This is a genomic window from Ruminococcus sp. OM04-4AA (genome assembly GCF_003462585.1).
Classification (GTDB): Bacteria; Bacillota; Clostridia; order Lachnospirales; family Lachnospiraceae; genus Mediterraneibacter; species Mediterraneibacter faecis.
In genome coordinates, this window is the sequence record NZ_QTZH01000017.1 from 1 (window position 1) to 54205 (window position 54205).

General features: G+C 39.7%; 48 protein-coding genes and 4 pseudogenes. 8 read left to right on the top strand and 44 right to left on the bottom strand.

All coding sequences use genetic code 11. The features are described from left to right. Positions 1 to 189: 189 nt before the first annotated feature. From DXB52_RS06915 to DXB52_RS16155, 13 genes and pseudogenes are all read right to left on the bottom strand, one after another. Positions 190 to 573 (bottom strand): YdcP family protein, encoded by a 384-nt coding sequence (locus DXB52_RS06915; protein WP_118106829.1) that lies wholly within the window; start codon positions 571 to 573, stop codon positions 190 to 192. Between the two features lie 15 nt (positions 574 to 588). Beyond that, complete coding sequence (locus DXB52_RS06920; protein ID WP_472520012.1) at positions 589 to 909, bottom strand: YdcP family protein; 321 nt, start codon at positions 907 to 909, stop codon at positions 589 to 591. Positions 910 to 1153: 244 nt separating this feature from the next. Next, positions 1154 to 4207: an SrtB-anchored collagen-binding adhesin gene (locus DXB52_RS06930; RefSeq protein WP_118106830.1), complete on the bottom strand. Its 3054-nt coding sequence runs from the start codon at positions 4205 to 4207 to the stop codon at positions 1154 to 1156. Positions 4208 to 4474: 267 nt separating this feature from the next. Beyond that, positions 4475 to 4759, bottom strand: coding sequence for a hypothetical protein (locus DXB52_RS06935; RefSeq protein WP_118106831.1), 285 nt, complete (start codon positions 4757 to 4759; stop codon positions 4475 to 4477). Continuing rightward, positions 4738 to 4821, bottom strand: a pseudogene (locus tag DXB52_RS06940) (SEC-C metal-binding domain-containing protein); the annotation flags it as partial. The gene DXB52_RS06935 and the pseudogene DXB52_RS06940, both read right to left, overlap by 22 nt. Before the next feature lie 64 nt (positions 4822 to 4885). After that, positions 4886 to 5131: a hypothetical protein gene (locus DXB52_RS06945; protein WP_207659440.1), complete on the bottom strand. Its 246-nt coding sequence runs from the start codon at positions 5129 to 5131 to the stop codon at positions 4886 to 4888. A 362-nt stretch (positions 5132 to 5493) separates the two neighbouring features. Beyond that, the gene (locus DXB52_RS06950; protein ID WP_118106832.1) at positions 5494 to 6351 is read right to left on the bottom strand and encodes a KilA-N domain-containing protein; all 858 of its coding nucleotides are present in this window, start codon (positions 6349 to 6351) and stop codon (positions 5494 to 5496) included. After that, complete coding sequence (locus DXB52_RS06955; protein WP_054753198.1) at positions 6341 to 6547, bottom strand: helix-turn-helix domain-containing protein; 207 nt, start codon at positions 6545 to 6547, stop codon at positions 6341 to 6343. Before DXB52_RS06955 ends, DXB52_RS06950 begins: the two co-directional genes overlap by 11 nt. A 285-nt stretch (positions 6548 to 6832) precedes the next feature. Then, positions 6833 to 8395, bottom strand: coding sequence for a recombinase family protein (locus DXB52_RS06960; protein WP_118106833.1), 1563 nt, complete (start codon positions 8393 to 8395; stop codon positions 6833 to 6835). Continuing rightward, the gene (locus tag DXB52_RS06965) at positions 8388 to 10043 is read right to left on the bottom strand and encodes a recombinase family protein (protein ID WP_118106834.1); all 1656 of its coding nucleotides are present in this window, start codon (positions 10041 to 10043) and stop codon (positions 8388 to 8390) included. Before DXB52_RS06965 ends, DXB52_RS06960 begins: the two co-directional genes overlap by 8 nt. Beyond that, on the bottom strand, positions 10044 to 11717 hold the full coding sequence (locus tag DXB52_RS06970; protein ID WP_008369875.1) for a recombinase family protein: 1674 nt from the start codon (positions 11715 to 11717) through the stop codon (positions 10044 to 10046). A gap of 113 nt (positions 11718 to 11830) precedes the next feature. Then, entirely contained in the window at positions 11831 to 12076 is a 246-nt protein-coding gene (locus DXB52_RS06975; RefSeq protein ID WP_008369874.1) for a DUF6870 family protein, read from the bottom strand. 110 nt (positions 12077 to 12186) lie between these two features. Further along, positions 12187 to 12348, bottom strand: a complete 162-nt coding sequence (locus DXB52_RS16155; protein ID WP_181980259.1) for a hypothetical protein — start codon at positions 12346 to 12348, stop codon at positions 12187 to 12189. A gap of 372 nt (positions 12349 to 12720) precedes the next feature. Here DXB52_RS16155 and DXB52_RS06980 point away from each other — a divergent pair, with 372 nt between their 5' ends. Beyond that, complete coding sequence (locus DXB52_RS06980) at positions 12721 to 13296, top strand: helix-turn-helix domain-containing protein (RefSeq protein ID WP_015540893.1); 576 nt, start codon at positions 12721 to 12723, stop codon at positions 13294 to 13296. A gap of 203 nt (positions 13297 to 13499) precedes the next feature. Here DXB52_RS06980 and DXB52_RS06985 read toward each other — a convergent pair whose 3' ends face one another. From DXB52_RS06985 to DXB52_RS07015, 7 genes and pseudogenes are all read right to left on the bottom strand, one after another. Beyond that, the gene (locus tag DXB52_RS06985) at positions 13500 to 15239 is read right to left on the bottom strand and encodes an ABC transporter ATP-binding protein (RefSeq protein WP_118106835.1); all 1740 of its coding nucleotides are present in this window, start codon (positions 15237 to 15239) and stop codon (positions 13500 to 13502) included. Position 15240: 1 nt separating this feature from the next. Beyond that, complete coding sequence (locus DXB52_RS06990) at positions 15241 to 16995, bottom strand: ABC transporter ATP-binding protein (protein ID WP_118106836.1); 1755 nt, start codon at positions 16993 to 16995, stop codon at positions 15241 to 15243. A gap of 111 nt (positions 16996 to 17106) precedes the next feature. Then, on the bottom strand, positions 17107 to 17736 hold the full coding sequence (locus tag DXB52_RS06995; RefSeq protein WP_008369863.1) for a TetR/AcrR family transcriptional regulator: 630 nt from the start codon (positions 17734 to 17736) through the stop codon (positions 17107 to 17109). A 399-nt stretch (positions 17737 to 18135) separates the two neighbouring features. Next, on the bottom strand, positions 18136 to 18351 hold the full coding sequence (locus DXB52_RS07000) for a hypothetical protein (protein ID WP_172675351.1): 216 nt from the start codon (positions 18349 to 18351) through the stop codon (positions 18136 to 18138). 48 nt (positions 18352 to 18399) lie between these two features. Further along, positions 18400 to 19889 (bottom strand): annotated as a pseudogene (locus DXB52_RS07005) (ABC transporter ATP-binding protein). Positions 19890 to 19900: 11 nt separating this feature from the next. Beyond that, positions 19901 to 20638 (bottom strand): energy-coupling factor transporter transmembrane component T, encoded by a 738-nt coding sequence (locus DXB52_RS07010; protein WP_015540888.1) that lies wholly within the window; start codon positions 20636 to 20638, stop codon positions 19901 to 19903. After that, positions 20638 to 21222, bottom strand: a complete 585-nt coding sequence (locus DXB52_RS07015; RefSeq protein ID WP_118106837.1) for an MptD family putative ECF transporter S component — start codon at positions 21220 to 21222, stop codon at positions 20638 to 20640. The genes DXB52_RS07010 and DXB52_RS07015 overlap by 1 nt, the downstream gene beginning before the upstream one ends. 192 nt (positions 21223 to 21414) lie before the next feature. On the opposite strand from DXB52_RS07015, the gene DXB52_RS16880 reads away from it, so the two are divergent. Continuing rightward, on the top strand, positions 21415 to 21657 hold the full coding sequence (locus DXB52_RS16880) for a hypothetical protein (RefSeq protein ID WP_472520013.1): 243 nt from the start codon (positions 21415 to 21417) through the stop codon (positions 21655 to 21657). A 14-nt stretch (positions 21658 to 21671) separates the two neighbouring features. Beyond that, positions 21672 to 22403, top strand: a complete 732-nt coding sequence (locus tag DXB52_RS07020) for a helix-turn-helix domain-containing protein (RefSeq protein WP_472520014.1) — start codon at positions 21672 to 21674, stop codon at positions 22401 to 22403. A 61-nt stretch (positions 22404 to 22464) separates the two neighbouring features. Here the strand turns inward: DXB52_RS07020 and DXB52_RS16160 are convergent, their stop codons facing one another. The 11 genes and pseudogenes from DXB52_RS16160 to DXB52_RS07075 all read right to left on the bottom strand — a co-directional run bounded on the left by DXB52_RS16160 (position 22465) and on the right by DXB52_RS07075 (position 33225). Beyond that, the gene (locus DXB52_RS16160; protein ID WP_005333771.1) at positions 22465 to 22605 is read right to left on the bottom strand and encodes a hypothetical protein; all 141 of its coding nucleotides are present in this window, start codon (positions 22603 to 22605) and stop codon (positions 22465 to 22467) included. A gap of 12 nt (positions 22606 to 22617) precedes the next feature. Further along, positions 22618 to 23262: a DUF6040 family protein gene (locus tag DXB52_RS07025; RefSeq protein ID WP_118106838.1), complete on the bottom strand. Its 645-nt coding sequence runs from the start codon at positions 23260 to 23262 to the stop codon at positions 22618 to 22620. A 1-nt stretch (position 23263) separates the two neighbouring features. Then, the gene (locus DXB52_RS07030) at positions 23264 to 24505 is read right to left on the bottom strand and encodes a relaxase/mobilization nuclease domain-containing protein (protein ID WP_227189164.1); all 1242 of its coding nucleotides are present in this window, start codon (positions 24503 to 24505) and stop codon (positions 23264 to 23266) included. Continuing rightward, positions 24454 to 24834, bottom strand: a complete 381-nt coding sequence (locus tag DXB52_RS07035) for a plasmid mobilization protein (protein ID WP_172675350.1) — start codon at positions 24832 to 24834, stop codon at positions 24454 to 24456. Before DXB52_RS07035 ends, DXB52_RS07030 begins: the two co-directional genes overlap by 52 nt. A gap of 356 nt (positions 24835 to 25190) precedes the next feature. Next, entirely contained in the window at positions 25191 to 25382 is a 192-nt protein-coding gene (locus DXB52_RS07045; protein ID WP_118106839.1) for a hypothetical protein, read from the bottom strand. Between the two features lie 223 nt (positions 25383 to 25605). Beyond that, positions 25606 to 26058, bottom strand: a complete 453-nt coding sequence (locus DXB52_RS07050; RefSeq protein WP_002578410.1) for a hypothetical protein — start codon at positions 26056 to 26058, stop codon at positions 25606 to 25608. Next, positions 26055 to 26998 (bottom strand): annotated as a pseudogene (locus DXB52_RS07055) (ParM/StbA family protein). The gene DXB52_RS07050 and the pseudogene DXB52_RS07055 overlap by 4 nt, the downstream one beginning before the upstream one ends. 196 nt (positions 26999 to 27194) lie before the next feature. Then, positions 27195 to 29024: a DNA primase family protein gene (locus DXB52_RS07060; protein ID WP_243153595.1), complete on the bottom strand. Its 1830-nt coding sequence runs from the start codon at positions 29022 to 29024 to the stop codon at positions 27195 to 27197. Between the two features lie 120 nt (positions 29025 to 29144). Continuing rightward, positions 29145 to 29492 (bottom strand): TnpV protein, encoded by a 348-nt coding sequence (locus DXB52_RS07065; RefSeq protein ID WP_015541855.1) that lies wholly within the window; start codon positions 29490 to 29492, stop codon positions 29145 to 29147. 195 nt (positions 29493 to 29687) lie between these two features. After that, a complete protein-coding gene (locus DXB52_RS07070) occupies positions 29688 to 31484 on the bottom strand; it encodes a S8 family peptidase (protein WP_118106840.1) in 1797 nt (598 codons plus the stop codon). A gap of 58 nt (positions 31485 to 31542) precedes the next feature. Continuing rightward, a complete protein-coding gene (locus DXB52_RS07075) occupies positions 31543 to 33225 on the bottom strand; it encodes an alpha-glucosidase (RefSeq protein ID WP_118106841.1) in 1683 nt (560 codons plus the stop codon). Positions 33226 to 33391: 166 nt separating this feature from the next. Between DXB52_RS07075 and DXB52_RS07080 the strand changes: the two genes are divergently transcribed. Further along, positions 33392 to 34282, top strand: a complete 891-nt coding sequence (locus tag DXB52_RS07080; protein WP_118106842.1) for an AraC family transcriptional regulator — start codon at positions 33392 to 33394, stop codon at positions 34280 to 34282. Positions 34283 to 34322: 40 nt separating this feature from the next. On the opposite strand, the gene DXB52_RS07085 is transcribed toward DXB52_RS07080, so the two are convergent. Continuing rightward, positions 34323 to 36272, bottom strand: a complete 1950-nt coding sequence (locus DXB52_RS07085) for a bifunctional metallophosphatase/5'-nucleotidase (protein ID WP_118106843.1) — start codon at positions 36270 to 36272, stop codon at positions 34323 to 34325. Positions 36273 to 36762: 490 nt separating this feature from the next. Here DXB52_RS07085 and DXB52_RS07095 point away from each other — a divergent pair, with 490 nt between their 5' ends. Continuing rightward, the gene (locus DXB52_RS07095) at positions 36763 to 37656 is read left to right on the top strand and encodes a DegV family protein (protein WP_117827552.1); all 894 of its coding nucleotides are present in this window, start codon (positions 36763 to 36765) and stop codon (positions 37654 to 37656) included. A gap of 115 nt (positions 37657 to 37771) precedes the next feature. On the opposite strand, the gene rbr is transcribed toward DXB52_RS07095, so the two are convergent. Together rbr and DXB52_RS07105 are read right to left on the bottom strand one after the other, a co-directional pair. Then, on the bottom strand, positions 37772 to 38380 hold the full coding sequence (gene rbr / locus DXB52_RS07100; RefSeq protein WP_117835231.1) for a rubrerythrin: 609 nt from the start codon (positions 38378 to 38380) through the stop codon (positions 37772 to 37774). 112 nt (positions 38381 to 38492) lie between these two features. Further along, positions 38493 to 39509 (bottom strand): glycosyltransferase family 2 protein, encoded by a 1017-nt coding sequence (locus DXB52_RS07105; protein ID WP_118106844.1) that lies wholly within the window; start codon positions 39507 to 39509, stop codon positions 38493 to 38495. A gap of 202 nt (positions 39510 to 39711) precedes the next feature. On the opposite strand from DXB52_RS07105, the gene DXB52_RS16885 reads away from it, so the two are divergent. Together DXB52_RS16885 and DXB52_RS16890 are read left to right on the top strand one after the other, a co-directional pair. After that, entirely contained in the window at positions 39712 to 40497 is a 786-nt protein-coding gene (locus DXB52_RS16885; protein ID WP_472520015.1) for a diphosphate--fructose-6-phosphate 1-phosphotransferase, read from the top strand. A 23-nt stretch (positions 40498 to 40520) separates the two neighbouring features. Beyond that, positions 40521 to 40934, top strand: a complete 414-nt coding sequence (locus DXB52_RS16890) for a hypothetical protein (protein WP_472520016.1) — start codon at positions 40521 to 40523, stop codon at positions 40932 to 40934. A gap of 115 nt (positions 40935 to 41049) precedes the next feature. On the opposite strand, the gene DXB52_RS07115 is transcribed toward DXB52_RS16890, so the two are convergent. The 6 genes and pseudogenes from DXB52_RS07115 to DXB52_RS07140 all read right to left on the bottom strand — a co-directional run bounded on the left by DXB52_RS07115 (position 41050) and on the right by DXB52_RS07140 (position 49060). Next, positions 41050 to 42033 carry a carbohydrate kinase family protein gene (locus DXB52_RS07115; RefSeq protein WP_472520017.1) on the bottom strand — a complete coding sequence of 328 codons (984 nt, stop codon included), beginning with the start codon at positions 42031 to 42033 and terminating at the stop codon, positions 41050 to 41052. 44 nt (positions 42034 to 42077) lie between these two features. Beyond that, on the bottom strand, positions 42078 to 43898 hold the full coding sequence (locus DXB52_RS07120) for an amylosucrase (protein WP_118106846.1): 1821 nt from the start codon (positions 43896 to 43898) through the stop codon (positions 42078 to 42080). 101 nt (positions 43899 to 43999) lie between these two features. Next, the gene (locus DXB52_RS07125) at positions 44000 to 45484 is read right to left on the bottom strand and encodes a glycoside hydrolase family 32 protein (protein WP_117960773.1); all 1485 of its coding nucleotides are present in this window, start codon (positions 45482 to 45484) and stop codon (positions 44000 to 44002) included. Between the two features lie 117 nt (positions 45485 to 45601). Then, positions 45602 to 47188 (bottom strand): type 2 periplasmic-binding domain-containing protein, encoded by a 1587-nt coding sequence (locus DXB52_RS07130; protein ID WP_472520018.1) that lies wholly within the window; start codon positions 47186 to 47188, stop codon positions 45602 to 45604. A 21-nt stretch (positions 47189 to 47209) separates the two neighbouring features. Continuing rightward, on the bottom strand, positions 47210 to 48142 hold the full coding sequence (locus tag DXB52_RS07135) for a carbohydrate ABC transporter permease (protein WP_015528044.1): 933 nt from the start codon (positions 48140 to 48142) through the stop codon (positions 47210 to 47212). Next, positions 48123 to 49060, bottom strand: a pseudogene (locus DXB52_RS07140) (ABC transporter permease). The gene DXB52_RS07135 and the pseudogene DXB52_RS07140 overlap by 20 nt, the downstream one beginning before the upstream one ends. Positions 49061 to 49283: 223 nt before the next feature. Here DXB52_RS07140 and DXB52_RS07145 point away from each other — a divergent pair. Next, positions 49284 to 50309, top strand: a complete 1026-nt coding sequence (locus tag DXB52_RS07145) for a LacI family DNA-binding transcriptional regulator (protein WP_055172645.1) — start codon at positions 49284 to 49286, stop codon at positions 50307 to 50309. A gap of 7 nt (positions 50310 to 50316) precedes the next feature. Here DXB52_RS07145 and DXB52_RS07150 read toward each other — a convergent pair whose 3' ends face one another. The 4 genes from DXB52_RS07150 to DXB52_RS07165 form a co-directional block, all read right to left on the bottom strand. After that, positions 50317 to 51717 (bottom strand): FtsW/RodA/SpoVE family cell cycle protein, encoded by a 1401-nt coding sequence (locus DXB52_RS07150; RefSeq protein ID WP_118106847.1) that lies wholly within the window; start codon positions 51715 to 51717, stop codon positions 50317 to 50319. 15 nt (positions 51718 to 51732) lie between these two features. After that, on the bottom strand, positions 51733 to 52065 hold the full coding sequence (locus tag DXB52_RS07155; protein ID WP_015528048.1) for a PadR family transcriptional regulator: 333 nt from the start codon (positions 52063 to 52065) through the stop codon (positions 51733 to 51735). 193 nt (positions 52066 to 52258) lie between these two features. After that, positions 52259 to 53413, bottom strand: a complete 1155-nt coding sequence (locus tag DXB52_RS07160) for an RNA-guided endonuclease InsQ/TnpB family protein (RefSeq protein ID WP_472520019.1) — start codon at positions 53411 to 53413, stop codon at positions 52259 to 52261. Beyond that, on the bottom strand, positions 53322 to 54008 hold the full coding sequence (locus DXB52_RS07165) for an IS607 family transposase (RefSeq protein ID WP_172696948.1): 687 nt from the start codon (positions 54006 to 54008) through the stop codon (positions 53322 to 53324). The genes DXB52_RS07160 and DXB52_RS07165 overlap by 92 nt, the downstream gene beginning before the upstream one ends. Positions 54009 to 54205: the final 197 nt, after the last annotated feature.

Consider the following 54205-nt stretch of genomic DNA (forward strand, 5'->3'; position numbering starts at 1 on the left):
ATATTAGGTATATGATAAACAAATCTATCAATTCCAGACATAGCAATATAAATAATTATTCCCACACAAATTAAAATGTTTTTATCTTTCATAGCTGGTCTCCTTTACACCTTATTATTTGTCCGTTTCTTCATACCCATATTATAACAGTTCCATATATCCGCTACAATGAAAATCTATTCAGTAAGCCTATTTTTTCGGCTGTCCCTGCGGTGTATGGTTCTGTGGACTGCCTGCGTTCTGATTGCCTTTATTTTTCAATACAATATCCTCTGCCTTTACATACCAGTCCACATCTGCACCCGTATAGGTTTTTCGTGATACCGTATCGGCTACTGGATTGACAAGCTCCACAACTGCATTGTACGGAAAATCCCTTAACGGTACTTCTGGCGGTACAGATACGGGGATAATTCCACCATGCAGACTGCACTTCAAATCATAGATACGCTTTTTAATCTGGGTACTCGGTGTCCCGTCCTCATTCTGTAAGAACACATCACGCACCGCTGTAAATTTTAATTCTCCAAATGTTTTCTCTTTGTCAATGACAAACCCGTTTGATAATCTCATAAATTCTTCACTCCTTTACTTTTCTTCAACTGCTACAATATCATCAGCAAGCAACACATAATCGGTATGTCCCATATCCCCGATTGCGTAACCTCTGCCATATAACTTCGGATTGACAAGTTTTACTTTCTGCTCATATTTAAAATGCTTTTCGCCAGCCTGCACGGGAATTTCTACCACAACATTTTCGCCTTTCTGTACGTCAGAATATAGGTTATAGCTTCGTCTGGCTAAGACCCTGCGGTTATTTTTATCTCTTTCAAAGATAGGCTCACTTTCGCCTGCAAATTCAAGAGTTCCAAAAGACTGTGCCATATCTGGCACGACATATTTCATTTCCATATTGTTTTTACCTCATTTCTTTCTATTTTTGATAAGTTAATTGATTGTGATTTCTTATTCTGGCGGTTAGGGAAGTACCAGCAAGCCCCCAGATAGTAAAGGGTAAAATCAATGCTTCGCACCCTTGACTATCCGTGTTCTTGCAGGTAAGTAGCAGACAAGCCAGAATAAGCGGACGTCTGCCGTTTGACAGCTTCGGCGGAGAACGTGATTTTTCTTTCCTCATACCGTTACCGCCTTATGATTTCTTCATTTTACGGCGTTTGTAGAAGAAGATACCTGCCAGTCCAGCACCAGAAGTCATAAGAAGTGCAAGCAGTCCGTAAAGGTTTGTGTTATCGCCCGTTTTGGGACTGTCGCTCGGTCTGCTAGGCTTTTCTGGTGTCTGTGGTGTTTCGGGTTGCTCTGGTTCTTCTGGGACTTCGGGCTTTTCCTTAAAGGTAATCGTCTGTCCCTCGTCCTCAATGTCCTTATGCTCGGTAACTTTCTTCGGCTCGTCTGGATTGCTGAAATCGTACAATTCTTCAAAAGTTACAAGCTGTTTGCCGTCAAGAGAAGTAGCGTCAAAGGTAAAGGCAACTTCCACTTTCATAGTTTCGCTGTCTGCGGTAAAGGTGTAATCACTTTCCACACGTTTTCCATTGATAAGAAGCTCTGCATTTTCTTCTTTCAACATCTGCCAGCCCACAAGTTTGTACTGTGTGCCGACTTCTAAGCCCTCTAAAGTTACGGTATCAATGATTGTAACGTCTTTTCCTGCTTCAATCTCTTTGTTGCCGTCCTTATCCGTAGCAGTCGTATGTATTTTGATGATACGCTCTGTGATAAGTACCGTCTGTCCGTCGTCCTCAATGTCTTTGTGTTCCGCAACTTTTACGGGTTCGTTTGGATTGCTTAAATCATACAATTCTTCAAAGGTAACAAGGTTCTTGCCACCTAAAGCAGACGCATTGAATGTATAGGAAATTTCCACTTTCATTTCTTCATCATCAGCGATAAAGGTATAATCATTTTCTACACGCTTTCCGTCAATGATAAGCTCGGCGTTTTCTTCCTTTAACATCTGCCAGCCTTTCAACTGATATTTTGTGCCTTTTGTAAGTCCGTCTAATTTGACGGTATCAACAATCGTAACCTCTTTTCCTGCAAGGATTGTCTTTTCGCCGTCCTTGCTGGTCGCTGTGGTATGGATAGAGATTTCTTTTTCGTATTCATCAGTCAAAGTCCCTAAATCAATCACAAGATTGTTTCTTGATACTACGATTTCAAATGGTGGGATAAGTTCAAAGCCTTTGTTGCTGTCAGAGCGTAATTCCTCAATGATGTAAGTATCATAAGGCAATGCCCCTTTGCTGTCATCTGGTTCAGAAGTTCCAAACCATACACCGTCCTCGCTGGTCTTTCCTGCGTTGGTATTGTGCTTATGAGAAGCCCAGTCAGCAGAAGTGGAGAACTGCCCGTTATCATCAGTTACCACGACATGACTTTCTCCCGTTGTCTTGCTTGTGATCCTAAAGGGAACATCAGCAAGACGCTTGTGTGTGCCTGCACCGATTTTTACGCCCTCAATATCTCCACGCTTAATCTGATTGTAGATAGAATGGGCTTTGTCGGTTAAGTCCACGATTTTTCCATTTTCTGTGATTGCAAAATCAATCGGTTTCGCACCGTCTGTCAAGTAACCGTCTGGAGCTTCACTCTCAACGATACGGAATTTTCCATAAGGTAAAAGGTCAGCGGAAGTAGAAGCGACACCCTCAATGTCTGTATGGATTGTTTTTACCACTTCATTTTTCTTGTATAGCTTGCCCTCAACCAATACCACATTATCATTTAAGGAAATGATGTCAAAGGCAGTATCTTTCAAAGTAGCACTTCCTTGTGGCTTTGTATCGCCCGTTTCTAAATCTCGTTTCTGAATTTTGACACCGCCACGGATAACCTTGTCTGATACAGAAAACTGATTACTTCCAGCCAATACAGCAAGGTCGCCGTCCTCGGTAATCTGTGTTACATATAAGCCCTTAATCTGTTCGGACTTATCGCCAGCCTGCATATATGCACCGTCTAACAAGTAACCGTTTGGAGCTTTTGTTTCCTCAACAGTTAGTGTTCCTAAAGGAAGAACTGCTTTACCGTCCTGCATATAGAAGTTATCGCCAGACACCTTGTATGCGTCCCCTAATTTTGTGATGTAATGAGTTGTCCCGTCGCTGTCTGTTTCAGCGAGTGTCTTTGTGACCCATGTACGAGTAGCTTCGGCAGGGAGATTGTCTTTGTTGTAGAAGCCAGCATAATACTTCCATGTAAATTCCGCACCTGCTAGAGAAGCGTTCCCCTGCGGATTGTCTTTCTGTGTTTCCATATCAATCTTAAAAAGCTCAATCAAAGTGTCTGTTACCTTTGGTGTATCTGATACTTTTAAGATTGCTGTTTCGCCAGCTTTGATTGTCAATGGATAGACTGTTTTATCCACTTTATATCCTGCTGGTGCAGATAATTCCTTGATATATACTGTGCCAGCCGTTACCTCTACAACATTCGTATTGCCATTTTCATCAGTCGTAAGGGTGGCAAGCTGTTTCGTGCAGTCCTTATCAGCAAAGACACCGTATGTTGCACCAGCGATAGAGTAATTTCCGTTACCGTCTGTAATGCTGGTATTACTGGAAGTCTTTTGCAGTTTCGCATTTCCGACATTCAGTTTCGCCCAGAATTGTCCCAATTCCTGCCCCTCGCCAGAGTAGATATAACCGCCACATTCATAGCGTCCTTTATTCTCTTTGACAAAGGCTTTTGCACCAGCGAAAACTTCGTCCTGCGTAGCTTTTGGAATTTCATTATAAGAAGCTCGCACGTTATCACATTGCCAGCCAAGATGTACGCTCAATCTCTGCCAGACAACACATTGTTCCAACAGATAGATTTGTTTGTAATTCAATTCCTTGTGAACTTCGCCATACTGTTTGACATACTCTAAGGATAACGCCACATCTGAAATCTGGTCGGCACTCATGCGTGAACTTGCGTCAGCTCTGGTCTTATAGCCATTCTTAAAGTCTGTATTGATGTCAATACAATAGGCAGTTTCGCCCTCAACTTTCATCATGCCCTCATTGAATGTAGAACCGATAGAACCGTCATTCATTACTTTTTCAATGATACCGACACGCTCTGCACTTTCCGTCCAGTATTGCTTGCTTTCTGCATGAACGGGTGTAGTTGGTAAAGCAGTAACGACAGTCGCAAGAGCTAAAAAGCCCGTACACAATCGTTTTAACATCTTTTTCATAAATCTAATGCTCCTTTCATTTTGGGTAATAAAATAGCCGTCCATAATGAACGGCTGGAAATAGAAAAGGAACGTCATTTTAGGCGTTCCATAGTCTATAAAATATTTAATTTTTTCTTGTTTCAATACTGATGTGTTGTACCATAATATCTTTGCATATCTAGGAAAACTTGCGTATCAAGGCTCATTCGTTAGTAGTAAATAAGTAGTAAATTGATGTGTTTGTTTCCTTGAAAATGCTGATAGATACTGTGTTTTAGCGGATAATCAGATTTTTATTGTGTTTTTTATATAAAATATTTCCATTAAAACAAACTGTTCTTTAATTTCCACTAATTTTAATATGATTTTCCTATCATTTATCATTTCTTCTCGCTTAATTTTACCCATCTGTTTTAAAATAGCTCCACTCATTGTTTTGTCTAAATAGGCCGGATTTATTTTTCGTTTTGTATATGCCATATAACTGTCTTTTGTCTCTTCTATTAAAACTGCTGCAAAAAAACTTTCCCAGCTGAAATATTCTCCACTTACTTTTTTCTTCCACAGCATTTCTTATATTTTTTTCCACTGCCACATGGACAGGGATCATTTGGATACACTTTCTTCTCTTTTACAATCGGCTGCTGAATCCCCATTCGTCCCATTCTGTCAGAATTTCATATGTATCTTCATAGTCTATACACTGCTGTACCATGTTCCGTAACGCCTGCGTATATCTTTTTTCATCATAGGCTGATTTTCTTTCATTACATCATAAATTTCTTCTATTACAATCGCACCTATTTTTTCTTTCGCCTCTCTCGCAGAATATCCTGCATCGATCAGTTTGTCATAAGATTCCTTTGTTACAGGCGGATTATTTTCTCTTAACTGATTATCTACAACTTCAAATATCAGTTTCTTTAATCTTAAGTTTGCCATTTAATCTCCCTCTCCAAAATACTTCATCTTTTACTGTTATTTATACTCGCAATTTTCTTCACAAAAAGGCAGTTACTTTGGTATGCTCTCTGAAAGGCATAATACCCCCGAGGATGTCAAGTCATTGCTACAAACTTTTTGACCTTTTTTCCTTCGATTTTCCCATAAAATCGTTGTTTTGGAACAGAGGACGTTATATTGTTGTCACAAAATCAGTGGGGAGGATGTAACGTCATTGTCATATTATCGCCACTTTCATTGCCGTTATCATCGCCATTGGCAATGGTAATGGCAATGACAATTCAACCTTTATAAAATAAGCTACATAAGCAAAACATTTTACAAAATACTCACCCTGTGGTTCATACCTCTGACAGTGCTCCATCACTATCTATCATTTTGATCTCTTCAGCTGCATTCAAGACATTCAGCTGATATTCAGCAATCTCTTGTAATATTTTGAATCTTTCTCCTTTTTCTTTTCCTTCACGCAGCATCTGTGCATTATGTGATTCCAGATTGGATAGAACTGTTAATTCATTAATTGTTGCAAAATCTCTGACATTGTTTTTCTTCGCAAGTTCAGGATTTGCCTCTCTCCATGCTTTCGCCGTAAATCCAAATAATGCTACATTTAATATGTCTGCTTCTTCCGCATATGCCAGCCATTGAAGGTTTTCTCTGTAATTCATTTGAGGAAGCAAGTATCTTTTTACAGCATCCGTCTGGATCAGATAATTATTTTTACTTAAAAAACGTTTTGCATCCCATTCCTTTTGTTCAGAATTGTTTTCTTCTTCCTTCAACCGCTGGAATTCTTTAATTAAATACAATTTAAAAACCGGACTGATCGCAGATGCAAATTCAAAGGCAATGTCTTTGTGTGCATATGTGCCACCATATTTTCCACGTTTCACATATAATCCAATGGCATTTGTTTCATTTACCCATTCCGAAACACTAGGTGTAAAAGTCAATAACCCTGCTTGCTTTTTAAAGTGTTCGGATTCGAACACTTTAAAATAGGGATTATATATCTGTTCCCATACAGACAAATATTCCAAAGTACCACGATTTCTCAACCAATTTCTTACCACATCTGCTGCCCTGACAGAATCTGATTTAGCCTTAGCAATATCTGTAATGCAAATGTAATCATCTAACTTCTGTTTCGAAATTGAAATATGCACATTTTGTACTTCAATTACTTTATTCTTCATTCACATCTTCCTTTACAATAAGATCATCCATCTTTACTTTATACGCCAGCAAACGTAATACATAATCCGGCATCTTTCTGGTTCCTCGTTCCCACTCTGTTACTGTTCTGTATGGGATTTCAAAATATTTACAAAATTCCTTTCTGTTCATTCCGGTACTTTCTCGTAATTCTTTTATTTTATCTTTTATTTCCATTTTCTCTTCCCTTTTCATTTACACATTGTGTATGTATCGTAACATATTTTTTCATTTATTACAACATCTATCATCTTCATTTTGGTATGCTCTCTGAAAGGCATAATCTCCCCGAGGATGTCAAGTCATTGCTACAAACTTTTTTGCCACTTTTTCCTCGATTTTTCCCATAAAACCGTTGTTTTGGAACAGAGGACGTTATATTGTTGTCACAAAATCAGCAGGGAGGATGTAACGTCATTGCTACAAGTTCAGTAGTAGTGGACGTTACATTATTGCTACAAATCAAGCCAGTGATTTCCATTCCACCTCCACTCTCCCATCATCATACACATATATCCCCTGCACATATTCTTCCAGCATCTCTCGTGTCAGCTTTTCATAGCCTAAATACATCAACATCTGCTCCACCGGAACATTCTTTTTCATCAGGATTTCTTTCTCACCGTTTATCAGTTCTTCCAACTCCTGTATACATTTCTGCAATCGTTCTCTTTCTTCTTCCAACTGCTTCTTGGCTTCCATGAACTGTTTCTGGTTCATCTGTCCCTCATGATACTTCTCATAGTTCTGACGGTTCTGAAGCTTTATCTGCTCCTGACGTTTTTCACAGTCCGTACTTTCCAGCTCATAGGCTTCTATGCTGTCCGTATGCTGTTTTCTCATAGATTGCTGCATCTGTTCCTGGCTGATATTCTGACGTAAATATGCCTTAATTTCTGCCAGCACGATATGCTCTAGCATTTTGTTATCAGCTTTTCCGGCAAAGCATCCTGTATCTTCTTTTCCTTTACTGTAAGCACAGCTATAAAGGATATGACCATGAACCGGACTGCTTGAAGTCAGGCTTCTGCGACAATTTCCGCATTTCACATAGCCACCTAACAATGTTGTTTCCCTGTCGAATTTGCTTTTCTTGGTGTATCTGATCTGCAAGGACTGTGCTTTTTCAAAAATTTCTTTTGATACGATCGGCTCGTGATGATTTTCCATCACTTTCCACTGATTTCTCGGTACCGGTACTTCTTTCCCTGTTCCGGGATCTGGAATTTTTGTCTTTCCATAGACCATACAGCCTATATAAGTTTTATCATCCACAATCTTCCGTATCATATCACTCGTCCACTGCAGTCCTCTTGATGCAGCTTTCTTGCTGTCTGATTTCTGTCGTCTGCTCATGGACTGCAAGGGAGTCAGTACCCCCTCTTCATTAAATAACCGACAAATCTCCATCTTGGAATACCGCTGATTTGTCAGTTCAAATACTCTGCGAATCACTTCTGCTTCGTCCTCTACAATCACCAGTTCTTTCTTATTTTCAGGATTGATTCGATACCCATAAGGTGCAGATCCACAGCAATACTCACCTTTTCCTCGTCTGGTACTGACTGCCGATTTTACCTTTACAGACTGGTCTTTCACATAAAAATCTGCGATCAGTCCTTTAAACTGTACTTCGATGTCGGAACTCTTTCCTATATAATCTTTAGAATCATATCGGTCTGAGATAGAAATAAATCGTATTCCCAGGAATGGAAAAATCTGTTCCAGATAAGTTCCCATCTCAATATAGTTTCTGGCAAAACGTGAAAAATCTTTTACCACAATACACTGCACTTTATTCTCCCTAGCAAGTTCCAGAACCTGCTTAATTGCCGGACGCTCCATACTGGAACCAGAATATCCATCGTCGTAGAACTCCTGAAATGGCATAGAAGCCAGTTCCGGGATATTGGAAATATAATCTTTTACCAGTTTTCTCTGATTGATAATGCTGTTACTTTCTCCCTCTGAATCATCTTCCATGGAAAGACGGTAATATCCAATAATCAGTTTCTGATCACTCATGTTCTACCGCCCCCTTAAACCCGAAGTTGATTTCCAGTCTGCCATCACCATACAGATACATACTTTCAATCAAGCCCTCCGCAAGTTCCGCATTGATTCTGGTTGTCCCATCCAGTTCCAACAGACTTCGTAAAAATCTGGCTTCTTTTTTCTGTTGTTTTTCCAGCTTTCGTATGGTCTGCTCCAGAGACTTCTTTCTCTCTTCACAAAACTCTTTCCAGTTATTACGGTCATCTTTCATTTCTATATAGGCTTCTTTGGAAAATTCACCCTCTTTATATTTCATAAATGCCTGTGCCAGTTTTTCTGAACGTCTTTCCCTATCTGCATCCAATTTTCTGATCTCAGTTTGAATCTCATTGATTTTGGAAAGAAATACCGCACTGCTTATAGCAGACATATCCTTTTTCCGCAATCCAGATAACTGAAACTGTCTGGTTAGCTCCGAACGGACAATTTTCTGCAGCTTCTCTTCGGAAATAGATTTGTGACTACATTTTCTTTCATCCCGATACCAGGCAGCATTGCAAAAGTAATACACATTGCCTCTGTATCTACGTGTACACATTTTCCGCTTACAATCACCACAATAGAATACATTGTAAAATGCTCTTTCATCATCTTCCCACCCTGCAGTAGTTTTTGTTGCTTTCTGTTGTGCTGCTTTTAGCCTGACCTGTGCTTTTTCAAACAATTCTCTGCTAATAATTGGCTCATGGGCATTTGGCGTAATAATCCACTGGCTCTCGTCCAATATGTCACACCATTTTTCACCTCTTTGAAATCTGGATTCATATTTTCTCTGAACCAGATCGCCATAATAATTATTCCGGTTCAGCACTGCACGTATCGAAGAATTTCCCCACTGATGAAGGTTCTCTCCGTCCTGACAGTACACATGATGATATTGGTTATAATCTGAAATCCGATGTACCCTATCCTCAAACAGCCTGTCAATAATGCTCTGTACGCCATCTCCCGAAGCATATTCTTCAAAAATCCTGCGGACAATCTTTGCAGCTTCCGGTTCCACCATCAACTTATAAATTCCATTTATCTTTTCCACACAATATCCATATGGAGCTGTAGATCCCACATACTCACCATTTTTCTGTGCAATACGTTTCGCTGCCCGTTCTTTTGCGGAAATGTCTTTCGCATAAGCATCATTCACCAGATTCTTGATATTCATGGATAATTCCTGATTCTTGGCATCCGGTGCAAATGAATCATAGTTGTCACATACAGAAATAAACCGCACTTTCATAAAAGGAAGAATCTTTTCCAGATAGTTGCCAGTTTCGATATAATTTCTTCCAAATCGTGAGAAATCCTTTACCAGAATACAGTTTATTTTACCTTCCCTGACATCATTCATCATCCGTTCAAATCCCGGTCTGTCAAAATTTGTTCCGGTTTTTCCCAGATCAGAATAAATGTTATATACAGCAATTTCATACTCTCTGTTCGGATTTTCATTGTGCTTCTGAATGAACTCTTTTATCAGCGTAACCTGTGTTTCAATAGGTTCTGACTTTTTTTCATCACTGTCTACGGATAATCTGACATAAATTGCAGCCATACATACCGGAATCCCAAGAACTTTCTTCTCTGTGTTTTTCTTATATCTTTTTGCTGTCCTTGCCATTTATCCCACCTCTTTCCTGCACTCTGTCCGGTGTTCCGCATAAAACCGTCTTATGACTTTCATTTTCTCAATCATATCCTGATAACGGATATGAATTTTGATCTGTTTGTTTTCATAAATATAGATTTTATCTACAGTCAGTGCCAGCAATGTGCGATCCAGTTCTTTGATTTCCAGTGATTTCTTCCAGTCCTCCAACTGAACAGTTGCAGACACTCCACCCTCAAACATTTGCTTTACCAGTTTTTTCTGGTTTTCAATCATCTGCTCCAGTTCTTCACATTTTCTTCCGTAACTTTCCCGAAAATCATCGAACTCCTCTTTGCTGATCAATCCCTCTTTCAAGTCATCACCCAAAGATGCTTTCAGGCTGTAATAACGGTTATATTCTTCCTGCAACTTACTAATCTGCGTATCATAACCGATTACCTGATCGTAACTGACTTTCATTTCACAAAGTTCTTCCATAATCATCTGATAGTCTACGAAAAGTGCCGTATATGCCTGAATCTCTTTCAATACAATCCTTTTCAGCACCTCTTCCGGAATACTGTGTCTGGTGCAATCTCCACCTTTATTTTTTGTCTGGCAAATATAAAAGGCTTTTTTCTTTCCCTTATACTGATTTACCCTGCGTATCATCGGTGTATGGCAATCTCCGCAAAATACAAAACCCGAAAAAAAGTTTGCACTGTCCGATGTTTTCGATGCCCTGCCATCATACTGAAGTAGCTTCTGCACCACATCAAAATCATTCTGCCTGATTATTGCCGGATGCGTATTTTCTACTTTCACCCACTCTGATTCTGGCTTATCCAGACGTTGCTTTACCTTATAGCTGATTCGTTCCTGCTTGCCTTGCACCATGTTTCCAATGTAAACCTCGTTGGTCAGAATCCTTTTAATCTGCACTGCCGACCATTTCGGTGTGTCTGAGCTGTGAAATCCAGAATTGTAATTCTCGCCATTTGCCTTTTTATATTCTTTTGGCGACTGCACATGACGTACATTCAGTTTTTCTGCGATTGCTCCAAGACTGAATCCATCAATTTTCCACGAAAATATTTTTCTTACAATATCTGATGCATAAGAATCAATCACCAGACAATTCTTATTCTCTGGATCTTTGCAGTAACCATACGGGGCAAACGCTCCAATAAATTCACCTTTTTCACGTTTGATTTTCTGGTGGCTTCGCACTTTACCGGAAATGTCCCGACAATAGCTTTCATTTACGAAATTTTTGATTGGAACTACAAATGACTTCTCTGAAAAATCTGCTGTTTTACTGTCAAACTGGTCTGTAACTGAAATAAAACGCACATTTAAAGCCGGGTAGGTCTTTTCGATCCATCGCCCGGCTTCTATATATTCTCTTCCGAATCTGGATAAGTCTTTTACAATCACGCAATTTACTTTTCCAGCTTCTATATCAGTTGTCATTCGTTTAAACTCAGGTCGATCAAAATTTCCTCCTGAGTATCCGTCATCCACATATATATCAAAGATCTGAATATCCGGCTGGCTTTTTACAAAGCTCCGAAGTAACTCTCTCTGATTTGCAATGCTGTTGCTCTCTGACTTCGCACCGCCCTCTTCCATATCATCTTTCGATAATCGAAGATACAATGCAGCATCGTATATATCTGGCATATTCATTTGCATCTGTTCCATTTTACATCGCTCCCAACTTACTTATTCCATTGAATTTGAAGTCAGAAACCATGTATCACGTTCATTTTCCCTGACCTCACATTAACATAACATCTGTACCTTTGCAAGACATTTTAATACATCAACTCCGTCCTTTTTCTCAGATAATCACTAATGGCATCTGTGGCATCCATTTCTCCTGTCATCTCCACAACCACTACATATCCTTCATTCATGTGAGCATACGGCTGATCGCCGGATTTATCCAGAAAAGTTTCCACTTTCTCAGAAATAGCTTTATCCATATCAGGAATTAAATCTTCAATGTCCTTTAACTGCTCCAGATCAACACTAGAATCTATTACCGACTGATTCACCATGATGCTCACCTCTTTTCCAACATATTCTTTGTATCAGTTGTCCTATACCTACAATTTTCTCAATCACATCACCTTACCTTTCACATTTTGTTCTCAAATTTTATCTATTACTATGGCATTGCATATTCTGTTCGGCGTGTTGGCTTCCATTTGTATAACCCGTTGTCAACGTCACAGTCAACCTCTATCAGAGTATTTCTGAATACTGCCAGCTTCTTCGCAAGCTTACCAGTCGTTTCCGGAGTATCTTCGACGCTCGCCCATAAAATCATTTACAGGGTTATGGCATCTGTGAGATCAGATTATACAGCTCATGTAATTTTCAAGGTACAAAAGAGTTTTTTTGAATATCCTTTCACTTATTACAGCCTGGAAACACCAAAATGTTGTTCACTTCAAAAAAATCCTCTCACTAATAAAGCCTGACAGAAGGATTTTACCAACCTCATTTTGCAATAATTTGCAAAAACTATTTATCCTCATCTGTACATTCGCTTTCGTGCGAATCTTTATTGTACTGTTATTTTAATTCGCCTTAATGCGAATGTCAAGTATTTTATTCGCTTCAATGCGAATCTTTCTGTTTACATTCATTGTTTTTGGTAGTAAAATAGATTTATCAAAAAGAAAGCAGGAAATCTGATATGACAATCGGTGATAAAATAAAAAAAATCCGGACATTCCGGCATATGACGCAGGCAGAACTTGGTGCTGCCCTCGGTTGGGGTGATAAAGGTGCAAACCGCCTAGCCCAATACGAAACAAATTACAGGGTTCCCCGTAAAGATCTTGTAACTGAAATGGCTAAGATTCTGGATGTAAATCCACTGGTACTACACGAACCGACTACTATGGATGCATCTGAACTTATAGAAATCCTATTCTGGATTGATGAATTTAACCCAGCAGCTATTAATCTCTTTCAGTTAGAAACCTATCCGGGTGAAAAATGCAATTCCAGTGAGGATACCGCTGTCCGTTATCATGATTCTGATAACTGGCCGGCTCATCCACCTGTTGGTATGTGGTTCAATTATGGAGTTCTCAATGATTTTATGAAAGAATGGGTTCTCAGAAAAGAAGAATTGAAATCCGGTAAAATTACCAGAGATGAGTATTTTGAGTGGAAAATTAACTGGCCACAGACCTGTGATGGGTGTGGGAAATATGAGCCGAAAAGGCAATGGCGATCTGCAAATGCAGAACTTAGTGAAACTTAGCAAAACTTAAATTTATTATGTTTTTTCTCTTTAACCAAAGAAGAAAGCACTGAAAACCATTAGTCCAACGGTTTTCAGTGCTTTTTTCATATTGCTCTATTGAATTTTCCTCATTCCACCTATACAAGTGAAACTTAGAGAAACTTAAATGAAATCTCTTTCAGACAATTCAATTTGGATATTCTCCAACTGTGGATTATTTCTCAGTGGGCCAGTTTCCAGCTTACTGCCTGCTGCCTTGCATCCACAAATCTCTTATAAATACCTTCCTGCTTCATTAGCTGCTCATGTGTTCCCTGCTGTACAATTCTTCCTTTGTCAATAACCACAATCTGGTCTGCATGTCTGACTGTTTTTAATCTGTGGGCAATCATAATAATCGTTTTTTCCTTTGTAAGTGCATCTACTGCATTCATCAGATCCTTTTCATTCTCCGGATCAACATTTGCTGTTGCCTCATCTAATATAACGATTGGTGCGTCTTTCATGATTGCTCTGGCTATTGAAATACGCTGTTTCTCACCACCGGAAAGTGTGGCTCCTCCTTCTCCGATCACTGTGTCATATCCATTCGGAAGTTTGCTGATGAAATCATGACAACATGCTTTCTTCGCCGCTTCCACCACTTCCTCATGACTTGCATCCTGGCGTCCGAATTTAATATTATTCTCAATGGTGTCTGCAAACAAATACACCGACTGAAACACAAATGAGAAATTACTCATCAGACTGTTCATGCTGTAGTCTTTTACATTCACACCTCCAAGTGTCACTTCCCCGGAATCCACATCCCAGAACCTGGCAATCAGATTGCAAAGTGTTGATTTTCCTCCACCAGATGGTCCAACGATTGCTGTCGTCGTTTTCTGCGGAATAGAGAGCGATATATCATCAATGATCTTCCGTTTGTCATAAGAAAACGAAACATTAGAAAGTCTGATATCGTAATTTTCCGGCTGTATTTCTTTACCGTCGATATCCATGGTATCCAGCTCCAATATTGCATTTGCTTTATCTACACATACGCTTACCACATGTAAAAGAGAGGAATAATTTCCTGCACATTCCAGACTGGCATAAAGCATAAATGCTGAAATTGTCATACCGATCGCATAGACCGCACTCATAGTTCCATTAATATAAAAATATGCACTGCATGCTACAATCACTGCACCTGTGATTTTTGTTATCACACTTTGCAGAAAATGATAGGGAACAAACAACATCTCCATCTTTGTATTGATCTTTTCACATGCTTCATTTGCATCATTTAATCTCTTTGCCTTTTTTCCAAGCAGATTGTATGATTTTACTTCTGATATTCCCTGCAGATACTCCATGATCTGGTTTACAAGTTCTGTATCGCATACCACTTTTTGCTCTGAATCTTTTTTTCCCACATTCTGCATCACAGAATTGACTCCAAAGAAAATAAGTACTCCTGCTGCGGCGATCAGTCCGATTCTCCAGTCAAAAAGAAACAACATCAGAATGATCATGGATGTTTCCAGAATTCCCTGCATGGTCAGCATAACCACTCTCGCAGCCACATCGCCAAGTATTTCCATTGTATTGGTTGTAATGGAAGAAATTTCCCCGATACTATTGGAATTGAAGTACCCCATCGGCAGATATCGCAGATGTTCTGCAATCTTGATTCTCATAAAAGCACTTGCATTATATCCTCCCTCTGTCTGAAGCACTGTAGAGTATCTCTTGCAGATTACGTCGACTACAATTGCAAGAACCATAATCGCAACGGAGCCTCCAATATATTTTCCTGTCGGTTTCCCACTCAGCAGACCAATCAGTATGTACATAATAGCCGGAATCTTCATTGCTGAGGCAAGAGCCTCCATGAGTCCGATCACTATCGACAGTTTAAATTTATTGCCATTTTCCCTGCCTGAAAAACGAAAGAATTTTGCCAGAATCCCAAACATATCATTCTCCCTCCTTCACCGTATCTTTTACAGAAATATGGGCATTCCACATTTCCTTATAAAGCGGGCATGACACCAGAAGTTCCTCATGTGTGCCATGTGCTGTTACATTTCCATCATTTACAACAAAGATCTGGTCACTGTCCTTAACAGTAGAAAGTCTGTGTGCTATTACGATCAGGGTCTTCCCTGCTACCAGTTTTGCGATAGAATTCTGCAGAATTGCCTCATTTTCCGGATCTGTGTAGGCAGTTGCCTCATCAAGGATCACGATCGGAGCATCCTTTAACATTGCTCTTGCAATGGAGATACGCTGCCTCTCGCCACCTGACAGATGTCCTCCTGCACCTCCTACAACCGTATCAAATCCATTCTCCAACTGCATGATAAATTCATAGCATCCACTTTTCTTTGTCACCTCGATGATCTGTTCATCTGTAGCATCCGGATTTCCCTGTCTGATATTTTCACGGACTGTTTCATTAAACAGATAATTGTCCTGTGCAACATATGCAATTTTCCGATTAAAATCTGCAAATGCCAGTTCTTTGACATCAACTCCACCGATTTTGATGCTTCCGGAATCCACATCCCACAGGGACGCAATCAGCTTTGCGATGGTCGACTTGCCGCTTCCGGAAGGTCCTACGATTGCATTTACCGTTCCTGCTTTCAGCTCCATAGTTACTCCGTGCAGGATTTCTTTGTCGTGATAACCAAATCTGACATCTTCAAGAGTAACGGAGTTATCTTTTGGAACACTTTTACTTTTCTCTGGACGTTCAAGCTCCGGCTGTTCCAGAATTCCTGCCACTTCACCAACAATCACTCCGATTTTGCCAAGATCATCTGTATAGGAACCCACTGTGATCAACGGTCCAACGATTCCAAGTGATAAAATAATGCAGATGACAAAATCTGAAATCGCAAGTGTTCCATTGGCTACATAATGTGCCCCAAACGGCAATACCGTAAGAAGCGTATAAGGTGTGACCACCATCATCAGTCCATGAAAGATTGAGCACCGTTTCATCCAGGAAATAAAGGAATCTGCATAAGCCATAGCCGCCTTTGTAAATTTTGCATAAGAACTTTCTGTCTTTCCAAATGCCTTGATCACTTCGATTCCGTCAATATATTCCACTGCCGCATCATTCAGATCTTTTGTTGTCTGAACCGTTCTCTCGAAGCTTGGTTTATAATCCAGCATCATTCCAAAATAGGAAAGAAATCCCACTATAACCGGCACCAATGACCAGAGTGCCAGTCTCCAGTCTGTCAGGAAGAAATAAATCAAAATCACAATCGGTGCTAGCAGATTGGACGTGAATTCCGGGACAATATGCGCCAGTGTTGTCTCGATACTGTCGATTCTTTCCACCATGATATTTTTAAATGTACCGGAAGGTGTGTCTTTCACATAGCCAAGAGGTACCCGCGCCAGCTTGTCACAGCAGGATTTTCTTATATTTGCAAGTACTGCAAACGTTGCTTTATGTGACAATGCTGTCGAAAGTGAATGAAGCAGTTCTGCAATGATAAACGATAATGCAATCAGAACCGCTTTTGCAAGATATATTTCAAACTCCTTTTCACCATTTAAAAACAGCTTTACTACATCTGCAATAATAAAATACGGCAAAATCTTAAAAATCACATTTCCTATTGCAAGTAACACACTCCACACATAGGCAATTCTTTTTTGTCCGGCCCATGTCAGGATCCAGCTGATTGCCGACTTCTTTTTTTCTTTCACATTCGTTCACTCCTTACTTTGGTTTTATTGTTGTTTCTTTCATTAGTTTATTCTAACTCATATATAATAAAATAGGTGGCTTACTGGCATTAGCCACCTGACTTACATTAGTTATACCGGGAATTCAATATTCCACAATCGTTCCCAGCCACCTGTATTGAATTCTTTCAGCTGATGCACATTTTTCTTTGCAGTCTCCCTGTCTATATCATGCTCAATGATCTGAAATACTGATGAAAAAAATCCCGTATAGATCATATGCATAAGGCTTTCCTCTACAATCGGTATTTTCACACCGTTCTCTTTCATCTTTTCCATATATTTCAGGCTGGACTTCATTTCCCGTTCTACCATATTGTGTATGAATAGTTCAAATTTTCCACTGTCTCCACATTTCAACAATAATCTGAAATTATCATAATGATCATAAATATAATCAACCATCTGCTCCATTCCATCACTGGATGTATACGACATATTCCTTGTCTGATCACTGGCCGAAAGCTTTTCAAACTCCTCAACGATCTGATCATAAATCTGATAAATGTGTTCCATATAAGGATCTGTCAGTGCATCAAAAAGTGCCTCTTTCGTCGGATAATATTTGTAAAATGCACCAGTAGTAAGTCCGGCATCTTTTACAATGTTTCTTAAAGATGCTCCGGTCAGACCATCTTTCAGGAAATGTTTTCTGGCTGTATTTAATATATTTTTCTGTGTATCTTCTGCTTTTGTCGACATTCTTTTCGTATCCTCTAAAGTTCTTTCCAAAAATATAACAGTGCTATATAGCACTGTTATATTTTAACTCATTACAGGAATTTGTCAAGTCTGCTGTTTCGATTTTTAATTTTCCCGTGTATTCAATTTTCACTTAGCAGATGCATCTGTAGTTTGATTTTGCCGTCGTCACACCACATGATTCTCTTCAGCATCTTTCCTTTTGACCAATATAAACTTTTCATTGCTATATATAAGAACGGAACCATGATTTTGCGTGTTGCCTTTCCAATTTGTACAAACTGTCCACCATCAAAAAATACATGCTTTAACGGTATTTTTGCCTATGTCAGAAATGCCATGGCAAGATCTGCACCAATCGAAGATGCAACTACAAGTTCTATTTCTTTGATTCCATGTTTAAGCCTCCTCTTCGACTTTTTCAAAATCTACTGTCTGTTCCTTCATAGAAATTTTTACCACCTTAAAACCATACTGCAAAAGTTCCTTTTTGAATGTAAGGAACGAATGATCTATAGGCACTCCGGCAATGTTTTCAATTTCAGCAAAAGTCAACTTGAAATCGTCTGTTTTATTTTTATTGATCCACTTCCATAAAGGATTATATTTGCTCATAATTATCATTCATCTACTTTCCAAAACTATTTACAATATCCTTTACCATCAGTCAGATTTACTCCACTTGCCACAACACTTTCCCTGGATAAAATATTTTCTTATCTTCTCCATTCCTTCTGCATCCATCTGATACTGATCTGCAATAGTTCCATTTTCAAAATGAATGACATCAGTGCAACACTCTATAATCAGTTCCAAATCATGTGTGATCACATAAACCGAAATTCCGGTATCCCACACTTCTCTTAGAACCTCTGCAACCTCCAGCATATGCTTATGATCAAGACCACTGGTTGGTTCATCCAAAAACAGCACAGAGCGCCCGGAGGCAATTGCAGATGCGATAGCCGCCCGCTGCTTCTGACCTCCGGAAAGTGACATTGGATGACGGTCTTTGACTTTTATCAGATCCAGCATATCAAGAAATTTGTCTGCTTCTTTCTCATTTTCTTCTTTCATGCTAATCATAACTTCATCCTGTATTGTCTCTGTAAAAAGCTGATGATTCACTTCCTGCATAACCATATAACAGGCTTTCAGCCTTTCTTTTGGTCTGTAAGTTTTTCCATTCCAGATGATTGTGCCACATTGTTTTTCCAAACCACAGAAACAACGGGAAAAAGTAGATTTTCCAGCTCCATTATTGCCCGTAATTGCGACAATCCGATTTGCCGGAATCTCACATTCTCTGATATATAAAATCTGTGGACCATTCTTATATGCAAAATTAAAATCATGAAGCTCCATTGTGGTTCTTTCTGATATCAACATCTCTGGCATAAGGAGATTTTCCAGAACATAAGCCCGCAGTCCCATCTCTCCTCGCTTTTCTTCTGTCAGATTTTCAAACTCTGTGGCTGAATAATCCTGAATAATCTGTCCCTCTTTCATATAAATAAACCGATCCGCCAGCCCACGCAGATAATACAGGCGATGCTCCGATATAATAATTGTTTTTCCCTGTTCCTTCCAGTGGGCGATTATTCTTCGCAGATCCATGATTGAAGCTGCATCCAGATAGAAGAGGGTTCGTCCAGGACAAAAATATCCGGTTTCATAATAGAAACCCCTGCACAGGCAATCTTCTGCTTCTCTCCACCTGAAAGCTGAAAAATATTGCGTCCAATCAATTTTTTCAGATGCAGCTCCTGAATTGTAGCCTGCAATCGATCTTTGACTTCTTCCTTTGGCATTCCAAGATTTTCACATCCAAAAGTAATCTCGCTTGTTGTGTCTACATTAAAAAACTGTGACCGTGGATTTTGAAAAACACTTCCAACAATTTTTGCTGTATCATACAGTGGCTGCTGCGAAACATTTATCCCATTTATCCATATCTCACCAGTTAATTTTCCTTCATAATAATGTGGAATCAACCCATTGATCATTCGAGTGAGTGTTGTTTTTCCACAACCGCTCTCCCCACATAGCACAATAACCTGACCATCTTCTATCTCCAGATCAATATCCCGGATTCCCACAGAATATTCATTATTTTCTCCATATGTAAATGTTGCATGATCTATTTTTATCATAATGTACTACCTCAAAAAACAATATACTGATGCAAAAAGAACAATATAAAGCATGCAAAGCAAACAACAATGGCAATAAAATCCTGTACATGAAAGCCAATCTCGCAGACATTGGTTCTTCTGACCGGTGCACCAAGTCCCCTTGTTAGAGCTGCTGCAGACAGCTCATCACCAATTTTTATTACGGATACCATCAATGGTATCAGCCGGTATTCAATCATAAGGAATGGATTTTTACCACCAAAACGGATATTTCTCATTTTCATTGCATCCCGGATTGCCTGATATTCTTCCTTGATTGTAGGAAAGAAACGGAAAATAACTGACAACGGTATTATGATTTTTTCTGTGACATGCATCCGCTCCATTGCACTGATAAACTCACTTACAGATGTAGAAGAAATCAGATATGCGCCTGTCATAATTCCCGGTGCAAAACGCGTCATAATTGATGTTGCTGCCAATATCAGAAAAGAAATCATACCACTCCAAACATTCAATGCCAGCCGCTCCAGTACAAAGCATACCGCATAGAGAACTGCATATTTACCGGCTGTTTTGAATTTGTGCTCTGACAAAATCAATGCAAATGGTATAAGGCTTAGTATTGGTTTCACTATATTCATGATTCCATCATTGCTGGTACTGAACATCAATGTTGTAATCGTTATAAGCATAAACAATTTTGTTCTAGGATCTAAAACAATTCCATTTCTGCTGTCAACAGTAGCAGATAATATCTCATCCATTACACGATTCCTGCTTTTACAAAGTGTTTTTTGAGCAACGCTTTTCCAATCATTCCTCCAATGATTGCGCAGATAAAGATACCTGCAATCACAAGAACAATGCTCCACATAGGCATGACAGCCATTACTTTATCTGCATACTCTTTACCAAAACTGGCTGCGAAGCTGGCTCTTGAATCTTCTACCATGAAGTACATTGGAATATATGTACCAACCATCCAGAGACTGAATACTGCATATCCAATCAGGCTCCTTTTAACACTTTTATAATTGCCAAATTTCAGAATCAAATCTCCCAGCAGCCCAAAGATAAGTCCCAAAGGTACACCCCAATATCCCATTCCGGTAAGTCCCATCAAAAGGCCACTCAGAATTGCCATCAGCGTTACCATACCAAACTTCTTTACCCTTGTCAGGAATAACATAAATGGAATTCCTGTGATCAGTGTCCACAATGCACCAAGAATCGGAAGAAATATCGGAACAAAGCCAATCGGAATTGCCACACAACATCCGAGTACAAAATAAAGGACTGTGAAAAGTCCCAGATTAATCAGGTCCTTCGCCTGTAATTTGTTATTCATACAGAATACCTCCCTTGTATAATTAGCTCTATCTAACTACTCCATAAAATACCATATGTTTTGTTATATCTCTACAACCAAATATCATTTTAGCTCCAAACAGCATTGGGTTTTATTGTTGACTCTGCTCTCTTCAAATCCTATAATATTATCTGTTACAGGGCAAAAGTACTTATATCAGGGAGATCTTCTATGAAAATTAACGACGTGATCAAAAAATGTATCAAAATACCAGGTATATCCATAAAACAGGCTGAATATAGTATGGAGCTTATATTAAATACGAAGGAAGGTAAAGGTTCGATGACCTTTTTTTCACTTTTTCCCGGTCTGTCTCTGGCATATATTTTTATAAATTCTCCAACCTGGACGGCTCCCGACCTCGATCAGACAGCTCCATTACAAAAGGTCCATTGCTTCTTAACTATTGTGTGACAGGTCGTTGTGAAATGATCCTGAACAACCAAAATTTTGTCTACATCAAAGACAGAGAACTTTCTCTCACAGAATGCTTCGCCCAAAAAGAATATGTTTATCCAAAGCGCATCTATGAGGGGCTTGAATTCTTTATTGATATAGATACATTTACTTTAGAAAATACATGGGTACAAAATGAATTTAGCATTGATTTCAGAAAAATCTCAAAGATGTTTTGTCCTCATGGAAGCACTTATATATCGACAGCGACCCACGAAACTGAGGAAATTCTCAAAAAACTATGGGAATTATATGATTTTCCGGCCTCTTTTGCAGTCATTCAAATGAAAATATATACGCTCGCTTTATTCTCAGTACTACAAAATTTGGAGGCTATCCCTAAGTCTCAGGCCTGCACTTTCTTTACTGAATCTCAGGTTAATATTGCTAAAAAGGTCGAAAATATCATCACCTCAGACCTAAGGCTGCATCATCCTGCGTGGGAATTGGCTGAATATTTTTCTATCAGCGAAACCAGTCTAAAAAATTATTTTCGCGGTGTTTACGGACAGAATATTTCTGTCTATCTGCGTGAAATGCGTATGAATAAAGCAGGCGAACTGCTTGCCTCAACACGACTGTCTGTAGCTGAGATTGCAGCACAGGTCGGATATCTGAATCAGAGCAAATTTGCCTCTGTGTTTAAAAAGCATTTTGGTGTATCACCTTTGGAATATCGCCGCACCAGACATTTAGACTCCTAAACTCTCCATTTTGTTGCCTCTCTTCTTTCAACAATAAAATGACGATAAATCCCATCCTGTCTCACAAGTTCTTCATGTATTCCCTGCTGTACGGTTTTCCATTCTCCAGAGCGAAAATCCGTTCAGCTTTCTGTACTGTTTTTAGGCGGTGTGCAATCATAATAACAGCTTTATCATTTGTCAGGTACCACCCACTGGTCATTAAAATAACAAATTACATATAATCAAACTTCTTCCGAAGATATATTCTGAGTAGCATGATACCCATATTAATGAGTATAAATAGCAAAATCAAATTCACCGGCAGATATTTTCTAGTTACATCCCCAAGCACTGCTATCCCTGAAAGGCTTCCAATCAAAAACATTTGTGAAATTTCGTTCCACATTTTTTTGTATTGTTTTATTGTTTCCATAATTATCACCATTATGATTCCCATTATGAAAAGCACAGCTACGATTGCCAGAATCCTGATAACCCATACTTCCCCACCTGTATATGCTATTTTCTGGTTAAATCCATTATCATAAGTTGGATATACCAGCCATTTACAAAATCGAACATACCACATGAATGGAGCCATAAAAAAATCTATGAAATCATGTTGAAAAGCACCATTCTGTAGAATTGCAAACAGGACTACCGTAATGTATCCCATTCCCCAGAAATATTCTATAGACTTCATGCTTTCCGTTCTGTCCTTTACTTCTTCTTTCGCTTTACGAATTTCCAGCTCAGCACGTTTCTTTTCGTTACGGGCTTTGGATTCTGCCTGCTCTATCTTTTTCTCTGCTTCTTTTTGTTTCTTCTGTGCTTCATCTACTGCTTCAACAGATGATTTATTAACCTGTATCTGCAATTTAGAGTTCTGGTCCCGAACGTCTTTTATTTCTTCTTCGAGCTGCTCTTGCTCGCTCCTGCTCTTCAAGCCGTTTCTGTTCCTCAAATCGTCGTTGTTCTTCTGAAGCGATTGATTCAGCTTCTGCGTTTCGGACAGTTCGGTTGTCAAACGATGAATTTCGTCGTTTAATTTCCGAATTTCGTCTTGCATTTCGTGATTCTCGAAGAATAGCTTCTGTTTTTCCATTTTCAGCTTGTGTGTCCTTTCCTGAAATTTCTGGATAAACTCGTTCATCTTCTGATTTCTCACCTGTAACTCGTCTCTCTCTTCCGTCACTAGCTCCAGTGACGCCGCCTGCTCCTTCGCAAGCTGCTTCCACTTGTCGGTAGTATCCGGCAAGTTCTTCATCTGATCTGCTGTCTCTGTTGGCTGAATCTCTGGCTTTTTTCCTATTTCCATTAAATTCATTCTCTAGTCCCTCCTTGCTGATATCCAAATGAAATGTTTTGAACAGATTACTGTCACGTACTTTCTTTCCCTCTTGGTTCTGAAAAGTAATGTGCTTCCGTTTCTCTGTCCAGTTTACGTTCCATCCGAACTGCTTCATTTTTTCTATAAACTTTTCTTTGCTGATACAATTTTCCAGTGCTTTTAACACTGCCATTGCACAGTCCGCTACAAAGCTATCCTTTACCTGCTGACGGAACAGATTATATTTGTCTTTGCTCCATGCAATGACTTCCCCTTTTTCAATCTGACTTCCATCAAAATGCTTTCCTTTTTCGGCAACGGTCAGTCCTCGTTCCCGGCACATCTGATTGGTAAGCTGTTTCATACGTTCCAGATCTTTTCTGGTGTTATGCAGCTTTCTCCCATCTTCATAACTCACTGAATTAGTAACCAAATGGCAGTGGATATGGTCTTTATCCTTATGCACAGCCACTAAGGTCTGGAATCCACTGAACCAATTTTCTGCAAACTCTTTTCCAAATTCAAATGCCTGCTCCGGGGTGATCTGCTCATCCTTATGCCAGGAAATAATGTTGTGGGCATACATTCTCCCTGTATCTTTATTCCACATCTTCTTTTCTTCCAAAAAGGTTCTGTACACCAGATCATAATTAATTTCATTGTGACAGTACGGGCCTGTTATATAAGTAAGCAGCTCACTTGTCTTGTCCTGTCGTAAAACATATTCAATACAATTTCTCATTGCTCCATGTGTATTTGTCCGCTTATTAATCGTCTTATTAACTGCCATATCCTTTCACTCTCCTTCCGATACTTGAGAATATTTTTATTGAGGAAATACAACATACTGTCGTTTGGGATTTCTCCATCTGTATGCAGTTTTCTTGCAATCTGGTTGATATTTGTCGTAGCTCCCCGGAGCTGACAAAGGATATCCGCAAACATCTGGTTCAGTCTTTTCAGTTCTTCTATTTCCTCTGCCGTTGCTATCTTCAAGTCTGCGATTGCTTTTATCACAACTTCCTGCTGTGTTCTTCCGGATTCTTTAACCTTGCTCTGAAACAAATCGTATTCCTCTTTATTCATCCGTATGGTTACTGTATGATTTCGTTTTCTCATAGGCTTTTGTCTCCTTTCATTGCTTGATTTTCATTCTTTGTTAACAGCCACAGCGTTCTGGCGGCATATTGGTAGGAGATTTATAAGAGAGTGCAACGCTCTCTTATACAGGTGCAGGACAGCGTCCTAGTCAATCAGTAAGTGTTCCGTAGGAATGTCCGGTGGACATTTCGCAGGAATACTTACGCCATTGACGTGCCGGGGTTCCAAGGGGCGGAGCCCTCTGGCAAGTTTAGGAACAGCCCAAAGGCTGGCTCCGGTGCATAGTGGCTTGCCACTTTGCGAAACTTGCCTGTCATCTCCCCACCACTGAACTAGCACCAGTCAAGTAACATTTTTCCTCTGCGTTATCCAACCTAAATAGAGATGACGGTGGTTTTGTGGTGCAGGAACTGACTGTGGAAGAAAGAGAAAAGCTCCCCTTTCGATAGATTTTCTCTTTCTGAAACAGGCTGTTCGTGCATCACTCCGATGCGAAGTATCGGACAATCATGTGCCGTATCCGGCACTCTATTCTTTTCTTCACCTTGCTTGTTCCATCCACCCATCTACCAACGCTTTTCTGTTATATTTTCCTGTTATTTCTGTCTTTCTTTTACTGGATCTCTTTCAAGCTCTGCTAAAAGACATAAAAATAGCAGTCATAAACATTTCTCCAATTCATAATGTCTGAAATATCACCACTGCCATTGTCTTTTTCTGCTATTCTGTTTTTGTAAAGCTGTTCCTTACTGTCAATCTTATTCTCTGTTACTGTTATTCTGCAGCCAACTAAAAACTATCTGCAAAATCCAGTGCTGCATCCATATCAGCTTCTTTCTCCCAGTCCAGATTATCTTCTGTAATCTCTCCATCCTTTTTTTCCATTGTTAGTATTCTGTCCGACAGCTTACTTTCTCCTACCGATTCTTTTACAAACGGTACAAGCATTTCCATCAGATTCTTCGCTATAGCCATCGGGGCAGATTCTTTCACTCCATCCCGGACAGCTGTTTCCACTCTTTCCAGAAAAGCATCTTCCTTTTCTCTGGTTTCCAGATACGGATCTGCTTCATTCCTGTACTCTCTGGAAAAATAATCGTTTAAAGCAACTACAACTGCTCTGGTGTACGATTTATATTTTTCCCTGTCCATCGTCTGCAAATATTCCCATGCCTGCCTGTCCTGTTCATCACAAAGATTCAAACGGATATTTGTGTTGATGATTTTCCGTTCTTTTCTCATACAAGCATCCCTCCGTTTCTCTGGATTTTCCTTACGGTCATTGCTTCATAGCCTTTCGCTGTGGCACAGATGTCCCGTACAATTGTCACCCGGCTCTTGTCATATTCTCCAAAATTCTGGATCATACAACCGCCACCGCCGACCACATACAGACGCATCAGTTCTGGATATATTCCCGTTCTCTCAGCTTATGGAAAATTTCTTTCGTATAATCTCCGGCAGCTTTACGAATGACTGTCAGATATTTCTCACCAATATCTGCTGTCCCGGTACGGATCACCTGCTCAATCACCAGATCGTCCACCACTGTTCCCAGTTCTTTCAGCAGGGATTCCCTTACAGCAAGCACACACTGATGCGTTCCATATTTCTCTGTAAAGCATTTCTTCTCTAATGGACGGGAATTATTGATATACATAATATTCATAGTTCCATTTCCAATATCTGCCAGCATATTGATTCCTTTGAAATCCTGTAAGCGGTAGAAGGCTGCTGCAAATCCCTGTGGGTAAATATCAGCTCCTGCAAACTCTACATGGTAGTCTTTGTTACGGAATGTAAAATCCACACTTTCATTCTGGAGAAGATATTTCTGAAAGTCTTCTTTCTGTGTAGCTACCCAGGTAAGGGGAAGTCCGGCTGCGATATGTACCGTTGCCCTGTTCATACCTTTCCCATCAAGTTCTCTTGCGATAGCCGCCAGTGTCAGCACATAATAGTCCTCATCCTGCGTTTTCTCTGCACAGAACTCCTTGTGTTCCTCTCCGATCTGGTAATACATGCCATTGTAAACAAGAAGATTATTCTGAAAGATTGGCTCCTTGTCATATCTGGCTACACCGGATGGAAAGCATCTGGTGGCAGTTTTCATGTTTCCATAACCATGATCAATCCCGATCACCATAACTGTTTCATTATTGTTGTTTTTCATCATTCTCATAATCATACCTCACACTTTCTTAATTTTTATTTTTTTACTTTTTCCCAAATTCGGGAAAAACCTATATTTGTATCAGCTAAAACGTTGATACCTGAAAAAGGGCAATCAGTGTAAAAAAAGCAAAATTTTATGTACTCTGGCAGCTATCTTTGTTATTTTTCCTGCTCCGGTAACATTTCTTTTTGCTTATTTTGCCCTAAATGCCCTTAATTCCCTGATTCATATTTAATTGTAACTGTTTATAATCTATATCTGTTTCTTCAAAAGGTATTCTTTCTTCTGGATCTACAGGACAAAAATCTTCTTCCTTAACTGCAATATCCTGATAATAGAACTCACCATTGTACTGCTTCAGAAGGAAACCTTTATCTGTCATATTCCTGAAAAAGTTGGATTTACCATGCCCCTGTCTGCCATTCTCTTTGCAGTATTCCTCATACATATGGAACACTTCACTTCGTTTCAGACGTTTCCCTTTGGCACGCACCAATGACTCATCAATAAAAGCACAGATACTATCTGACGTCCGTTGCACTTCTCTTACACATTCTTTGCTGTGTTCGCTCTCCGTGAACTTTCCCTGTTCGTACAGATTTTTCAATGCAATCATCGCCATATGAATTGCATAATCGGATTCTGCCTGTACCTTTTCCTTTAAGTGCAGATCTTTTTCAGCACTTTTTACTACTCGGTTCATATCAAGAATCAGTAGTCTACGATAAAAAGCATCTGATTTATCCTCAAGATTCTGCGGCATTTCATTGGTAGAAAAAAGTAGCTTCGCATAAGAGTGAAAATGGATTGCATCCTGCCCCTTTTTCTCATAGATCAGTGTATCTTCACCGACTGCTTTCTTTAATACATCTGTGTTCTCCATTGCTTTACATGGAATATCCGCACAGGCATTTAGTAGCTTTCCGTACATTCCAGTCGCATAGAATCGTTTGTTCAAATCCTGTAAAGAAATGCTGGACATATTGGTGATTCCAACCACATACTGGATCAGTGATACTGCCACAGACTTTCCGGTTCCACCATTTCCTTTCAGTGTAAGGAATTTCTGAAACTGCGTATCCTGTGTCATGCAATATCCAAAATACTCCCAGAATGTCTGCTGTTCTTCTTTATTTGGAAGAGACGATGCAAGATACTTTTTGATATTTTCTCCACCTTGTAACACCTGCTCACAATCCTCTGGATAATAGGGAAATGGAATCTGATTGATTGTCAGATAATCCGGATTGTGTTCCAGCATTTCACCCGTAACCGGATCATAATATCCATTTTTGAAGTTGATCCACCTCACAGGTTGTTTATTTAGTTCATATGCCTCTCGGTGAACTTTTGGCTGTGCGATCAGCAGATTATAGATTCTTTTGATCACTCCACTCTGTACCTGGTCACGATAGATCAGCTTCTGGATACGGTATTTCATTCTTACCCCATCATGGTCTTCCAGGAAAACACCATGCTCATAATAATACGGTGTGATTCCCACCACAAAAAACTGAACATTCTCCACCAGGTAATCTACAATCTCCATATCCCGGACACCTTTCACATTTCCTTTTGCATCAAATAAGTGAAAACGGCTCAGTTCCGGTTCTTCTTTCGGATCTCGCTCAAACCGAAGAATATACTTTTCCAGTAATTTCTCAACTTCTTTCTGATTATCCAGTTTGCCAAGGTACTCCTTCTCTTTGAACAACTGCCAGCCCACTTTTCCATCAAGACCAGCGTCTTTGAAAAATGTCTGTAACTTATCATTCATCCACTTCACCGTACAGGCAGTCACATAATGATAGGCACTCTGACAGCTTCCAGTAAACTGAATAGATCTCATTTCCTCTATAAAAGAATCTGCACTGAAATAATATCCATCATCTTCCTGCACCAGACAAAGTGCCTGATAACCTGACATCACAATATTCAATGCGATATCCTGATTGTCCACCAGAAAAATATAGGTCTGTGCTGTCCCTTCCGGATTGGTTTCCATATAATGCTTCAAAAACTTCTTGTTCAAACTTATCACTTCCTTTCAGACAAAGAAAAAGACGCAAGCCATATTTTATGACTCACGCCTTACTTCACTCACAATATTCTATTTTTATCAGTTACCTGCCAGATTGGTTACTGGCAATTCTTATGCATAAATCAATTCTTTCAAGATAATCTCCTCTGCAATCGCTCTGTGCTGATTAGCTGCTCTTACCCATGCCATCTGATCTTTCTCCTTATCTGGCAGTGGTTCTTTTTCTTCCAACTGCTCCAAGATTACTTCTTCCCGTTCTCTTGCTGCCTTGTCCACTTCCAGAAGATGCTCGCCAATCGTATCCTGTAAAAGCATCACCTGATACGTTGAGTTTCGATGGTTCTTCAGATAATCTCTGCGAAGAAATCCATATTTGCCAAGTTGCTCCATCTGCTCACCGGATTTATAGGTGAGATTCGGAATCAGGTATCCATTTACATTTGTATAAGTCAGTTTCATATCCCTATGACCTCTCTTTCGTTTAAACTTTTATCTGTAACAGAACCAACTGTTCATGTTACGTTATTGCTACAAATCTTTCTTTCCATATCATTTTGAATCCAACCCGGGCAGATTTTCTTCAAAATCATGGTAAAAGTGCTTCGTTTCTGTGTTGGGAAAATGAACGGAAACACTTGATTTTACTGACTTTCTTCAATGTAACCTTATTATAACGTCCTCCCCATACCCCAACTCCCCATTCGGCCACCTCTCATACCCCGGAATCTGTCTCGCCCCTCTCCGCAAATATGCTTTCACTTTCTCTCCATACAGATACGGATCATTCCCTTTCACAATCCCCCACTCCATCAAAAGTGCCGCGCTTCCTGTAGCAAATGGTGTTGCAAATGAAGTTCCGGTGAACTCTGCATATCCTCCGCCTGCTGCAGGAGCCATTACCCTCACACCCGGAGCAGCCAGATCAGGTTTGATTGCACTTTCCCCCTCGTATATCTGTGTCGGTCCTCGTCCGGAGAAGTCTGCATAGGAAAAGGTCAATGCATTATACGCTGCCACAGTAATAACAAGCGATGCAGTAGAAGGTATCGTGAGTGTTGTGGAACTGTCTGGTTTTAGAAATGCCGTACCGATATTAAGTGCATTCTGTACCGGAAGCCACATTTGCCACAACTTATCCACAACCCAGTCTGGCATCATCTGTATTTTCCACACTCCGGCTGTGACAAATTCATTTTGTGGTAGAAAACTAATATAAATTTCCTGGCGAACACTATATGGTTTTGGATCTCCATAGTAAACCAGGAGTTCTGTTTCACCAATCTGTATTCTTTGTGTTCCTTCTTTTTCTTCCAGTCTGCCGGAATGATTTCCGGATGGATCGACAATTGTAATTGCGACTTCATCGACATAGGATTTCCAAATTTGCAAACTGAATGACTTCTCCCTCTGCTGTACTGCAAGTTGAACTTCTGTCATCATTCCTTTTCTATATTCACCTGCCGCATGTCCCGCAGTCGTTCCTTCATTTCCACTTCCTACACAAATCACATTCTTCCAACGTTCAGATACTGTATTCAAATATCTTTCCAAAAGACTTGTTCCATCATGGGAACCATATGTATTCCCAAAACTGATATTGATTGCCACCGGTTTTTTTAACTCTTCCGCTTTTCTTACGATATAATCCACACCTCGCATCAGCTGGGTAGTTCTTGGGAATCCTGTTTCCCCTGCTCCCCCCATCTTTACAATCAGCAGCCCTGCTTCGGGTGCAGCTCCTCGATATTTTCCATTCTTACTACCTCTTCCATTTCCAGCCGCAATCCCGGCTACTGCTGTTCCATGTCCACTGGTATCACGGCTTGGTACTATGCGATACCTTTCTTCCCTGACTTCCATGCGTAGTGCTTCATTTATCTGTTCTGAAGTGAACTCTGTTCCGATATGATATCCTTCCGGCGGTTTACCGTTTTGTATCGTCTGATCCCATAAAGCAAGAATTCTTGTCGTTCCATCTGCATTTCTAAAATCAGGATTTTCATAATCAATCCCACTGTCTACAATTCCGATCAATACGCCCTTTCCCAGCAGTGGAAACGACTGTTTTTTCTGCTGATTATCCTCTCCCCCCTCTTGCCCAATCGAAGAAAAAGAAGGCGCAGCCTGTACTTCATCAATACAGGACACACGCCTTCCATTCTCTACTTGAAAATATAAACTTTTTGGTTTTTCTATAAATTCTACTTCAGGAAATGCTGCCAGTTCTTTTATCTGACTTTCTTTTATTTGGATAATGGCATATCCACCTGTCAGTTCCGTCACATAAACAGCTCGTGTTCTTACTCGCTCTAACGTCTCGGAATACTTCACGATCAATTCCCATTCTTTTTCTTCCGGATCATACCCGATATCCAGATTCTCGCTTTTCTGACGTTCTTCTTCTGTGATATCTAATGCAAGATTCAATTGATTTTCTATTTTCTGGCTCATGAAAGCTGCAACCTTACTTCATCTCTTATTTCTATGTTTTATGAAGTAATTCAGCAGATTATTCCATTTCCATCTCTAAGACAACCACCTCACAGCTTTTCAGATTCAGCCTCTTCTTTGTATAATTTACTGTCTCGTCCTTCTGATTCGACAACAATACCTTTTTCACATCACCTTTTAACTCAATGTCTGCTGCATCTGTTCCGAAATTAGCTGCAACAAGAATCCATTTCGCTGCGTCTTTTCGATAAAATGCCTGGATGTGATCCATTTCTTCATATTCCGGAATGAATTCTCCATAAGTAAATACATTTTTAAATTCATCTGATTTACGCAATGCAATTAACTTCCGATAGTAATTCAGAACAGAATCCGGATTGTTTTCCTGATCTTCGACATTGATCTCTTTGTAATCAGGATTTATCTTTAACCATGCAGTTCCTTTTGTAAACCCGGCATTTTCCTCACTTGTCCATTGCATCGGTGTTCTCGCATTGTCACGGCTCATCCGATTACAAACTTCCATTGCTTCCCGGTCGGATAATCCGGCTTCACGGGCAATCTGATACTGGTCTTTTGTACTGATATCATCGAATTCGTCAATGCTGTTCCACTTCGCATTTTTCATGCCTATTTCCTGTCCCTGATAAATGAAAGGAATTCCTCTGAGAAGAAGATTGACCGTAGCAAGCATCTTCGTTCCCTCCGGAGTCTGGGCATAAGCCGGAAGAAATCTTGACACACCTCTCGGTTCGTCATGATTCTCTATAATATTTGCTTTAAATCCATACTTCTGTGTTTCTATCTGAGACTGAAAGATTGCTTTTCTCCATTTAGAAAATTCCATCTTCGGAGCATCATACCATCCATGTTCTCCATCGCTGAGGCAATGTGCACTAAAGTCAAATATTGTTGAGAAATGTCCGTTTTCTCCAATAAATTCCGGTAATTCATCCGCTTTCATATTGAAGACCTCTCCTACTGTAAATGCATCGTATTTTTGGAATGTATTTTTCTTTAAGTCTTCCAGAAGTTCTCCAACACCATCTACACTTTCAACCATTTTCCAGCAGCCGGCCATGCCATCTGCCCCGTCCGGTTCAAAATCAGGAAATTTCAGATCTTTCTTGATATTAATGATCGCATCGATTCGAAAACCGGAAAGTCCCTTTTCCAGCCACCAGTTGATCATATCATAGAGTTTCTGTCTTAATTTCGGATTCTCCCAGTTCAGATCCGGCTGTTCCTTTGCGAACATATGAAAATAATATTTATCCGTTCCCGGCACCGGTTCCCAACAGCTTCCGCCAAAATAAGAACGATAATTACTCGGCGGATTTCCATTCTTTCCTTCTCGGAAATAGAAATAATCCGCATATTCTCCTTCCGGATCCGCTAATGCTTTCTGAAACCATTCATGTTTATCAGAACAATGATTGATTACCAGATCCATGATAATATGCATGTCTCGCTTTTTTGCTTCCGCCAGCAATTCATCAAATTCTTCCATCGTTCCAAATTCTTCGGCAATTGCATAATAATCTGCAATGTCATAGCCCTGATCTACAAATGGTGATTTATAGATCGGTGATAACCATATAATATCAATTCCAAGCTTTTTTAAATAATCCAGTTTCGATATGATACCTCTCAAATCTCCGATTCCATCTCCATTTGTATCAAGAAAACTCTTCGGATATATCTGATATGCTACCTTGTCATGCCACCACTTTTTTTCCATATTATCATCCTCTTTCATATCATTTTATTTGCCACTCACTGATGTAACCGTATTGCCAGTTCCCATCTTCTGTATTATACTGCTATTATATAATTGTATTCGTATGAATTCTTGCATTATTTTTTCATTGTATAACACAATACTGCTATTTTAGGAGGTGGCTCATATGAACGTTCCACATTCACTCATATTAGAGCAAAAAGAAAATGCAAAACATGGAGAAGTATTCTTTCCGATCCAAAAATATATTACAAAACTTAACTTAAATTCCCCGGTCATTATGACTCACTGGCACGAAGAAGCGGAACTCACTTTGATAACAAAAGGTTCCTGTATTTATCAAATTGATTTAGTCGAGTATGAAGTAAATGAAGGTGATCTGTTATTCATTCCACCACTGCTTTTACATTCGATCCGCCTGAATGGAACTGATGATTTCTGCTCAGAAACCTATGTGTTTCATGTTAACTTTTTAGGGGGAAATGCAACAGATATCTGCTCCACCCGTTATCTTACACCTATGATAAATCATGAATTGACCTTGCCTTATCATATTTCATCCACACACCCTGCACATCATTCTCTTCACGAATGCTTTATAAAAATAGCTTCACTTTATACGGAACAAGCATTTGGATATGAAATTGCCCTGAAATCAGTCCTGTTGCAGACACTGTTTCTTCTACTTCAATATAGCACCACGGAGTCTGCAACTATTTCTACTTCTTCAGATAAGCTGAAAAATGTGCTCGATTATGTCGATCTCCACTATGCCGAGCCTCTCACGATTTCTGAACTCGCAGAACTTTGCTATTTCAGTGAATATCATTTTATGCGTTTTTTCAAAAAGCATATGAACATGACCTGTATCCAATATATTAATAATGTCAGACTTGAAAAAGCAGTAGAATTATTTGAACATGGAGAGACCTCTATACTAGAAGTCTCTCTGTCTGTCGGATTCCATAATCTGTCTTACTTTCACAGAGCCTTTAAAGCAAAATATCATATGACACCATTCTCTTTTATCAAAAGACTGAAAAAAAGCAGCGACTGAAACTTCTGTTTTCAGCCGCTGCTCCTATAAATTCAATCTTCTATTTTTTCCTTCTTCGTCTCTTCTTGATCAATTTCCGGATCAAAACAACCAAAAGGACAATGATTAAAATAAGAACCAGAACGATACCAACGATCATCACTGAGAACTTATTTGGATTCTTCACCAAATCGATAATATTTCTGCTGTCATCTACAACTTTGCGTCCATGTGTCGTCTCATAATATTCCGGTACATTTGGAATTCCATTGCCATCTGTATCATCAAAAGACTGCATATATCTGGCGATCGCATCCCATGCTTTCAGCTCCTTGTCGCCTTCCATGATCGCCTGATTTTCCAGGTCCTCAATTGGATTGCCATCCTTATCCTTTGGCTCAATTGCCAGCAGACCATAGGACATTTCCATTACAGAGCCAAGCATCTGCCCGGTATAAAGATCCGTCACGACACGATACAGCTGATCATCCTGAATCTCGATCCTCTCTCCATCTTCTCTTGTCAGATAACAGTCTGTTACTTTGTTCAGGATCATTCGATGCGGATTGAATGTGAAATTCAGTCCGCTGCAATATAATCTTGCAGTTGTCATAAAATCGGAAACCGAAGCGTCTACTTCTGCTGCCAGCTTCAGTTCTTTTCCTGTCAGGTAAACATCAATCAGCGGATATCCTGCCAGTCCGTCTTTTCCTATTCCAAGTGAAAATGAATTATATACATCTTCTACAGTGATATTTCCTTTCGTATATGTGTCGCGCACACAGCCGCTTGGAACAACAGCTACATCCACCGGCGTTCCATTATAGTCTTCTGAATGCTCTACAGAATAGATATACGAATCAGACATAATATCTCCAAGATTCAGTTCTTCATGCTTCGTCTCCATTTCTCCGAGACTGTTGAATTCGACATCATTCTCGGCAAGAACTTCATCTCTTGTATATCCGAAATTCGTCAGATAATTAGTATCTACTGTATCCATCAGCGCATCGATCCGCTCTTGTGTCGCCTGATCCGGCTCAATATCTTCAGATACCGGAATCAACTCATAGGAAGTCATCTCCCAACGACCATCCTGTTTCTGTGTCATGGAAAGTGATCCAAGATTTCTTGCGTATTCTCCACAGGATACAATGTAAGTATTTCCGTGCTGAATAGGCTCTTTTAACTCGGTATGTGTATGTCCGCTGATGATCAGATCAAGATCCGGTACTTCCTTTGCAAGGATCTCATCTTCTGATTTTTTCTCGTCCTCCCAGGTTCCGCTGTGAGACACACAGGCAATCATATCTACCTTTTCATTCTTCTTAATCTCTTCTACCGTTTTCTTAACTGACTCAACCGGATCTTTAAATAATAATTCACAGGTTGGTGCACATTTCAGGGCATCTACTCCAAACACGCCCACTACGGCGATTTTTACATCACCTTTCTGAACAACCACATAATCCTTTACGCCATAGTTTTCAAATGCTGACTGGAGCTGTTTCTGACCTTCACTCAATCCGTTCTTTTCCATGCTGTCCCAGTCTACATTGCACACAACAAGACTCGGTAGCGTCTCACCGGAATTCTTTGCCGCTGTCAGCATATCTACCAGACCCTTCGAGCGATAATCAAATTCGTGATTTCCAAAGGTTGACACATCGCATCCCAGATATCCGAGCATCCTAAGTTCTGCTGCTTCGGTATCATAAACGGTCTGGATCAGCGTTCCCATTGAAAAATCACCGCCGTCCAGTATCAGTGTATCCGGATTCTCTTTCTTCCTCTCGTCAATCAGAGTCTTTAGCTTCGCAAATCCGCCGACTTCTTTCTGTTCTCCATCTACAATTGTTGAAAAGCTGTTTAAATGAGAGTGTGTGTCATGCGTAAACAATACATCTAACTGTTTGCTTTTTTCTGCCGCTTCTGCCGGAATATTCATTACAAATGGAAGGAGCATTGTAATGATCAGCAAGAATGCCAGAATCTTTTTTCCTCTTTTCATAAGTTCTTTTCTCCTCTCAAAACTCGTGGTCACTGGGCTGAAAGCCCCGAAACTACGGTATTTATTTCAGCGACTACATATAGTCGCTGTAGTTACTTATATTCTGTCAGTTCCTCATAATCAAGATCTTCAAAATTAATTGCAATAATCTGCTCTTCGTCCACGCCATGCTGTTTTAGATAATCCTGATAAATCTCCAATAGTATTGATTTTCCACATCGTCTCACCTATGATAATGTAAAAAGCAATAATATTCAATAGTTTTTGCATCGCAATGTAAAAACTATTGAATATTATTGTTTTTTGCATTCTATTAACTTTTATAGATTCTATTATTATTTCTAAAATTTTATAATTTTATTACTAGACTAAGGCAAATCGATTTTATTTTCTCTTAATTGCATTCCTTTGCATTCAGTGTTAGAATTTATATTATTGCTCTAAGATTTTTTACTGCAAAAATAAACAGGGATAAAAGGATAAAGATACTATGTTTCAGATTTTTGTTGACTCGGCAGCCAATCTGCCGGCTGTAACTGCAAAACAATACGATATTAACGTGATTTCTTTCGTCAATCTTGTTGACGGCAAAGAGATTACCTGTTTTGACCCGGATCTTTCACCAGAGGAAGAACGTCAGAAAGGAACCGAATACTATCAGGCCATGAGCAGGGGCTGCGAAATCAAAACCGGACTGATCAGCACTGCTGCCTTTGAGGAAGCATTTCGAAGCGCACTCGAAGCAGATCAGGATGTATTATATTTCTCACTGAGTAAAAATATCAGTGGTACTTACAATTCCGCAAGATTAGCTTCGGAAGAGCTGTTAGATGAATTCGGAGATAAGCACAAGATTCGTCTGGTCGACTCTCTCAATGCCTCACTTGCCCAGGGAATCCTTGCCGTCTATGCAAGCGAGATGCGTACCAAAGGAATGTCTGTGGATGAGGTCGCTGATACTCTGGAATATTATGTTGGAAAAATGAACGGAGTCTTCACTGTCGGGGATTTAAAATATCTTTCCCGCACCGGAAGAATCAAAGGAAGCGTTGCCACCATCGGAAATGTTCTTAAGATCAAACCAATCTTACGTGGAAACAAAGATGGTTATATCGTTTCTTACAAGAACTGTCGCGGACGTAAATCCGCACTGAACGAACTGGTCAATCTGGTCTGTGACAACATTGTAGAGCCAGAAAAGCAGATTCTCGGAATCGCACATGCAGATGCATATGAAGATTCGCTTTACATCATGGACAAGATCCAACAGAAAATCAAAGTGCGTGATTTTATAAATACTTCTTATGATTTCTGTACCGGAAGCCATGTCGGACCGGATACGATTGCACTTTTCTTTATTGGGAAGGACAGGGAACTTTCATAAAGTATGTAGATAATAAAAGAGGAACAAGCCCATTGGCAATACACATGCCACCTGCTGTTCCTCTTCATTTATAAATCTGCCCGTTTTTTCAAAAACTTCTGAAATGCCTCATTGCCTAAAATCCAATGTGCAAATCAAGAAAACCAGGAAGAAAATATCCCTGTGGGTGCTTACATACCGGACATAATGCGGGTGCTTCTTTCCCTTCGTAGATGTGACCGCAATTTGTACAGATCCATTTTTTTGTTCCATCCGCATTTTCACACATATAAAACGTATTATTCTCCAGGCTGTCTGCAATCTTACGGAATCTTTGGCTATGTGCTGCTTCTATCTCTGCAATCTGCTGAAATGTTGCTGCTGCCTCAAAGAATCCTTCCTGTTTCGCTACATCTGCAAATGCCGGATACACATCCTTCGCCTCTTCCTGCTCATTATGTTCTGCCGCACGCAACAGCTGAACCAGCGTCTTCGTCTCATCTACCGGATAACTTCCATCAATAAAGATATTCGTTCCTGATGCTTCTTTTAACAATTCATAGTATCTTCCCGCATGTGCCCGCTCCTGATCTGCTGTGTATAAGAAAATGTCTGCAATTGCAGGTTTTCCTTCTTTCCGTGCCTGCTCCGCCGCAAATGTATAACGGTTTCGCGCCTGTCCCTCTCCTGCGAACGCACGCATCAGATTTTGTTTTGTCTTGCTTTCTGAAAATAAAACAGCCATGTCATATACTTCCTTTCTTCAAATCTTCTACTCTTTTCTAAAAGCTAAATTCATCCAAATCAGTATATGCCATGACTGGTTTATTAATTCACCTGTCCCAAATATTTCTTATTTAGTTAAATCCGATCAGTCTTCTCGCAACCGTATACGCAAGTGAAGACACTCTTCTTCCTGATCTTCCCGGAAGATTCATCGTCTGTCCAAGAATTCCATAACGGATCTTCATATAAGTCCTATAGTCTTTTTTCTTCAGATAAGCCCACAGTTCTTTCTTCTTCTCAAGATTCTCCTTCTTCTTAGAGCGAATACATAGAATAGAAGAAACTGTCATCATGATTGCCAAATAATTCACCATATATTTTCTCAGCTTCTTGCTTCCGATCAGACGAAGCTCATACATGGAGATCATTTTCTTCGTTACGAAAAGCTGCTGGTCGATTCTGCTGATCATCACCTTCTCATTGACTGACTGATCCTCACGTCCGATGAAATATCTGTAAAGATCTACATTCATGTAATAAAGTGTACGTACATGTGGCAACGGATAATATACATAAATATTATCTACATAAAATGTATGCTTCGGTAATTCCAGCTGACAAAGCTTAAGCATCTCTGTACGGTAAATTACAGAATGCATCAAGATATACTGATCCAGACGGAAACGTCCGATATCCTCCCATTTAAAAATCTGATTCTCCGGAAGAACGTTATCGTAACGAATGACTTTCTTATGCGTCATGCCAACCTTCTCATATACATAGTTCGCAATGACCATATCTACTTCAGACTCATCTTTTACAAATCCTTTGACTGTGTCAAGAACCTTTAACAGTGCTTCCTCGTCTACCCAGTCATCACTATCTACAACCTTAAAATACTTTCCTGTCGCATGCTCCAGTCCACAGTTCACTGCATCTCCATGTCCACCGTTCGGTTTCGCAACTGCTTTTACGATCGTCGGATATTTTTCCTGATATCGCTCTGCGATTTCCTGAGTTCCGTCTTTTGAACCGTCATTCACTACAATGATCTCAACATCCTCGCCCCCAACAAGAATGGAATTGATTGCCTTTTCCATATATGCTTCTGAATTGTAACATGGAATTGCAAATGAAATATATTTCATTGTTTAACCTCCATTTTTTAATGCCCGCCTACGGCGTCGCTTCCTTTTCTTTTACGCTCATTATATCATCTTTTCGACTTCTTGTTGTAAATTTTCTTTTTTTCAGCTATAGTAATAACGAATCGTCAATATATTATTGAGCTCTTATCATATATTGACAACAGAAATCGACTATCTCAACTTAAACCAAAGGAGAAACTTTATGAAGAAGAATGCAATCGTCGGACAGTCCGGCGGACCAACCGCAGTTATTAATGCCAGCCTTTATGGGGTTGTTTACGAAGCACTGAATCGTGAGGATGTCATCGGAACAATTTATGGAATGATCAACGGAATCGAAGGTTTCCTGAACGAGAATATGATGGATATGAAACCTTTAGAAGCGAACGGTGAGCTTGAACTGATCAAGACAACACCGGGATCTTATCTTGGTTCCTGCCGTTACAAACTTCCGGAAGACCTGACAGACGCTGTCTATCCGCAGCTCTTTGAAAAATTTGAGAAGTACAATATCGGTTACTTCTTCTACATCGGTGGAAATGATTCCATGGATACAGTAAGCAAGCTTTCCCGCTATGCCGAGACTGTAAACAGCGAGATCCGTTTCATCGGAATCCCTAAGACGATCGACAATGACCTTGTTCTGACAGACCACACACCGGGATTCGGAAGTGCTGCCAAATATGTAGCGTCCACAGTCCGTGAGATTGCGATCGACGCTTCTGTTTATGATAATAAAAAATCCGTTACGATCGTTGAGATCATGGGACGTCATGCCGGATGGCTGGCCGCTGCCAGTGTCCTTGCCCGTAAATTTGAAGGCGACAATCCGGTTCTGATCTATCTTCCGGAAGTTGCATTTGATCAGGAACAGTTCCTTGCAGATGTTCAGAAAGCTTTCGAGCATACTTCCAATCTGGTTGTCTGCATTTCCGAAGGAATCAATGATGGAACGGTAAGTTTGTCTGCGAGCTTGCAAGTGATGTAGGCGTAGATACATTCGGACATAAAATGCTGACAGGTTCCGGAAAATATTTGGAAAACCTTGTAAAAGACCGCCTTGGCGTGAAAGTTCGTTCCATCGAGCTCAATGTCAACCAGCGTTGTTCTTCCGCTATGCTCTCTGCGACAGACGAGAAAGAAGCGATTGCTTCCGGTTCTTTCGGTGTGCAGACTGCACTGAAGGGAACAACAGGAATGATGATCGCCTTCCACCGTACAGACGATGCGGATTACCACATTACTTACGCTCCAGAAGATGTAAATCTCATCTGTAATCAGGAGAAAACAGTTCCTTTAAACTGGATCACAGGAAATGGTTCCGATATCGGACAGCAGTTCATTGACTATGCACTGCCTCTCATCCAGGGTTCTGTAAAAGTACCGGAAGAAGGCGGACTACCGAAATTTGCTTATAGAAAGTAATTATATCAAAGTCTTAATATAAGAGAGAACAAAACAGAGAGAATACGTTTGTAACTTGCGTATCCTCTCTGTTTCGTTTTTCAGAGTATTCTTCTTAACTATTTTTCAGCACACATTACTTTGCAGCTCGCTCAGCCAGCAGATTCTGGATTTCCTCTCTTGTAGGCATTACGCGCAGTGCACCTTTTCTTGTTGTGATCACAGAAGCTGCCGCATTTGCAAATGTCAGCATATCTTTCAGGTTTTCTTCCTTTAAGTCTTCCATTCCATGTTCACAGATATAATGCAATACACAACCGCAGAATGTATCTCCGGCTCCTGTTGTCTCAATTGTATTTTTCTGAAGGAACGGTTTTACCTCTACAATGCTTCCGTTATAGTATGCACGGCTTCCTTCTTTTCCCATAGATACAAGAATCAGCGGAATCTGATATCTTTCTCTGATCCAGTTTACACCTGCAGTATAATCCTCTTCACCTGTCAGCCACTGAATCTCATTGTCAGAGATTTTAAGAATCTGGCAATGTCCGAGACCGTATAACACCTGCTCTTTTGCCTCATCCAGTGAATTCCAAAGTGGAGGACGTAAGTTCGGGTCAAAAGAAATAATCGCACCGGACTCTTCCGCAATACGAATGGCTTCTTTTGTTGCTTCGCGCACTCCTTCATGTGTCATAGACAATGTTCCGAAATGGAAGATCTTTGTTTCTTTGATAAGTTCTTCACAAATCTCTTCTTTGTTCAGCATCATATCTGCTCCCGGATTACGATAAAATGAAAAATCTCTGTCTCCGTCCGGATAAGTATGTACCATAGCAAGTGTTGTATGGATTTCTTTATCTGTGCATAATCCGGATGCGTCGATCCCAACTTCTGTAATTGCATCTCTTAACTGCTCTCCGAAAAAATCTTCACCTACTTTTCCGATAAATGCTGTCTTATGTCCTAACTTTGTCAGCATCGCAAGCACATTACACGGTGCTCCTCCTGGGTTTGCCTCAAAAAGAGGATTTCCCTGATTGCTCTTTCCGTTTTCTGTAAAATCAATCAATAATTCTCCAAGTGCTACTACATCATATTTTTTCATTTTCTTCTCCATTCTGCTGCCAAAGCGACAACATTTTTTCTATTTTCAACAAATTTCTATTTTTTCACACACCATCTGTACTGATAAGGATTCATCCATACCGAATTCATCTCCAGTTTTTCTCCTGTAAATAAATCTTCATATTCACCTTCCAGACAATTCAGCCAGGCATTCTGTCCATACTCCGAGAAATTAGCCAGACAGATCAGTTCTTCGCTCCCTGCTGTCCTTCTGATTGCAAAGACTGAAGAATTTCCTGTATCCCATGTAGAGATACCGGCAGTCTCTCCAAAGCAATTTTCCTCACGTCTGAATTCTTCCATCTGTTTCAAACCATTCCAGATCGCATACTGTACAGTACCTGGTTTTTTTCTCTTCTCTGCATTCTCCCACTGGAACGGACTTCGATGCAGATATCGACTGTCCGCAGCAGTATCCGGGTTTTTCTTATAATTGTAATCATTGACCTGACCGATCTCATCTCCGGATGAAAGCATCACAAAACCTTCCATGCTCATACATGCCGCATGCATCATCAGCACTCTTTGGATTCCCTGTTTCACCTGCTCAAGATCTCCTTCAAATCCACCTTTTTCAATTCCACACAGACTTGCCGTTGTTCCACAGCTTCTGGCATCTTTGGTCACCGGATCGTAATTATAGAGCTCTCCACGAGCAAAGCTGTACGGATATGTCCCCTCAAAGAAATGATATAAATATTCCTTGTGCTGAATCGGATCTATCTCCAGCTTCTTCTCCTGCTCTTCATCCAGTCCCCAGCCGATATCATCATGACAGCGAAGGTAATTGACAAAATAGCAGTTCTTCGGAAGACTGTGAATCACATCCATCTGATGCTTCAGCATTCTTGTGTCCCTTGTAGCCAGTGCTGCCCACAGATTCACCATACTGGAAACACCGTATAACATATGGCATTCCGGCTCTTGCTCTGTTCCAAAATAAACCGGAAGTTCTTTTGGCTCCATAACAACCTCGCCTTTTAAGATCACACCCGGGCAAACCATTTCAAGGATCATACGCAGCATACGGACGATACTATGAACCTGCGGAAGATTTCTGCAGTTGGTTCCCAACTCCTTCCAGATATACGGAACTGCATCAATACGAAATACTTCCACTCCCATATTTGCCAGATACAGGATGTTTCCTATCATTTCATTAAATACTTTCGGATTGTGATAATTCAGATCCCACTGATAAGGATAAAATGTTGTAAGCACATGTCTGTGCATCTCTTCACACCATGTAAAGTTGCCCGGCGCAGTTTCCGGGAACACCTGCGGCATCGTCTTCTCAAACTGATCCGGAATCTCGCGTGTCTCATAGCACTGATAGCGATCCATATATTCCTGTTCGCCTCTCTTGGCTCGCATCGCCCACTCATGCGTATCTGCTGTATGATTCATAACAACATCCAGACACAGACTGATTCCGCGTTTTCTCAGCTCTTTTGTCAACTTTTCCAACTCTTCGTTTGTTCCAATTTCAGGATCTACCTGTTTAAAATCCTCTACCGCATAGCCACCGTCATTATATGGATGCGGCATCTTCAGAAGCGGCATCAGATGAAGATACGTGATCTTCTGCTCAGACAGATAATCCAAATGTTCGATCACACCACTTAATCCACCAGCAAATAGCTTCGGATACATCGTTATCCCAAGCATATTTCTGTTTCGATACCAATTCGGTTCTTTTTCTCTTTTATTATCTAACCGTCTAAGTTCAGCAGGTCTGTTCTGATAAGCCTCTTCCAATGACTGCATTAATTCTTCATAACATTGTTCATTATGATACAACTGCATATATTTTTCGTGCAGTTCGTTTTCATGTCTTTTTCTTCTTACTTCTATCATCAATACTATACTCCTATACTACATAAGGGATTCCTTAATCAGGAATCCCCTTATCATTATCCATGCATTTTCAATCTCAACGTATATTTATCATGTAACTTCTATACCAGATCATATTTCACTACATCGATTTTAGCTGCACCATCAGCAAAGAATGAAATTCCGTTTGCTTCCTGTTCTGTAAACATAACAGCAGACATAACCTGCTCGCCATCGTTAATAAATACTTCTGCGCTGAATCTGTCCAGAATCACACGAAGCTTTAACTCATTGGCATCTCCATTTACCAGACATCTTCTCTGATGAACCAGTGCTCGTTCGGTTCCTGAAAATTTTCTGTCAATTTTCAATACAGACTCATACGGGCGGAAGCTCAATTCTGTATGGAATTTCTCATTCTGTGCAAAACGTAATGCGAATTTCTTATATACATTTTCTTTATCTTCCGGACGTATCACGAGTTCCATGTCGATGGTTCGTCCTTCGACGCGATCTAATGTGATCGTATCATTATCTATTACTACATCGTTGTACTCAACTCTGTTTTTGCGCAGTGCATCGAGTTCTTTGATTGGAGTTTGATAAAGTCTTCCGTTTTTCACAGACAATTCTCTCGGCAGACTCATTTGCGCAAACCATTTTGAGTCGTTACAACGATGAGCAAGCGTATCCCAGTTCTGCATCCAGCCGATCATAATTCTGCGGCCATCCGGTGCTTCCACTGTCTGCATTGCATAAAAATCAATTCCATAATCCACAGACTGATTGAACTGCTCTTTTAAGGTATATGTATCCTTGTCCATTTCTCCTATGATACATAAAGTGCCGTTTCCGCTATGATATTCCAAGCCTTCCGGCAACATATCCTGCGGACTTGTCAGGAGAACGTGTTTTCCATCCAGTTCAAAGAAATCCGGACACTCCCACATCTTTCCAAAACGTTTCTTATTTTCTGCAAGGATGCTGACAAATTCCCAGTCAAATCCATTTGCACTTCTGTAAAGAAGAATCTGTCCACTTCCGTCTGCCGGTCTGCTTCCGATCACACAATAGAAGTTTCCATCTTTTCCTTTCCAGATCTTTGGATCACGGAAATCCACTTTACTTGCACCTTCCGGAAGATCCTTTTCTGTCAAGACCGGATTCTTCTCATACTTCACATAATCTCTTCCGTCTCCGACAGCTACCGCCTGTGTCTGTATATCTCTTTTACTTCCATCTTCTAATGTTTCATGATCTACGGCTGTATACATAAGCAATTGTCTGCCATCATCCAGCTCTATTGCGCTTCCTGAGAAACAGCCAATCTTATCGTAGTCTTCATCTGGTGCAAGAGCTGCCGGGAGATATTCCCAATGCAATAAGTCTTTACTTACCACATGCCCCCAATGCATACTGTCCCAATGTGTATCGTATGGATTATACTGATAAAATAAATGATATTCTCCCTGATAATATGAAAATCCATTCGGATCATTCATCCAGCCTACATACGGACTCACATGAAAAGCCGGTCTGTCTTCTGCTTTTATCTGCTTTCCCTGTTCATCTTCATATTTTCTAGCCTTTTCTAACATCTCACTCATGCAAATTCTCCTGTTGTTCGTATCGTTATTTTTCTTCACTTAATGACTTCTGATACTCATCAAAGTACTTCTGTTTAATTGAAAGATAATCTGAAAGCCCATACTGTTCCATTTTCTTTAGATAGGATCCCACTCTTTTTCAATTCCTCCATTCAGGATCCAGTCTGCTTTCTTCTGTTCTGCATATTTTTTTATATCTGTATCGTACTGAGATACTTTATTCGTATCATCAATGCTCATGAAGACATTTGGATAAACATATTTACTGTTCATATCCTGTAAATAAGTTTCATGCATATTATCCAAACGCCATTTTGCATCTTCTGGCTGTGTTACATATACATCATAATATTCATTTAAAACTGCAAGAGGGCCATTTACCGATTGTGCCTCACGCACTTCTACCGGAGACTGTGTTCCAAGATCCATATGCTTTAGCATTTCTCCACCATCTTTGTTTGTGGACAGTTCAAAAATGTTAAAGGAGTCCTTTTCTCCATAAGTTCCCCAGTTATTCTGTGGTGATTGAAGTGGTGCATACATCTGATCAATCCATGCAGCAGCAAGTGCTGTATTCCGACAACTTGACGTAAGAACACATCTTCCACGGTCAAATCCACTTGTTTCACTGTTGTTCTGTCTCGTGATATTTCTCATGCCATTCGGTCCCGTCAGCGCCGGTAGCATCACATAATCTTCATTGTTATCAATATTTGCAATGTCCCATGTGAAACAGAGACCGTATCGATGGTTCTTACCTTTTGCTACATAGGTGGACCACTCTTGTGTAAATGCTTCTGGGTCAACTAAATCCTCTGTCACAAGTTTATGTAACCATTCAATTCCTTCTTTATAACCTTCCTGAACAGTTGTGTAAATAACTTTTCCTTCATCCGTTACAGCGAAATGATCTCCCGTATCTCCATAACCTTTTCCAAATCCATTGATTAAAATTGCCGGATCTTGGTCTCCGTTATTGATAATAAATGACATTGGAATCACATCACCTTCGATTGAAAATTCTTTTTCAAGTTCATCTGCATGATCACGGAATTGAATCAATACCTGTTCCAATTCATCTGTTGTTGTCGGAATCTCAAGTCCTAGATAATCCAGCCATTTTTTGTTAATATATGGAATATCTCCGATTGCCTGAATGGCTTCTTTCCCGGCTCCAAGCTGTTCAATCCAAGGGAATGAATAAATATGTCCATCTGGTGCTGTACACATTGTCCTATATTCTGGATATTTTTCAAATACTGCCTGTAAATTCGGCATATATTTATCTATCAGATTTTCTAATGGAATAATGATACCCTGCTTTGCATAACGCAATAGATCATAATCACTCATTCCTGCATTGAATAATCCGTCCGGTAGATTTCCGAATTGAGCAAGTGCCAGATTTTTCTTATCTGAAAACTGATCCGATACAAAACAAGTCCAATCAATATGAACATTCGTCTGCTCTTCCATTCTCTGAAAGATTACTCGTTCATTTGGCTCCTGTGTTGATGTAGCCGGTGCACTTGTAATAAAGGAAAGTTCTGCAGTTTCCTTCAATGGAAACTGCACTTCCGTTGCAGGTGTATCCGGGTTGATTTCAGCTTCAAGCTGCTGCTCTTTTCCACAACCTGTAACTCCCACCAGCATCGTCAGAGATAGTACAATCGCAAGTAATGCATTTACTTTTCTTTTCTTCATATCTGTATCATTCCTTTCTTATTAGCCTTTTACCGATCCAACCATAATTCCTTTGTCAAAGTACTTCTGGAAGAATGGGTACATTACTAACAGTGGTAAACTTGATACTACAATGGTTGCATATTTGAGCTGTTCTGCTATTTTTGCCATTTCCGCTGTGCTCTGAATATCGGCAATCATGCCCGGCTGTGGTGTATTCTGTACTAAGATAGAACGGAGTACTAACTGTAATGGCTGCAAATTCGCATCATTCAAATAAATCATTGCGTCGAAATAACTGTTCCACATTCCAACGAAAGACCAAAGCGCCAGTACTGCAATGATTGGCTTACATACCGGAATCATAATTTTAAAGAAATGTTGGATTTCATTCGCTCCATCAATCGCAGATGCTTCTCTTAATTCTGTTGGAATTGACTGATAATAAGTTCTTGCAAGAATCATATTCCATACATTAAATGCTCCTGGAATCAGGATTGCCCACACTGTATTAACCATATGCAGTTGGTTGATCAAAATGAATGTAGGAATCATTCCACCGCCAAAAAACATAGTAATTAAGAAGATAATATTAAAAACCTTTCTTCCTACAAATTCTTTTTTGGACAGTGGATACGCTGCCAACAATGTCACAAAAACAGAAATAACTGTAAATGCAAGTGAATACAGGAAGGAATTTAAAAAGCCACGCCAGATCATTTCATTCTCTAATACTCTTCGATATGCATCTAATGTCCAGTCCTTAATATTAAAACTCAATCCCTGGTTATTCAAAACAGTCGGATCCATAAAGGACGCAAGTACTACATAGATAATCGGTATTGCTATAGAAAGGACGAATAAACCAAGAATGGTAAATCCGATTCCAAGGATTACTTTGTCTGTCCTTGAATATTTTTTCTTCTTTTTTTTCTCCATCTCTTCTCCCTCTTTTCTATAATCCTTCTCCGTCATCAGTTTCTTAACAACACAGTTTACAAAGATCAACAAGATAACATTTACAACCGAGTTGAAGAGACCTACCGCTGTCGAATATCCATAATCTCCGTTCAGAAGTCCAATACGATATACATATGTAGACAGGATTTCTGATGCCGGCAAGTTCATGTCTGTCTGTAAAGCATATGCTTTTTCAAAACCTATACTCATAATATTTCCGGCCTGTAAAATAAACTGAATTACAATAATATTTTTAATTGCCGGCAACTCTACATACCAGATCTGCTGCAGAAGATTTGCTCCATCCATGGTCGCTGCTTCTTCCAGCTCCTTGCTTGCATTTGCCAATGCTGCTGTATACATGATAGAGGACCATCCTGCTGCTTGCCAGATTCCGCTTGCAATATAAATTGTTCGGAATGCAGAAGGCATTGTCATCCAGTTTGTGCTAATTCCGAGCACTTTGTTCAGCGGTCCTACAGGTGATAAAAGCATACGAACCATACCGCAAAGTACGATGACTGAAATAAAATTCGGCATATAGATCAAAAGCTGAACTTTCTTTTTAATCCCTGTCTTACGGATGCGATTTAGAAGCAATGCAAGAATAATCGGAACCGGGAATCCCCACAACAGTCCATAGATACTCAATTTTAATGTATTCATCAGATAATTCATAAAATCTGGTGAAGATAAAAATCGCCTAAAATACTCAAGTCCTACCCAGGGACTACCAAGAACTCCTTTTATTACATTGTAGTCTTCAAAAGCTATCAGGAGACCACCCATTGGGAGATACTTAAAAATAATTGTCAGTAAAAGCCCTGGCATTAGGAAGAAAAGATATAACTGCCAGTTTTTCTTCATATAAGTCATCTTTTCTCTCCACGTTCGTTTGCTTACGGACTTTGCTTGATTTTGCATTCTTTTCATGCACTTCTTCCTCCATTCCTTTAACTCTATGGAAAACCGGTTACGTAACCGGTTACTTTATGGTTTGATATTACTATATTCTTCTCTTTCTGTCAACACTTTTGCGCGATAAAATAACCGGTTACGTAACTGGTTATTTAAGTGTTGCGTTTTTCCATGAAAATTGCTATACTAAAAAATATTATGAACCATCAGCCATCATATTGAAGGAGATTCAACTTTTATGAGTAAAAAACAGGTAACTTTTGCAGATATTGCGGAATACACCAATTTTTCAAAAACTACAATATCAAGATATTTCAATCACCCGGATTCACTGACGGTTGAAAACCAGGAAAAGATTTCACAGGCTCTTGATACACTTGGATATAAAAAGAATAAGCTGGCAAAGGTTCTGGCAAATGGAAAAAGTGAATTTATCGGAATCATTGTTCCAAACCTTTACCTGCACTATTATTCTGAGATGCTGACACAATTCCTTTCCAGTTACAGTGATTATCACTATAAATTTCTTGTTTTCGCCAGTGAACATGGCGCTGAAGAAGAACAACAGTACATCGAAGAACTTCTGTCTTATCAGATTGAAGGACTGATTGTTTTAAGTCACACTCTTCCATCTGAGAAACTTGCTTCCTATCAGATTCCTGTCATCGCAATTGAACGCGAAGCAGAATATATCAGCAGTGTCAATACTGATAACTATATGGGTGCACTTCAAGCTACTTCCCTGTTGATTCGGGATAAATGTGACATATTAATTCATATAAATGTCAATGTGAATAAATCCATCCCGGCTTATGACCGAATCCGAGCCTTTCAGGCTACTTGCGAAGAATATCATATTCCATATGATATAGATCTTAGTGTAGAAGGTGATTCTTATCATGAGATTTTAAACGTAATCCGAGAGATTTTCAATAAAATAGAAGCAAAATATCCCAATCAAAAAAAAGGTATCTTTCTCGCGAATGATACCTATGCAAATATGTTTCTTAATTTAATTTTCCAAAAATATGGAACATTTCCTTCTACTTATGAGATCGTTGGATTTGACAACTCTCCGATTGCCAGCGAGGCAATCCTTCCAATCACAACCATCGGCCAGCAGATTGATGTGATTGCAAAGACTGCCATGGATCTTCTTGTCCAACAGATGGAAGAGCAGAAAAAGCGTGTTCCCAAACCATTAGGTGAACCTGTTCATAAACAAATTGCCCCTGTATTAATTCGCCGTAATACAACAAAATAATTTTTTTTCATGATTGAGAACGTTGTCTCCAGCGCCAGGACCTGATTACCGGTTCCGGCGCTGTCTTCTGATATCTGCAGATACTGAGCAGTAATCCGAGCAGGATATAAGATGTCAGCATACCTGCTCTTCCTGTTCCAAAGAATGGACAGTAGATTCCCATATTACAGACTCCTCCCAGATTTTCTAATATAAAAACTACGGTCTGAATCAGGAACAATGCTGTGCATCCTGTCCCCATCACCATACCAAGCTGGTTCTTCTGGTTTAAAGAAATCTTAGCAAACCGAAGAACGAGCACTACCAGACAGAGAACCAACAACACGCCTGCCAGTATTCCATAAGCAGCTACCACACTGGCAAGCAGATGGACACTTCCGTCTACAGATGTCAGAAGTTCTTTAAACTGCGGATTGCCATGAAATGCTGAGCTTCCGGAAAGCATTTCCCGAATCACATTGACGCTTGGGAAATCTGCTGCATGATCACCGATTGATAATATAGCCGCTATACGCTCTTTCTGGTAAGCCTTGCCAAAACACCAGAGGCCTCCCGCAAGCAGCACCGGTATCAGAACGACTACTGCTCCGATTCCCGTAAGTACTGCTTTTTTACAAACCTGAAACCAGCCTTTGTGGACAGCCACCGCCAAAACCACACAATAAACCACTTCCAGTATCATTGCCCCAATCAGACTCTGGCTTCTTATAATCAGGAAATATGTTGGAATGACCATCCAAAGGATTGCCTTTAAAATTCCTCGGTATCCCTGACCTCTGTAACTATATAATACCGCTGCAAACAACGGAATTGTCAGCCAGAGTAAATCAATCAGATTCAATCCAATGCCGAATGGCATTCTAATATATCTGGTTGATCCATTCAATTTCAAACCGGCAACCTGCAGTCCAATGAAAAGTAACACCTGATATGCGATCAAGCTTGGTTTTGCATAAACCGCAATCCTCGTATAATCCATATAGCAAATACCAATCATCAGCACAAGTCCAAGCAAAAGTGCCGGCAGTTCTAGCGACGTATGCCAACTGGATGACATTCCTGTCCAGAACAATTCTTCTGTTTTTCCTGCACTCTGCTCAATACCTAAAGCAGTCTGATACATAACACTTCGTAAAAGATAGCCTGCAAAACTTAATCCAACAATCAGCGCAATCATTCCCCACGCCATTGTCGGCCGGTAGATTCTATCCATCTCAAGCCCAACTTCTACCGGATCACCCATTTCTCGAACCGCAGCTTCTTCTGCTTCTGTCTGACTCATTCCTTCACTTAGGAATTCCGCTTTCTGATCCTCAATGTGATCATTGATCTCCTGTTCTATCGTCCCTCTTGCCATCTTACAGCGAATCTGTTCTGTTAATGTATGTAAATACTCCTCTCGTCTCATCAAACATCACCCCTTCTAACAAACTGCTGCATTCAGCACATTCACTACAGCCGATGAATAAATTTTCCACTCTTCTTTCTTCTCTTCTAAAACTTTCCTCCCGGTTTTCGTAATACTGTAATACTTACGAACCTTACCACCGACCTCTTTCTCATAAACTGTCAGATATTTCTTATCTTCCATTCCATGAAGCAATGGATATAATGTGCCTGCTTTTAATTCAAACACATTCTGGGACTTTTCTCTTAAGGTCTCGATCATCTCATAACCATACATATCCTTTTCAGATAAAAGCTTTAATAATAACATTGTTGTACTTCCTGATACCAGACTTCTGTCAACTGCCATAACAATTCCTGCCACTCAAAATGTGATTAAATATACTCACACCGAGATAATGTAGACCCTCACGAGTTCTACTTACTGCTTTATCGTGTATGCTTTGGATTGATCGAAATCATATCTACTCACAAGTTCTTGTACACTCCACAGTCGTAAATTCCCGAAATAGCCTTCGGTACATACCTACGTTTGCGTTTATTTATGCAACTTCGTAAGTCATAGCATCTCTCAAATTAAGTGCAGCATTGAAATCTCTGTCTTCGATATAACCACAATCACATTTGAAAATTCTATCTGAAAGCTTTAAATCTTTCCTGATATTTTTGCAGCAATGGCAGGTTTTAGAAGATGGATACCATCTGTCTGCTACACGAAGTTCAATTCCATTTTCGTTGCATTTAGCTTGAAGTTTTATTCTAAACTCATAAAACTTCTGTGACGCAACTGCTTTTGAAAGATGTCTGTTTTTCATCATGCCTTTTACATTTAAATCTTCAATCGTAATGTAGGATGGTTTGGTTTTCACTATCTCTGCGATTGTTTTGTTAATGTAGTCGGTGCGGATATTATCTATCCTATGATGAAGTTTCTGTACCTTGAGCTTTTGTTTTTGTATATTCGCTCTTTGAGTGGACTCTCCTTTCTGTGAATTTTCATATTTTCGAGAAAGACTTCTCTGTTCTCGAATAAGTTGTTTTTCAAGTTTCTTTAATTTTGCTGATTTGTTAATGTTCTTATAAGTTTTGCCATTAGAAACAGTGGCAAAATCCTTTAATCCAAGGTCAATGCCAATTCCTTCATTGGAATTATCAGCTGTCTTGTTATCTGGCAGTTCTACAAGAACTGAAACATAATATCTGTCAGCTTTTATTGAAACTGTACCGCTTTTGATTACATATCCTTCTTTTGTTGTTGGAATATATCCTTTCTCTTTGATGCGAACCCAACCCAAAGTTGGAATCTTAAGTCTATGCCTTTCACACACGCAATCCTTTGGATTATTTCTAACGAAATACATTTTTACATCTGATTTACCTTTCTTTTTAAATTTAGGAAAATCACTCTGATGTTTAAAAAATCTTGTAAAAGCAGTACATCCGTCTTCGATGGATCTTTTCACGGCTTTTGAATACACTTCCTTAATCCATGCTTTATCAGGATTATTTGGAATGTATTCATTGTTAAGCCATACACTGAAGCTCTTACCAGTCATAAACTTTTCACCTTTATCATACAAGGTTTTGTTGTGACAAAGGTAGAAGTTATAGACATATCGGCAAGTGCCTATCGTCTTGTGAATCCTGATTTTCTGCTCCGGTGTGGGATTGATTTCCGTCTTGAAGCTCTTTAACAATTTCTTCATCCCTCTCTATTTGTTTTTTATACTTACGGAGTCCATACAACCTGCAGGAGAACACATGAAGAATAGAAACAATATCCTGCACGAGTTCTTCTTGTGGTGATAGTTCTTCATTGTTTACTATCACTATGGTCGTATTAAACTTCATGCAGAATTTTTCAAACCAATCATAGCCAAATCTGATAAATCTATCTTTGTGCGTTATGATTATGGTTTTGATTTTTTGTTCCATTACTTCATCCAATAATTTATTCCACTTCTTACGATTGTAATTCAGACCACTTCCATATTCTTCAATACATTGGTCTACAATAATGCCTCTGGCATTACAGAATTGACGTAAAAACGATACTTGATTCTGTAAATCATCCTTTTGATTCTTTGTAGAAACTCTTGCATAAATAACTACTTGGCGTATATCATTTTGGGTTTTTATGCCTTTAAATTGAAGATATTGGTCGTAAGTATAATAACGCCTATCAGTTGGAGTCCGATTTGCTTCTAGAATTCCTTCCCTGTCCCAACGCTGTAATGTTTTCACAGAAACACCTATTAATTCAGCAAAATCTTTTGGTTTATAATTCGTGATATTTGACGTGTTCATAATAATACCTCCATAGGTACATTTAAACACATTTAACCATATTAAGCAATATATTTAGTTACTTATAAATTCCTCCTTCTGATTTTACGTTAACCGCACACTTCTTAACATTCTCCTTGCGAAATGAAACTCATCTTGCAGTAAATATATCGGTTATCTATATATCTTAGTTTGATTATATA

Excerpts from the sequence above, each read along its gene's own strand:
- DXB52_RS06915 (WP_118106829.1), bottom strand. The coding sequence starts at position 573 with ATGAGATTATCAAACGGGTTTGTCATTGACAAAGAGAAAACATTTGGA.
- DXB52_RS06920 (WP_472520012.1), bottom strand. The coding sequence starts at position 909 with ATGAAATATGTCGTGCCAGATATGGCACAGTCTTTTGGAACTCTTGAA.
- DXB52_RS06930 (WP_118106830.1), bottom strand. The coding sequence starts at position 4,207 with ATGAAAAAGATGTTAAAACGATTGTGTACGGGCTTTTTAGCTCTTGCG.
- DXB52_RS06935 (WP_118106831.1), bottom strand. The coding sequence starts at position 4,759 with ATGCTGTGGAAGAAAAAAGTAAGTGGAGAATATTTCAGCTGGGAAAGT.
- DXB52_RS06945 (WP_207659440.1), bottom strand. The coding sequence starts at position 5,131 with ATGGCAAACTTAAGATTAAAGAAACTGATATTTGAAGTTGTAGATAAT.
- DXB52_RS06950 (WP_118106832.1), bottom strand. The coding sequence starts at position 6,351 with ATGAAGAATAAAGTAATTGAAGTACAAAATGTGCATATTTCAATTTCG.
- DXB52_RS06955 (WP_054753198.1), bottom strand. The coding sequence starts at position 6,547 with ATGGAAATAAAAGATAAAATAAAAGAATTACGAGAAAGTACCGGAATG.
- DXB52_RS06960 (WP_118106833.1), bottom strand. The coding sequence starts at position 8,395 with ATGAGTGATCAGAAACTGATTATTGGATATTACCGTCTTTCCATGGAA.
- DXB52_RS06965 (WP_118106834.1), bottom strand. The coding sequence starts at position 10,043 with ATGGCAAGGACAGCAAAAAGATATAAGAAAAACACAGAGAAGAAAGTT.
- DXB52_RS06970 (WP_008369875.1), bottom strand. The coding sequence starts at position 11,717 with ATGGAACAGATGCAAATGAATATGCCAGATATATACGATGCTGCATTG.
- DXB52_RS06975 (WP_008369874.1), bottom strand. The coding sequence starts at position 12,076 with ATGGTGAATCAGTCGGTAATAGATTCTAGTGTTGATCTGGAGCAGTTA.
- DXB52_RS16155 (WP_181980259.1), bottom strand. The coding sequence starts at position 12,348 with ATGATTTTATGGGCGAGCGTCGAAGATACTCCGGAAACGACTGGTAAG.
- DXB52_RS06980 (WP_015540893.1), top strand. The coding sequence starts at position 12,721 with ATGACAATCGGTGATAAAATAAAAAAAATCCGGACATTCCGGCATATG.
- DXB52_RS06985 (WP_118106835.1), bottom strand. The coding sequence starts at position 15,239 with ATGTTTGGGATTCTGGCAAAATTCTTTCGTTTTTCAGGCAGGGAAAAT.
- DXB52_RS06995 (WP_008369863.1), bottom strand. The coding sequence starts at position 17,736 with ATGTCGACAAAAGCAGAAGATACACAGAAAAATATATTAAATACAGCC.
- DXB52_RS07000 (WP_172675351.1), bottom strand. The coding sequence starts at position 18,351 with ATGAGCAAATATAATCCTTTATGGAAGTGGATCAATAAAAATAAAACA.
- DXB52_RS07010 (WP_015540888.1), bottom strand. The coding sequence starts at position 20,638 with ATGGATGAGATATTATCTGCTACTGTTGACAGCAGAAATGGAATTGTT.
- DXB52_RS07015 (WP_118106837.1), bottom strand. The coding sequence starts at position 21,222 with ATGAATAACAAATTACAGGCGAAGGACCTGATTAATCTGGGACTTTTC.
- DXB52_RS16880 (WP_472520013.1), top strand. The coding sequence starts at position 21,415 with ATGAAAATTAACGACGTGATCAAAAAATGTATCAAAATACCAGGTATA.
- DXB52_RS07020 (WP_472520014.1), top strand. The coding sequence starts at position 21,672 with ATGATCCTGAACAACCAAAATTTTGTCTACATCAAAGACAGAGAACTT.
- DXB52_RS16160 (WP_005333771.1), bottom strand. The coding sequence starts at position 22,605 with ATGACCAGTGGGTGGTACCTGACAAATGATAAAGCTGTTATTATGATT.
- DXB52_RS07030 (WP_227189164.1), bottom strand. The coding sequence starts at position 24,505 with ATGGCAGTTAATAAGACGATTAATAAGCGGACAAATACACATGGAGCA.
- DXB52_RS07035 (WP_172675350.1), bottom strand. The coding sequence starts at position 24,834 with ATGAGAAAACGAAATCATACAGTAACCATACGGATGAATAAAGAGGAA.
- DXB52_RS07045 (WP_118106839.1), bottom strand. The coding sequence starts at position 25,382 with ATGGGTGGATGGAACAAGCAAGGTGAAGAAAAGAATAGAGTGCCGGAT.
- DXB52_RS07050 (WP_002578410.1), bottom strand. The coding sequence starts at position 26,058 with ATGAGAAAAGAACGGAAAATCATCAACACAAATATCCGTTTGAATCTT.
- DXB52_RS07065 (WP_015541855.1), bottom strand. The coding sequence starts at position 29,492 with ATGAAACTGACTTATACAAATGTAAATGGATACCTGATTCCGAATCTC.
- DXB52_RS07070 (WP_118106840.1), bottom strand. The coding sequence starts at position 31,484 with ATGAGCCAGAAAATAGAAAATCAATTGAATCTTGCATTAGATATCACA.
- DXB52_RS07075 (WP_118106841.1), bottom strand. The coding sequence starts at position 33,225 with ATGGAAAAAAAGTGGTGGCATGACAAGGTAGCATATCAGATATATCCG.
- DXB52_RS07080 (WP_118106842.1), top strand. The coding sequence starts at position 33,392 with ATGAACGTTCCACATTCACTCATATTAGAGCAAAAAGAAAATGCAAAA.
- DXB52_RS07085 (WP_118106843.1), bottom strand. The coding sequence starts at position 36,272 with ATGAAAAGAGGAAAAAAGATTCTGGCATTCTTGCTGATCATTACAATG.
- DXB52_RS07095 (WP_117827552.1), top strand. The coding sequence starts at position 36,763 with ATGTTTCAGATTTTTGTTGACTCGGCAGCCAATCTGCCGGCTGTAACT.
- rbr (WP_117835231.1), bottom strand. The coding sequence starts at position 38,380 with ATGGCTGTTTTATTTTCAGAAAGCAAGACAAAACAAAATCTGATGCGT.
- DXB52_RS07105 (WP_118106844.1), bottom strand. The coding sequence starts at position 39,509 with ATGAAATATATTTCATTTGCAATTCCATGTTACAATTCAGAAGCATAT.
- DXB52_RS16885 (WP_472520015.1), top strand. The coding sequence starts at position 39,712 with ATGAAGAAGAATGCAATCGTCGGACAGTCCGGCGGACCAACCGCAGTT.
- DXB52_RS16890 (WP_472520016.1), top strand. The coding sequence starts at position 40,521 with ATGCTGACAGGTTCCGGAAAATATTTGGAAAACCTTGTAAAAGACCGC.
- DXB52_RS07115 (WP_472520017.1), bottom strand. The coding sequence starts at position 42,033 with ATGGAGAAGAAAATGAAAAAATATGATGTAGTAGCACTTGGAGAATTA.
- DXB52_RS07120 (WP_118106846.1), bottom strand. The coding sequence starts at position 43,898 with ATGATAGAAGTAAGAAGAAAAAGACATGAAAACGAACTGCACGAAAAA.
- DXB52_RS07125 (WP_117960773.1), bottom strand. The coding sequence starts at position 45,484 with ATGAGTGAGATGTTAGAAAAGGCTAGAAAATATGAAGATGAACAGGGA.
- DXB52_RS07130 (WP_472520018.1), bottom strand. The coding sequence starts at position 47,188 with ATGAAGAAAAGAAAAGTAAATGCATTACTTGCGATTGTACTATCTCTG.
- DXB52_RS07135 (WP_015528044.1), bottom strand. The coding sequence starts at position 48,142 with ATGACGGAGAAGGATTATAGAAAAGAGGGAGAAGAGATGGAGAAAAAA.
- DXB52_RS07145 (WP_055172645.1), top strand. The coding sequence starts at position 49,284 with ATGAGTAAAAAACAGGTAACTTTTGCAGATATTGCGGAATACACCAAT.
- DXB52_RS07150 (WP_118106847.1), bottom strand. The coding sequence starts at position 51,717 with ATGAGACGAGAGGAGTATTTACATACATTAACAGAACAGATTCGCTGT.
- DXB52_RS07155 (WP_015528048.1), bottom strand. The coding sequence starts at position 52,065 with ATGGCAGTTGACAGAAGTCTGGTATCAGGAAGTACAACAATGTTATTA.